This window comes from Streptomyces sp. NPDC091387 (assembly GCF_044756945.1).
Classification (GTDB): domain Bacteria; phylum Actinomycetota; class Actinomycetes; order Streptomycetales; family Streptomycetaceae; genus Streptomyces.
On record NZ_JBIVTZ010000018.1, the window covers coordinates 57,672 to 111,292 of the forward strand.

Annotated in this window: 49 protein-coding genes and 2 pseudogenes (2 of these 51 cut by a window edge); 30 read left to right on the plus strand and 21 right to left on the minus strand. The window is 71.2% G+C overall.

Going from position 1 to position 53,621, the window contains the following annotated elements:
- Positions 1-2 carry a 2-nt sliver of a DUF1990 family protein gene (locus ACIQM0_RS31495; RefSeq protein ID WP_401293187.1) on the minus strand. The gene continues 523 nt to the left of window position 1, outside the view, so a 2-nt sliver of its 525-nt coding sequence is all that appears in the window; its start codon straddles the left edge of the window (only 2 of its three bases are visible, at positions 1-2); its stop codon lies beyond the left edge, outside the window.
- Positions 1-853 carry the 5' portion of a YndJ family protein gene (locus tag ACIQM0_RS31500; RefSeq protein ID WP_401293190.1) on the minus strand. The gene continues 2 nt to the left of window position 1, outside the view, so the window shows 853 of its 855 coding nt (coding positions 1-853); it begins with the start codon at positions 851-853; its stop codon straddles the left edge of the window (only 1 of its three bases is visible, at position 1). The genes ACIQM0_RS31495 and ACIQM0_RS31500 overlap by 4 nt, the downstream gene beginning before the upstream one ends.
- Positions 854-1,051: 198 nt before the next feature.
- On the opposite strand from ACIQM0_RS31500, the gene ACIQM0_RS31505 reads away from it, so the two are divergent.
- Positions 1,052-2,227, plus strand: a complete 1,176-nt coding sequence (locus tag ACIQM0_RS31505) for a DUF6777 domain-containing protein (RefSeq protein WP_401293192.1) — start codon at positions 1,052-1,054, stop codon at positions 2,225-2,227.
- Positions 2,228-2,442: 215 nt separating this feature from the next.
- The gene (locus tag ACIQM0_RS31510) at positions 2,443-3,495 is read left to right on the plus strand and encodes a chitinase (protein WP_401293195.1); all 1,053 of its coding nucleotides are present in this window, start codon (positions 2,443-2,445) and stop codon (positions 3,493-3,495) included.
- A 76-nt stretch (positions 3,496-3,571) separates the two neighbouring features.
- Here ACIQM0_RS31510 and ACIQM0_RS31515 read toward each other — a convergent pair whose 3' ends face one another.
- Positions 3,572-4,939, minus strand: coding sequence for an FAD-dependent oxidoreductase (locus ACIQM0_RS31515; protein WP_401293198.1), 1,368 nt, complete (start codon positions 4,937-4,939; stop codon positions 3,572-3,574).
- Positions 4,940-5,214: 275 nt separating this feature from the next.
- Here ACIQM0_RS31515 and ACIQM0_RS31520 point away from each other — a divergent pair, with 275 nt between their 5' ends.
- From ACIQM0_RS31520 to ACIQM0_RS31565, 10 genes are all read left to right on the plus strand, one after another.
- Complete coding sequence (locus ACIQM0_RS31520) at positions 5,215-7,281, plus strand: SpoIIE family protein phosphatase (protein ID WP_401293201.1); 2,067 nt, start codon at positions 5,215-5,217, stop codon at positions 7,279-7,281.
- 144 nt (positions 7,282-7,425) lie between these two features.
- Positions 7,426-8,805: a wax ester/triacylglycerol synthase family O-acyltransferase gene (locus ACIQM0_RS31525; RefSeq protein ID WP_401293204.1), complete on the plus strand. Its 1,380-nt coding sequence runs from the start codon at positions 7,426-7,428 to the stop codon at positions 8,803-8,805.
- 169 nt (positions 8,806-8,974) lie between these two features.
- Positions 8,975-9,958 (plus strand): aldo/keto reductase, encoded by a 984-nt coding sequence (locus tag ACIQM0_RS31530; RefSeq protein WP_401293206.1) that lies wholly within the window; start codon positions 8,975-8,977, stop codon positions 9,956-9,958.
- 1 nt (position 9,959) lies between these two features.
- Positions 9,960-10,271, plus strand: a complete 312-nt coding sequence (locus ACIQM0_RS31535) for an L-rhamnose mutarotase (protein ID WP_363024660.1) — start codon at positions 9,960-9,962, stop codon at positions 10,269-10,271.
- A gap of 1 nt (position 10,272) precedes the next feature.
- Positions 10,273-11,130: an amidohydrolase family protein gene (locus tag ACIQM0_RS31540; protein ID WP_401293209.1), complete on the plus strand. Its 858-nt coding sequence runs from the start codon at positions 10,273-10,275 to the stop codon at positions 11,128-11,130.
- Positions 11,131-11,164: 34 nt separating this feature from the next.
- On the plus strand, positions 11,165-12,025 hold the full coding sequence (locus ACIQM0_RS31545; RefSeq protein WP_401293212.1) for an Fpg/Nei family DNA glycosylase: 861 nt from the start codon (positions 11,165-11,167) through the stop codon (positions 12,023-12,025).
- Positions 12,026-12,051: 26 nt separating this feature from the next.
- Positions 12,052-12,804: a LytR/AlgR family response regulator transcription factor gene (locus ACIQM0_RS31550; protein WP_401293214.1), complete on the plus strand. Its 753-nt coding sequence runs from the start codon at positions 12,052-12,054 to the stop codon at positions 12,802-12,804.
- Positions 12,805-12,868: 64 nt separating this feature from the next.
- Positions 12,869-13,231, plus strand: a complete 363-nt coding sequence (locus ACIQM0_RS31555; RefSeq protein WP_401293216.1) for a hypothetical protein — start codon at positions 12,869-12,871, stop codon at positions 13,229-13,231.
- A complete protein-coding gene (locus ACIQM0_RS31560) occupies positions 13,228-14,709 on the plus strand; it encodes a cation acetate symporter (RefSeq protein ID WP_363024651.1) in 1,482 nt (493 codons plus the stop codon). The genes ACIQM0_RS31555 and ACIQM0_RS31560 overlap by 4 nt, the downstream gene beginning before the upstream one ends.
- Positions 14,706-15,896 (plus strand): sensor histidine kinase, encoded by a 1,191-nt coding sequence (locus ACIQM0_RS31565; RefSeq protein WP_401293219.1) that lies wholly within the window; start codon positions 14,706-14,708, stop codon positions 15,894-15,896. Before ACIQM0_RS31560 ends, ACIQM0_RS31565 begins: the two co-directional genes overlap by 4 nt.
- A gap of 31 nt (positions 15,897-15,927) precedes the next feature.
- On the opposite strand, the gene ACIQM0_RS31570 is transcribed toward ACIQM0_RS31565, so the two are convergent.
- A complete protein-coding gene (locus tag ACIQM0_RS31570; RefSeq protein WP_401293221.1) occupies positions 15,928-16,443 on the minus strand; it encodes a hypothetical protein in 516 nt (171 codons plus the stop codon).
- Positions 16,444-16,567: 124 nt separating this feature from the next.
- Between ACIQM0_RS31570 and ACIQM0_RS31575 the strand changes: the two genes are divergently transcribed.
- The gene (locus tag ACIQM0_RS31575; protein ID WP_401293223.1) at positions 16,568-16,765 is read left to right on the plus strand and encodes a zf-HC2 domain-containing protein; all 198 of its coding nucleotides are present in this window, start codon (positions 16,568-16,570) and stop codon (positions 16,763-16,765) included.
- On the opposite strand, the gene ACIQM0_RS31580 is transcribed toward ACIQM0_RS31575, so the two are convergent.
- Together ACIQM0_RS31580 and ACIQM0_RS31585 are read right to left on the minus strand one after the other, a co-directional pair.
- Positions 16,699-17,268: a sigma-70 family RNA polymerase sigma factor gene (locus tag ACIQM0_RS31580; protein WP_401293226.1), complete on the minus strand. Its 570-nt coding sequence runs from the start codon at positions 17,266-17,268 to the stop codon at positions 16,699-16,701. The two genes, ACIQM0_RS31575 and ACIQM0_RS31580, sit on opposite strands and share 67 nt — an antisense overlap.
- Positions 17,269-17,453: 185 nt before the next feature.
- The gene (locus ACIQM0_RS31585) at positions 17,454-17,915 is read right to left on the minus strand and encodes a universal stress protein (RefSeq protein ID WP_401293228.1); all 462 of its coding nucleotides are present in this window, start codon (positions 17,913-17,915) and stop codon (positions 17,454-17,456) included.
- 164 nt (positions 17,916-18,079) lie between these two features.
- Between ACIQM0_RS31585 and ACIQM0_RS31590 the strand changes: the two genes are divergently transcribed.
- Positions 18,080-18,922 carry a polysaccharide deacetylase family protein gene (locus ACIQM0_RS31590; protein ID WP_401293231.1) on the plus strand — a complete coding sequence of 281 codons (843 nt, stop codon included), beginning with the start codon at positions 18,080-18,082 and terminating at the stop codon, positions 18,920-18,922.
- A 50-nt stretch (positions 18,923-18,972) separates the two neighbouring features.
- Here ACIQM0_RS31590 and ACIQM0_RS31595 read toward each other — a convergent pair whose 3' ends face one another.
- Positions 18,973-19,632 (minus strand): class F sortase, encoded by a 660-nt coding sequence (locus tag ACIQM0_RS31595; RefSeq protein ID WP_401293233.1) that lies wholly within the window; start codon positions 19,630-19,632, stop codon positions 18,973-18,975.
- A 314-nt stretch (positions 19,633-19,946) separates the two neighbouring features.
- Here ACIQM0_RS31595 and ACIQM0_RS31600 point away from each other — a divergent pair, with 314 nt between their 5' ends.
- On the plus strand, positions 19,947-20,651 hold the full coding sequence (locus tag ACIQM0_RS31600; protein WP_401293236.1) for a hypothetical protein: 705 nt from the start codon (positions 19,947-19,949) through the stop codon (positions 20,649-20,651).
- 92 nt (positions 20,652-20,743) lie between these two features.
- Here the strand turns inward: ACIQM0_RS31600 and ACIQM0_RS31605 are convergent, their stop codons facing one another.
- Together ACIQM0_RS31605 and ACIQM0_RS31610 are read right to left on the minus strand one after the other, a co-directional pair.
- The gene (locus ACIQM0_RS31605) at positions 20,744-21,298 is read right to left on the minus strand and encodes a hypothetical protein (RefSeq protein WP_401293238.1); all 555 of its coding nucleotides are present in this window, start codon (positions 21,296-21,298) and stop codon (positions 20,744-20,746) included.
- Between the two features lie 155 nt (positions 21,299-21,453).
- Positions 21,454-22,221, minus strand: coding sequence for a hypothetical protein (locus ACIQM0_RS31610; protein ID WP_401293240.1), 768 nt, complete (start codon positions 22,219-22,221; stop codon positions 21,454-21,456).
- A gap of 1,282 nt (positions 22,222-23,503) precedes the next feature.
- Between ACIQM0_RS31610 and ACIQM0_RS31615 the strand changes: the two genes are divergently transcribed.
- Both ACIQM0_RS31615 and ACIQM0_RS31620 read left to right on the plus strand, forming a co-directional pair.
- Positions 23,504-24,322, plus strand: a complete 819-nt coding sequence (locus tag ACIQM0_RS31615) for an SAM-dependent methyltransferase (protein ID WP_401293243.1) — start codon at positions 23,504-23,506, stop codon at positions 24,320-24,322.
- Positions 24,319-26,493 (plus strand): putative bifunctional diguanylate cyclase/phosphodiesterase, encoded by a 2,175-nt coding sequence (locus ACIQM0_RS31620; RefSeq protein ID WP_401293246.1) that lies wholly within the window; start codon positions 24,319-24,321, stop codon positions 26,491-26,493. The genes ACIQM0_RS31615 and ACIQM0_RS31620 overlap by 4 nt, the downstream gene beginning before the upstream one ends.
- 19 nt (positions 26,494-26,512) lie before the next feature.
- Here the strand turns inward: ACIQM0_RS31620 and ACIQM0_RS31625 are convergent, their stop codons facing one another.
- Positions 26,513-27,430, minus strand: a complete 918-nt coding sequence (locus ACIQM0_RS31625) for a LysR family transcriptional regulator (RefSeq protein WP_401293248.1) — start codon at positions 27,428-27,430, stop codon at positions 26,513-26,515.
- Between the two features lie 95 nt (positions 27,431-27,525).
- Between ACIQM0_RS31625 and ACIQM0_RS31630 the strand changes: the two genes are divergently transcribed.
- From ACIQM0_RS31630 to ACIQM0_RS31640, 3 genes are read left to right on the plus strand one after another with little or no spacing between them, the layout of a single operon-like run.
- The gene (locus tag ACIQM0_RS31630; protein ID WP_401293251.1) at positions 27,526-28,233 is read left to right on the plus strand and encodes a succinate dehydrogenase; all 708 of its coding nucleotides are present in this window, start codon (positions 27,526-27,528) and stop codon (positions 28,231-28,233) included.
- A gap of 1 nt (position 28,234) precedes the next feature.
- Complete coding sequence (locus tag ACIQM0_RS31635; RefSeq protein WP_401293254.1) at positions 28,235-30,184, plus strand: fumarate reductase/succinate dehydrogenase flavoprotein subunit; 1,950 nt, start codon at positions 28,235-28,237, stop codon at positions 30,182-30,184.
- A complete protein-coding gene (locus ACIQM0_RS31640; RefSeq protein ID WP_123464940.1) occupies positions 30,181-30,927 on the plus strand; it encodes a succinate dehydrogenase/fumarate reductase iron-sulfur subunit in 747 nt (248 codons plus the stop codon). The genes ACIQM0_RS31635 and ACIQM0_RS31640 overlap by 4 nt, the downstream gene beginning before the upstream one ends.
- A gap of 64 nt (positions 30,928-30,991) precedes the next feature.
- Here the strand turns inward: ACIQM0_RS31640 and ACIQM0_RS31645 are convergent, their stop codons facing one another.
- The gene (locus tag ACIQM0_RS31645; protein ID WP_401293257.1) at positions 30,992-32,761 is read right to left on the minus strand and encodes a glycosyl hydrolase family 18 protein; all 1,770 of its coding nucleotides are present in this window, start codon (positions 32,759-32,761) and stop codon (positions 30,992-30,994) included.
- A gap of 249 nt (positions 32,762-33,010) precedes the next feature.
- On the minus strand, positions 33,011-35,458 hold the full coding sequence (locus tag ACIQM0_RS31650; protein ID WP_401293260.1) for an ABC transporter: 2,448 nt from the start codon (positions 35,456-35,458) through the stop codon (positions 33,011-33,013).
- 196 nt (positions 35,459-35,654) lie between these two features.
- Between ACIQM0_RS31650 and ACIQM0_RS31655 the strand changes: the two genes are divergently transcribed.
- On the plus strand, positions 35,655-36,143 hold the full coding sequence (locus ACIQM0_RS31655) for a hypothetical protein (RefSeq protein WP_401293263.1): 489 nt from the start codon (positions 35,655-35,657) through the stop codon (positions 36,141-36,143).
- Positions 36,144-36,185: 42 nt separating this feature from the next.
- Here ACIQM0_RS31655 and ACIQM0_RS31660 read toward each other — a convergent pair whose 3' ends face one another.
- Entirely contained in the window at positions 36,186-36,401 is a 216-nt protein-coding gene (locus ACIQM0_RS31660; protein ID WP_401293266.1) for a dodecin, read from the minus strand.
- 200 nt (positions 36,402-36,601) lie between these two features.
- On the opposite strand from ACIQM0_RS31660, the gene ACIQM0_RS31665 reads away from it, so the two are divergent.
- The 3 genes from ACIQM0_RS31665 (at position 36,602) to ACIQM0_RS31675 (ending at position 39,771) form a co-directional block, all read left to right on the plus strand.
- On the plus strand, positions 36,602-37,858 hold the full coding sequence (locus ACIQM0_RS31665; RefSeq protein WP_401293269.1) for an extracellular solute-binding protein: 1,257 nt from the start codon (positions 36,602-36,604) through the stop codon (positions 37,856-37,858).
- Positions 37,859-38,041: 183 nt separating this feature from the next.
- Positions 38,042-38,875, plus strand: coding sequence for a GNAT family N-acetyltransferase (locus ACIQM0_RS31670; RefSeq protein WP_401293271.1), 834 nt, complete (start codon positions 38,042-38,044; stop codon positions 38,873-38,875).
- The gene (locus ACIQM0_RS31675) at positions 38,872-39,771 is read left to right on the plus strand and encodes a lysophospholipid acyltransferase family protein (protein WP_401293273.1); all 900 of its coding nucleotides are present in this window, start codon (positions 38,872-38,874) and stop codon (positions 39,769-39,771) included. The genes ACIQM0_RS31670 and ACIQM0_RS31675 overlap by 4 nt, the downstream gene beginning before the upstream one ends.
- On the opposite strand, the gene egtD is transcribed toward ACIQM0_RS31675, so the two are convergent.
- Genes egtD through egtA form a run of 4 tightly spaced genes read right to left on the minus strand, consistent with a single transcriptional unit; the run spans position 39,714 to position 44,090 of the window.
- Complete coding sequence (gene egtD / locus ACIQM0_RS31680) at positions 39,714-40,676, minus strand: L-histidine N(alpha)-methyltransferase (protein ID WP_401293276.1); 963 nt, start codon at positions 40,674-40,676, stop codon at positions 39,714-39,716. The two genes, ACIQM0_RS31675 and egtD, sit on opposite strands and share 58 nt — an antisense overlap.
- Positions 40,673-41,428, minus strand: coding sequence for an ergothioneine biosynthesis protein EgtC (egtC, locus tag ACIQM0_RS31685; protein WP_401293279.1), 756 nt, complete (start codon positions 41,426-41,428; stop codon positions 40,673-40,675). The genes egtD and egtC overlap by 4 nt, the downstream gene beginning before the upstream one ends.
- The gene (gene egtB, locus ACIQM0_RS31690; protein WP_401293281.1) at positions 41,428-42,777 is read right to left on the minus strand and encodes an ergothioneine biosynthesis protein EgtB; all 1,350 of its coding nucleotides are present in this window, start codon (positions 42,775-42,777) and stop codon (positions 41,428-41,430) included. Before egtB ends, egtC begins: the two co-directional genes overlap by 1 nt.
- Positions 42,774-44,090, minus strand: coding sequence for an ergothioneine biosynthesis glutamate--cysteine ligase EgtA (gene egtA, locus ACIQM0_RS31695; RefSeq protein ID WP_401293284.1), 1,317 nt, complete (start codon positions 44,088-44,090; stop codon positions 42,774-42,776). The genes egtB and egtA overlap by 4 nt, the downstream gene beginning before the upstream one ends.
- Before the next feature lie 146 nt (positions 44,091-44,236).
- Between egtA and ACIQM0_RS31700 the strand changes: the two genes are divergently transcribed.
- Complete coding sequence (locus ACIQM0_RS31700) at positions 44,237-45,079, plus strand: TIGR02452 family protein (RefSeq protein ID WP_401293286.1); 843 nt, start codon at positions 44,237-44,239, stop codon at positions 45,077-45,079.
- Between the two features lie 120 nt (positions 45,080-45,199).
- Here the strand turns inward: ACIQM0_RS31700 and ACIQM0_RS31705 are convergent, their stop codons facing one another.
- The gene (locus tag ACIQM0_RS31705; RefSeq protein WP_401293288.1) at positions 45,200-45,667 is read right to left on the minus strand and encodes a type II toxin-antitoxin system PemK/MazF family toxin; all 468 of its coding nucleotides are present in this window, start codon (positions 45,665-45,667) and stop codon (positions 45,200-45,202) included.
- Between the two features lie 203 nt (positions 45,668-45,870).
- On the opposite strand from ACIQM0_RS31705, the gene ACIQM0_RS31710 reads away from it, so the two are divergent.
- Both ACIQM0_RS31710 and ACIQM0_RS31715 read left to right on the plus strand, forming a co-directional pair.
- Positions 45,871-46,890, plus strand: a complete 1,020-nt coding sequence (locus ACIQM0_RS31710) for a LacI family DNA-binding transcriptional regulator (protein ID WP_401293291.1) — start codon at positions 45,871-45,873, stop codon at positions 46,888-46,890.
- A gap of 58 nt (positions 46,891-46,948) precedes the next feature.
- Entirely contained in the window at positions 46,949-47,227 is a 279-nt protein-coding gene (locus tag ACIQM0_RS31715; RefSeq protein ID WP_401293293.1) for a hypothetical protein, read from the plus strand.
- Between the two features lie 79 nt (positions 47,228-47,306).
- Here ACIQM0_RS31715 and trxA read toward each other — a convergent pair whose 3' ends face one another.
- Positions 47,307-47,678: a thioredoxin gene (gene trxA / locus ACIQM0_RS31720; RefSeq protein WP_393608592.1), complete on the minus strand. Its 372-nt coding sequence runs from the start codon at positions 47,676-47,678 to the stop codon at positions 47,307-47,309.
- Positions 47,679-47,795: 117 nt separating this feature from the next.
- Here trxA and ACIQM0_RS31725 point away from each other — a divergent pair, with 117 nt between their 5' ends.
- The 3 genes and pseudogenes from ACIQM0_RS31725 to ACIQM0_RS31735 all read left to right on the plus strand — a co-directional run.
- Positions 47,796-49,235 (plus strand): dihydrolipoyl dehydrogenase family protein, encoded by a 1,440-nt coding sequence (locus ACIQM0_RS31725; protein ID WP_401293296.1) that lies wholly within the window; start codon positions 47,796-47,798, stop codon positions 49,233-49,235.
- A gap of 42 nt (positions 49,236-49,277) precedes the next feature.
- Entirely contained in the window at positions 49,278-50,765 is a 1,488-nt protein-coding gene (locus ACIQM0_RS31730) for a recombinase family protein (protein ID WP_401293299.1), read from the plus strand.
- A gap of 906 nt (positions 50,766-51,671) precedes the next feature.
- A pseudogene (locus ACIQM0_RS31735) lies at positions 51,672-52,033 on the plus strand (transposase); the annotation flags it as partial.
- 198 nt (positions 52,034-52,231) lie between these two features.
- Here ACIQM0_RS31735 and ACIQM0_RS31740 read toward each other — a convergent pair.
- Together ACIQM0_RS31740 and ACIQM0_RS31745 are read right to left on the minus strand one after the other, a co-directional pair.
- Positions 52,232-52,342 (minus strand): annotated as a pseudogene (locus tag ACIQM0_RS31740) (RICIN domain-containing protein); the annotation flags it as partial.
- A 33-nt stretch (positions 52,343-52,375) separates the two neighbouring features.
- Complete coding sequence (locus tag ACIQM0_RS31745; RefSeq protein WP_401293302.1) at positions 52,376-53,353, minus strand: GDSL-type esterase/lipase family protein; 978 nt, start codon at positions 53,351-53,353, stop codon at positions 52,376-52,378.
- Positions 53,354-53,621 lie beyond the last annotated feature (268 nt).

Consider the following 53,621-nt stretch of genomic DNA (forward strand, 5'->3'; position numbering starts at 1 on the left):
ATGCGGTGCGTCCTTCGTGGTCGTCGCGGTCGCGGAGGCGCTTCCAGGCGAGCACCGAGCAGAGCGCGAAGCCCAGCGCGTTGCCGACGCCGTGGGTGGCGGCCATCCAGGTCAGGGTGGGGTGGGGCAGTCCGGTCGCCTCGCCCAGCGCCCAGCTCAGCGCCAGGGCCATGGTCACGGCGAGCACGGCGGCGGAGGCGGCGAGCAGCAGCCGGGTGGCCCGGTCGCGGCCGGCCGGCCGGACCGTCCTCCAGGTCAGCAGTGCGACGGTCCACATCCCAGCCGTCAGCACGACCGCCCCGGCCAGCTCGGTCCGGTCACCGACGAAATAGCCGATCAGGACGAGCAGGGTGCCCAGCGGCACACTCAGCGCCGCGAACCTTCCCGCCGCGCTGTCGACCAGCCGGCAGACCAGTCCGGAGACCAGGGCGGCGGCGAATCCGGCGAAGTGGAAGTGCGGCACGGTCAGCGCCAGGATGCCGGGGCCGAAGCCGAACAGCGAATGCCCCGAGCGCTCGGCGACCAGCGCGGTCGCGGCGATCGAGGGCGTCACCAGCGCGGTGAGCAGCGCGATCTCCGCGGGCGCGGTGCGCGGGGAGCGCAGCGGGCTGGGGCGGCGGGCGAGCCGGGGCAGGGCGTGCAGTGCCAGGAGCGTGGCTCCGAGCGCGTAGCAGAGGGCGAGGGCGGTGGCGGGCAGGCCGCGCGGCAGCCAGAGGGAGACGGCTCCCGGAACGGCGAAGGCCGGCCACAGCCGCCGTATCCGGTCGAGCCCCGGTGCGCCGGCCAGCAGCAGCCCGGCCGGCACGATCACCAGCATGCCGAGCATCACGATCAGACCGACCAGGACCGACATGACCCACCCCCCGTCTTGAACATGTTCAAGCGATGTCGGTGCCGACTCTAGAGCCTTTCTTGAACACGTTCAAGGTGATGGTGCGGGCGCGGTCCCGCGCGGTGCGCCCCTCCCGCGCCGCCGGCTTGCGGGGGAGGGGCAACTGCGGCAGACATGAGGGGACCACTCGGGACCGGTGAACCGGCAGGAGACCTCTTCGTGCGCTCACCCCTACGCCTGCGCCACGTCGCGGGCGCCACGCTGTCCGCCGGGATCCTGCTCGCCGCGGGCTGCGCGCAGGACGCCCCCGCCGGCGGCAGCGGCACCACGGGGACGGCCGACGTCCAGGAGGTCCTCCCGCAACCGGCCGCGGCGCGCGGACCCGACCCCTTCACCGGCTCGACGGCGAAGCGGTCCGGTGCGGCGCCGGCCCCGTCGCGCACCGGCTCCCCAGAGACCCCGGCCCCCGGCGGCCGGGCCGTCCACCGGCTCACCGGCTCCACCCCGGGCCTCTACGGCGGCGTCCGCTCCACGGCCTCCTGCGATGTCGGGAAGCAGATCCGCTTCCTCGCCGCCGAGCGCGCCAAGGGGAAGGCCTTCGCGCACGCCGTGGGCATCGCCCCGGCCGGGACCGCCGACTTCCTCCTGGGGCTGACCCCGGTCCTGCTGCGCGCCGACACCCGGGTCGCCGATCACGGCTTCAGCGGGGGATCCGCGACCACGTTCCAGTCCGTGCTCCAGGCCGGCACGGCGGTGATGGTCGACCGTCATGGGCTGCCCCGGGTGCGCTGTGCCGGCGGGAACCCACTGACCCCGCCGAACGGTGCCCGCGAGTCGGCCGACCGGGGGGACAAGTGGCCCGGTTACGACCCGGCGCGCGTCGTTGTCGTCGAGCCCACCGCACGCGAGGTCACGGCCCTGGTGATCGTCGACGTCGTGAACAGCGCCTGGATCGAGCGGACAGCGGGGGACGAGGGTGCCAGGGACCGCGCCCCCGAGGTCCCGCCGCCGTACGATCCGGGCACCGACATCACCGGACCGCTGCCCGACGTGCCTCCGGGGGAGCCGACCACCGCGCCCACCGACTGCCCGACACCGGGCGTCCCGACACAGCCCGGTGAGGAGGCCGCCGTGACCGAGAGCCCCTCCGATGATCCGCCGGACACCCCTGACGGCGGTTCGGCGGCGCCCCCGAACTGCCCCACGGACCTGCCCTCGGGCGGCGCCACCGACGAGCCGCCGGGGTTCCCGCCCGACGAACCGACCGGTACCCCCGCGGAGCCGGAGGATCCTCCCGGGGATTTGGTGCCGTCCATGACGGAGGAGCCGCAGACCGCCATCGAACTGCCGCGCCCGGACGGCACCGGAGGCTCTCCCGAGTCCGTCACCGGGTGAGCCCGGCGGCGGTTGGACGGCGGGGCGGGCGCCCGGCCCCGTGATGCGGAGGGGGCGTCGGCGCCACCGCGCGTATGGTCCAGACCTATTGACGGAAGGTCTGGACCACTTTAGCGTGTGCCGCGTTGTGGCGGCCGCGGTGCCAGGAGCTCTGGCTTGTCAGGATCATGGCATTTTCGGCTTCTCTGGTCTCCACCCCACGAAGGGAACCGGGCATGTTCGGTCGGACATCACGTCTGCTGGGGGTCGGCATCGCGGCGGCCTGTGTCGTACAGATGCTGGTCGCGGCGACGCCGAGCTCCGCGCAGGATGACACCTGCGCGGTCAAGTCGAGGCCTGCGGGCAAGGTGCTCCAGGGCTACTGGGAGAACTGGGACGGCGCGTCCAACGGGGTGCATCCGCCACTGGGCTGGATCCCCGTCACGGACAGCCGCATCACCCAGCACGGCTACAACGTGATCAACGCGGCCTTCCCGGTGATCCTCTCCGACGGCACCGTCCTGTGGGAGGACGGGATGGACTCGACCGTCAAGGTCCCGACCCCGGCCGAGATGTGCCAGGCGAAGGCGTCCGGGCTCACCACCCTGATGTCCATCGGCGGCGCGGCGGCCGGTATCGACCTCAGCTCCAGCGCGGTGGCCGACCGGTTCGTCGACACGGTGGTGCCGATCCTCAAGAAGTACAACTTCGACGGCATCGACATCGACATCGAGACCGGCCTGAGCGGCAGCGGCAACATCAACCAGCTGTCGGACTCGCAGTCCAACCTGATCCGCATCATCGACGGAGTGCTCGCCCGGATGCCCTCGAACTTCGGCCTGACGATGGCGCCTGAGACGGCCTACGTCACCGGCGGCAGCGTCACGTACGGCTCGATCTGGGGCGCGTACCTGCCCATCGTGAAGAAGTACGCGGACAACGGCCGGCTCTGGTGGCTGAACATGCAGTACTACAACGGCAGCATGTACGGCTGCTCGGGCGACTCGTACTCCGCGGGCACCGTCGAGGGCTTCACCGCGCAGACGGACTGTCTCGACAAGGGACTCGTCATCCAGGGCACCACGGTCAAGGTGCCCTACGACAAGCAGGTCCCGGGACTGCCCGCCCAGCCGGGCGCGGGCGGCGGCTACATGGCGCCGGGACTCGTGTCCCAGGCCTGGAACCACTACGGCGGCAGCCTGAAGGGCCTGATGGACTGGTCGCTGAACTGGGACGGCTCCAAGAACTGGACCTTCGGCGACAACGTCAAGGGCCTCCAGGGGCGCTGACTGTCCCTGACGGCAACGGCCGACGGCCCCGGGAGATCTCCTGCGCGGAGAACTCCCGGGGCCGTCGGCCGTGGTGTCAGTTGGCGGGCTCGGAGGCGTCCAGCATGGCGTCGCGCTCCACGACCTTGACCCGCTCGCGCCCCTGCTCCGCGCCGAGGGCGCGCTCGTGGGCGTCCAGGCGGTACCAGCCCTCGCGGGTGGTGTAGCGGACGCCGCGGTCCCGGAGGAAATCGGTGACGGCCTCCGGCTCTGGCTGCGCCGGAGCGGGCAGCCGGCCGGTGGTGTGGTCCTCCAGCAGGCAGGCGACGGTCTCGTTGGCATCGCCCTTGGTGTGGCCGATCAGGCCGATCGGACCGCGCTTGATCCAGCCGGTGACGTACACCGAGTCCATCGGCTCCTCACCGGCGAGGACCCGTCCGGCGGCGTGCGGAACGGTGCCGGAGGCCACGTCGAAGGGGAGCTTGGGGAGCTCCTGCGAGTAGTAGCCGACCGCGCGGTAGACGCTCTGCACGTCCCAGTCGTTGAAGCGGCCGGTGCCCCGCACGTTGCCGGTGCCGTCCAGCTCGGTGCGCTCGGTGCGCAGGCCGACCACCTTGCCGTCCTCGCCGAGGATCTCGACCGGGGACTCGAAGAAGTGCAGGAAGAGCTTGTGCGGCCGGTCGCCGATGTCGCGGATCGCCCAGTTCTCCAGCGTGGAGGCGACCATGTTGGCCTGCTTGTTCCCGCGCCGGATCTCGATCGAGCCCTGGTCGTAGTCGATGTCCTCGGGGTTGACGATGACCTCGATGTTCGGCGAGTGGTCCAGCTCGCGGAGTTCCATCGGGCTGAACTTGGCCTGGGCGGGACCGCGGCGCCCGAAGACGTGCACCTCCAGCGCCTTGTTGGCCTTGAGGCCCTCGTGGACATTGGCGGGGATCTCCGTCGGCAGCAGTTCGTCGCCGGTCTTGGCGAGCATGCGGGCCACGTCCAGTGCCACGTTGCCGACGCCCAGGACCGCGACCTTCTCGGCCTCCAGCGGCCAGGTGCGGGCCACGTCCGGGTGGCCGTCGTACCAGGAGACGAAGTCGGCGGCGCCGTGCGAGCCGTCCAGGTCGCTGCCGGGTATGTCCAGGGCCCGGTCCGCGTCGGCGCCGGTGGAGAAGATCACGGCGTCGTAGAAGGCCCGCAGCTCGTCGAGGCCGATGTCGTTCGGGTAGTCGACGTTGCCGAAGAGCCGCAGCTGCGGCTTGTCCAGAACCTTGTGCAGCGCCTGCACGATGCCCTTGATCCGGGGGTGGTCCGGGGCCACGCCGTAACGGATCAGGCCGAAGGGGGCGGGCATCCGCTCGAACAGGTCGATGGACACGCCCGGGTCGGAGGCGGCCTCGGATTTGAGCAGCGCGTCCGCTGCGTAGATTCCGGCGGGACCGGCTCCGACGATGGCTACGCGGACGGGGCGTGTCATGGAGGGCTGTTCCTTAGGACGGGCGAACAAGGACAGGGCGGGCCTTGGTAAGGCTTGACTTAGTTCGCCCTCCGCACACGTTAGCCGCTGCCTCCGTCCGGTTTCGGGGCGGGTCGGCGTTCTGCGGGGGTATCAGGGCCTCCCCGCCGGGACTCCTTCCGCTGATCCCTTGGAATGCGGCGCCTCCCACCGGGCCGCGAAGTGTGTTCCATCGCACGTTCACCTGATGGACGGCTCACTCGAAGAATCGGACAAATGGTGACAGAGTGACCCACATGGATGATCGGGTAGCGGGTGCCCTGTCACTCCCGGACGACTGGCCCGCCCACCCGGACCTCAGTCTCGCCCTGAACCGTATGGGCAGCTTCGACTGGGATCTCGACAGCGGCTTCATGCACATGGACCAGCCCGCCCTCGACGTGTTCGACCTGCGGGCCGACGAGTACGACAACCGGCCGGCGACGCTCGCGACGCGGGTGCCGCCGGACGAGGGCGTCCGGCTCGACGCCCTCGTCGCGCAGGCGCTCAAGAGCGGGCGGGGAAACTACGGGGTGTACTTCCGCTCCCTGCGCCGCGACGGAAGCCTGCGCTGGACCCACACCCAGGGCTTCGTCCGGCGCGACGAGACCGGGCGCCCCCGCAGGATCATCGGCATCGTCCGGGACGCCACCCAGGAGCTGGCCGACTCCACCGCCCGCCGCGAGGTGGACGAGGAGCGCCGGCGCCGGACCAGTCTGGTGGAGGGCACCACGGCCGCGCTGGCCCACGCCCGTACCGTCAGGGACGTCACGGACGTGCTCAAGAACTCCCAGGGGCTGGCGCACCTGGGGGCGACGAGCCTGGTCATGGGGCTGATAGAGGCCGGCCGCATCCATCTGGTGGCGGACGGGCCGGAGGGCTCCTTCGTGCCGGGCACCCGCTACACCCGGACGGACGAGCCGTACCCGATGAGCGAGGTCGTCCGCACGCTCACCCCGCGCTTCATCGAGTCCGCCGAGGACTTCGCCACCTCGTACCCGATCCTGTGGCCCCACATCAGCCATCTCGGCATCACCTCGGCGGCCTATCTGCCGCTGATCGCCCAGGCCCGCCCCATCGGCGCGCTCGGGCTGCTCTACAGCGACAAGGACGGGTTCACCGGCGACGAACGCAATCTGCTGGTCGCCCTCGGCAGCTCCATCGCCCAGAGCCTCCAGCGCGCCATGCTCTACGAGCAGGAGCACGACCTCGCCGAGGGGCTCCAGCAGGCCATGCTGCCGCGCCGGATTCCCGAGGTGCCGGGCGCGCAGATCGCCGTCCGCTACCGCCCGGCCCGGATGGGCCGGGACATCGGCGGCGACTGGTACGACATCATCCCGCTGCCCAACGGCCGGGTGGGCGCCGTCATCGGTGACGTGCAGGGGCACGACATCCACGCGGCAGCCGTCATGGGCCAGCTGCGCATCGTGCTGCGGGCCTACGCGGCCGAGGGGCACAGCCCCGCGACGGTGATGGCGCGTGCCTCGGTCTTCCTGCACGAGCTCGACACCGACCGCTTCGCCACCTGCACCTACGCCGAGGCCGACCTGACCACCGGAGTCGTGCAACTGGTCCGGGCCGGCCATGTGGACCCGCTGGTGCGGGAGGTCGACGGGAGCTGCCGCAAGGTGCCGGTCGACGGCGGGCTGCCGCTCGGGCTCTCCGCCGAGTTCGGGCGGCTGGAGTACCCGGTCAGCACGGTCGAGCTGGATCCCGGCCAGACCGTGGTGCTGTTCACCGACGGCCTGGTGGAGCTGCCCGGCGCGGACCTCGACGAGGGGATGCAGCTGCTGACCGACATGGTCAGGAACGGCCCGCAGGATCTCCAGCGACTGGCCGACCGGCTCTGCGAATCGGTCGACCGGCGCGGCGGCGAGGACGATGTCGCCGTGCTCCTGCTGCGGCGCAAGGTCACCCACGCCCCGCAGCCCGGCGGCCGGCTCCAGCAGCACGTCGCGCAGAACGACCCCGAGGCACTGAGCTCGGCGCGCCACATGATCCGTGCGGCGGTGCGGGCCTGGGGTGCGAAGGACCGGGCCGACGAGGTCGAGCTGGCCGCCGACGAGCTGACCACCAACGCGCTGATGCACACCGACGGCGGAGCGATCGTCACCATCCGGGTGCTCACCGGGGCGGGGCGGCGGCTCCGGGTCGATGTCGAGGACCGGTCGAGTGCGCTGCCCCGCCGCCGGGACGCGGGTGAATCCGGGGTGTCGGGCCGCGGGTTGCTGCTCGTGGATCAGCTGGCGGACGCCTGGGGCGTCGAGTCCCGGGGGACCGGCAAGTGCGTCTGGTGCGAATTCAGCATTCCGCCACGCGACTGAGTCACCGAACGGCCGCTGTTGAACGACGGCAATGAGCGCTGTCAGAAAGTAACAGTAAGTAACATGAACGTACTTGACCGTAACTGACCGAGAGAGATTGACTGCGATTCTGTCAGTCTTTGTCTTCGATGACATGAGGACCCGTTGGGTACTGAGCTACTGGCACCTCTCGATCTGGCCTTCTGGCACCTCGAGTCCGATGCCCACCCCATGCACCTCGGTGCGCTGGCCGTCTTCTCCCCGGACGGGGGCCGGTCTCCCGGCCCGGACGCCCTGCTGGAGCTGCTCGGTACCCGGGCCGCCGCGATCCCCCGGCTGCGGATGCGGGTCAGGGACGTGCTGCTGCCGGTCGGCGGCGCGGCCTGGTCGGTGGACAAGGACTTCGACGTCCACCGGCACGTCAGGCGGGTGGAGCTGCCAGGGGCGCAGACGCGCGACGAGGGCGCGTTCATGGCGGCGGCCACCGGGCTCGCCGGTGAGCTGATGGAGCAGCCGTTGCGAAGGGGGCTGCCGCCCTGGCAGATGTACGTCATCGGCGGCGCCGCCGACGGCCCCTTCGCCGTCCTGGTCAAGCTCCACCACGCGCTCGCCGACGGGATGCGCGCCGTCGCCATCGGGGCCGGGATCTTCGACGAGATCGCCTCCTTCGCGGGCCGCGGGCGGGCCGGACCAGCGGCAGGGCGGGCCGGGCCGGTGCCGCCGCGCTCCTGGATGCCCGGCCCGCGCCAGGTCGCCGGTCTCGCGCTCGGGCGGATCGAGGACCTCGGCCGGGCCTTCGGTGTCGGTGCCTCGCTGGTACGGGCCAGCCGCCTCGATCTGCGCGGCGCGACGGCGCTCAGTGCCCACTCCAGCGGCACCCGGCGGCTGGCCACCGCCGATCTGGACCTCGATGCCGTGCAGCGCATCCGCCGGGCCGCGGGCGGCACGGCCAACGACGTCCTGCTCGCCGTCGTCGCCGGAGCACTTCGCCGCTGGATGCTGGAGCGCGGCGAGCCGCTGCCCGGCGCCGATCCGCGCGCCCTGGTCCCCGTCTCCCGGCGCCGCCCGGGAGGCGCCGCCACCGGAAACCGGCTGTCCGCCTACCTGCTCGGCCTCCCCGTCTCCGAACCCGACCCCTGGGAACGGCTGCGCGCGGTACGCGGCGCCATGGACCGCAACAAGTCCGCCGGGCCGCTGCGGGGGGCCGGCGCGGTCGCCGTACTCGCCGATCAACTCCCTTCGCTGGCCCATCGCTTCGGCGCCCCGCTCGCCGGGAGCGCGGCCAGGATGCTCTTCGACGTCCTGGTCACCAGCGTGCCGCTGCCGCGCTCGGCGCTCTCGCTCGGCGGCTGTCCGCTCCGCGCGCTGTACCCGATGGCGCCGCTGGCCCGCGGTCAGTCGCTGGCCGTGGCGCTCACGACGTACGGCGGCAAGGTGCAGGTCGGGCTGGTGGCCGACGGCAAGGCGCTGCCCGATCTGGAACGGCTGGGGCGCTGCGCGGAGGACGAGGTGGCGGAGCTGCTCGCACTGCTGCCCGCCCCCTGACCGGCTCGGTTCGGGATTCGGCTGCCGGACCCAGGCGGAGACGCCATAGATCGGACAGATTCCCGAGCAATTACCGTAGTTGATGACCGTCGAAGTGTTGACGCGCCCAAGTGATCCGATGAATATGTGCTGAGTGCACCAAGCGATCATCGGGGAGGGCGGCAGAAGCATGCGGCACAACAGGCTGGGAAACAGTGCGGTCGAGGTGACCGAGCTGTCCTTCGGGGCGGCGGCCATCGGCAATCTCTTCAGCGCCGTCGAACCGGCGCAGGCCGCCGCCGCCGTCGACGCAGCCTGGGACGAGGGCATCCGCTACTTCGACACCGCCCCGCACTACGGGCTGGGCCTCTCGGAGCGACGGCTCGGCGAGGCGCTCCGCGCCCGGCCCCGCGACTCGTACGCACTGTCCACCAAGGTCGGCCGGGTCCTCGACCCGCTGCCCGACGGCGGCCCCGCGACGTACGAAGGGCTCTCCGAGGGCTTCGCCGTGCGGGCCACCCACCGCCGCCGCTGGGACTTCAGCGCCGCCGGCATCCGTCGCAGCATCGAGGACAGCCTGGAACGGCTCGGCCTGGACCGCATCGACATCGCCTATCTGCACGACCCGGACGACCATGCGGAAGCCGCCTTCCACGAGGCCTATCCGGAACTGGAGAAGCTGCGTGCGGAGGGCATGGTCGGAGCCATCGGGGCCGGCATGAACCAGACCGCGATGCTCACCCGCTTCGTCCGCGACACCGACGTCGACGTGGTGCTCTGCGCCGGCCGTCACACGCTCCTCGACCAGTCCGCCCTGACCGATCTGCTGCCCGCCGCCGAGGCCCGCGGCCGCAGCGTCGTCGTCGGCGGGGTCTTCAACTCCGGCCTCCTCGCCGACCCGCGCCCCGGCGCGACGTACGACTACGCCGCCGCGCCCCTGAACCTCCTGGACCGGGCCCTGCGGCTGAAGGCCGTCACCGAGGGCCACGGCGTCCCGCTGCGTGCCGCCGCACTGCACTACCCGCTCACCCACCCCGCCGTCGCCGGCGTCCTCGTCGGCACCCGCTCCCCGGAAGAGGTGCGTGACGCCGCCACGCTGCTGCGCAAGCCGGTCCCCGACGACCTCTGGGACGAGCTGCGCGACGAGGGACTGCTGACCGAGAACGGAAACTGACATGCGTATCGCCCTGCACACCAAGGTCCGCGCGGACCGCATAGCGCAGTACGAGGCCGCGCACCGCGAGGTCCCGGCCGAGCTGACCCGTGCGATCCGCGCGGCGGGCGCCACCTCCTGGACGATCTGGCGCAGCGGAACCGAGCTGTTCCACGTCATCGAGTGCGACGACTACGCCAAGCTCCTCGCCGAACTGGAGGAACTCCCCGTCAACGTCGCCTGGCAGGCCAGGATGGACGAGCTCCTCGACGTCGCGCACGACTACTCCGCGGACGGCGCCGAAGCGGGGCTCCCCGTCGCGTGGGAGCTGTGAGATGACCGGCGGCCCGCGGATCGTCGACGCCCACCACCACGTCTGGGACCTCGCGGTGCGCGACCAGGATTGGATCACCGGCGAGGAACTGGCGCCCCTGCGCCGCGACTTCACCCTCGCGGACCTGGAGCCGGAGGCCCGTTCCAACGGCGTGTGCGCCACCGTGCTCGTGCAGACCGTCACCGTCGCGGAGGAGACCCCCGAGTTCCTCGCACTCGCCGACGGCAGCGACCTGGTCGCCGGCGTCGTGGGCTGGAGCGATCTCACCGCGCCGGACATCGCCGACGCCCTGGCCGCCCTTCGCGAGCTCCCCGGCGGCGACCGGCTCGTCTCGCTGCGCCACCAGGTCCAGGGCGAACCCGACCCCGAATGGCTGCTGCGCGCCGACGTCCTGCGCGGCCTGGCCGCGGTGGCCGACGCCGGGCTCGTCTACGACCTGATCGTCCAGCCGCACCAGCTGCCCGCCGCCGTCAGGGCCGCGGAACTGCTGCCGGGCCTCACCTTCGTGCTCGACCACGCGGGCAAACCGCCGGTCGCCACCGGAGAACTGCGGCCCTGGGCCGACGACCTGCGGGCACTCGCCGCCCTCCCCAACACCGTGTGCAAACTCTCCGGCCTGGTCACAGAGGCCGATGTGCACGCGTGGACCGTCGCCGGTCTGCGCCCTTACGCCGACACCGTCATCGACGCCTTCGGACCGTCCCGGCTGATGTTCGGCTCGGACTGGCCGGTGTGCCGGCTCGCCGCCACGTACACCGAGGTCGTCGAGGCCGCCCGCGCCCTCGTCGACGGCCTCGGACCCGCCGGACGGGACGCTGTCCTCGCCACCACCGCCGAGCGCGTGTACGGCCTCCGGTAGGCACCGCGGCGACGACTGCGGCAGGCTGGGAACCATGCCAGAACTGCCGGAAGTCGAAGCCCTGCGGGTCTTCCTCGACGACCACCTGGTCGGCAGGGAGATCGACCGTGTGACTCCGTTCGCCATCAGCGTCCTGAAGACGTACGACCCGCCGCTCACCGCTCTGGCCGGCGGCACGGTCACCGCTGTCCGGCGGCACGGCAAGTTCCTGGACATCGCCGTCGGGCCCCTGCACCTGGTCACCCATCTCGCACGGGCCGGCTGGCTCCGGTGGAAGGACGCCTTCCCCGCCACCCCGCCGCGCCCCGGCAAGGGGCCCCTGGCACTGCGCACCGTACTCACCGGCGGCGACGGGTTCGACCTCACCGAGGCCGGCACCACCAAGCGCCTCGCCGTCCACCTCGTCCACGACCCGGCCGAGGTGCCCGGCGTGGCCCGGCTCGGCCCCGACCCGCTGGCCCCCTCCTTCGACCGCGACACGTTCGCCGCGCTGCTCGACGGGGAACGCCGGCAGATCAAGGGGGCGCTGCGCGACCAGTCACTCATCGCGGGCATCGGCAACGCCTACAGCGACGAGATCCTGCACGTCGCGAAGATGTCGCCCTTCAAGCTCACCGCCCACCTCACCGACGACGAGATCACCCGGCTGCACACGGCCCTGCGCACCACGCTGGACGACGCAGTCGCCCGCTCCGCCGGACTCGCGGCCGGAAGGGTCAAGGCCGAGAAACGGAGCGGGATGCGGGTCCACGGACGTACCGGGGAGGCCTGCCCGGTCTGCGGGGACACCGTCCGCGAGGTCTCCTTCAGCGACTCCTCGCTCCAGTACTGCCCGACCTGCCAGACCGGCGGCAAGCCGCTGGCCGACCGCAGGCTCTCCAAACTGCTCAAGTAGCCCGCCCGCGTCTACACTCCGGCCTCATGCTGCGCGTACTCGCCGTCGACGACGAAGAACCCGCCCTGGAGGAGCTCCTGTACCTCCTGCGCGCCGATCCCCGCATCCGCAGCGCCGAAGGAGCCACCGGGGCCACCGAGGCGCTGCGCCGCATCGGCGGCGCCGTCGACGCGGGGCCCGAGGACGCGGCCGCCATCGACGTCGTCTTCCTCGACATCCACATGGCGGGGCTCACCGGGCTCGACGTCGCCCAGCTGCTGGCCGGGTTCGCCGCACCCCCGCTGATCGTCTTCGTCACCGCCCACGAGGACTTCGCCGTGCAGGCCTTCGACCTCAAGGCCGTCGACTACGTCCTGAAACCGGTACGCCGCGAGCGCCTCGCCGAAGCCGTGCGCCGCGTCGCAGAACAGGTCGGCGACCGCTCCGCACCCGTCCACGACACCGCGTACGACCAGATCCCGGTCGAACTGGGCGGCGTCATCCGCTTCATCCCGATCGACGACATCGCCTACGCGGAGGCCCAGGGCGACTACGCCCGGCTGCACACCGCCACCGGCAGCCACCTGGTCCGCGTCCCCCTGACCACCCTGGAGGAACGCTGGCGGACCCGCGGCTTCGTCCGCATCCACCGCCGCCACCTCGTGGCCCTCGGCCGGGTCGACGAACTGCGGCTCGACGCGGGCAGCATGAGCGTGCGCATCGGCACCGCGGAACTCGCCGTCAGCCGTCGCCACACCCGCGCGCTGCGCGATCTGCTGATGCGACAGGGCGGCCGCTGACCAGGGGCAACCCGTGTTCGAATCCCTTCCCACCGGGGTCGGGTGCTGCGTACACTCCGGCCCCATGACCGCAGAGTCGACGCCCCGGCGTGAAGTGGTGACGGGGGAGCCCCGGCGGGTGCGCCCGCTGCCGCGCTACCGGACCCAGTCGGAGATCGACGAACAGACCGCGCTGGGCGGTGCCTACGTGCGTTCGCTGATGCGCAGCCAACTGCGCGCGGGGCTCAGCGCCTTCACCGTGCTCGCCGTCGTCGCCGGAACCCTGCCGCTGGTCTTCGCGGCCCTGCGCAGCGACGCCGTCGTCTGGGCCGTCCTCGGCTTCGCCGCCTACCCGCCGCTCACCCTGATCGCCTGGTGGTACGTGCGCCGGGCCGAGCGCAACGAGCACGACTTCGCCCGGCTCGTGGAAGGCCGCCCCGCACAGTGAGCCGCACGTACGCGGTGGTGGCCGTCGCCGCCGTCGTATCCGCCACCGTCCTCGTCGGCGGGTTCGGGCTGCGCATCTCCCGCACCACCTCCGACTTCTACGTCGCCTCGCGCACCGTACGGCCACGCCTCAACGCGGCCGCGATCAGCGGCGAGTACCTCTCCGCCGCCTCCTTCCTCGGCATCGCCGGACTGGTGCTCGTGCACGGGCCCGACATGCTCTGGTACCCGGTGGGCTACACCGCCGGCTATCTGGTGCTGCTGGTCTTCGTCGCCGCGCCGCTGCGCCGCTCGGGCGCGTACACCCTGCCCGACTTCGCCGAGGGACGGCTCGAATCCCGGCAGGTGCGCCGGCTCGTCAGCGTGCTCGTCGTCGGCGCGGGGTGGCTCTACCTCGTGCCGCAGCTCCAGGGCGCCGGGCTCACCCTGAAGATCCTCACCGGGGCGCCCGGCTGGCTCGGCGACGTCCTCGTCGCCTCCGTGGTCGTCCTGGCCGTCGCCGCGGGCGGGATGCGCTCCATCACCTTCGTCCAGGTCTTCCAGTACTGGCTGAAGCTGACCGCGCTCCTCGTCCCGGCCATTTTCCTGGTACTGGCCTGGCAGGGCGACGGACGGCCCCGCGTCACCTTCGACGAGCAGCTGTCCGTCTTCCGCGGCGACCACCCGCTGTACGCCACCTACGGGCTCATCGTCGCCACCTTCCTCGGCACCATGGGTCTGCCGCACGTCGTCGTCCGCTTCTACACCAGTCCCAACGGCCGCGACGCCCGCCGCACCACCGTCGCCGTCCTCGCCCTGATCGGCGTCTTCTACCTGCTGCCGCCCGTCTACGGCGCGCTCGGCCGGCTGTACGCCCCCGAGCTGATACCGGGCGGCGACGCGGACGCCGCCGTGCTGCTGCTGCCCGGCCGGGTCATCGGCGGGCTCGGCGGCGACCTGCTCGGCGCGCTCATCGCGGGCGGCGCCTTCGCCGCGTTCCTGTCCACCGCCTCCGGACTGACCATGGCCGTCGCGGGAGTCATCACCCAGGACGTCCTGCCCTCGCGCGGTGTACGGCACTTCCGGCTCGCCACGGTCCTCGCCATCTCCGTCCCGCTCGCCGGTTCACTGATGGTCAGCCGGGTGCCGGTCGCCGACTCGGTGGGGATGGCGTTCGCGGTGTCGGCGTCCTCCTTCTGTCCGCTGCTGGTCCTCGGCATCTGGTGGCGCCGCCTCACCCCGCCGGGCGCCGTCGCCGGACTCCTCCTCGGCGGCGGCTCCGCGCTGCTCTCCGTCGCCATCACCGTCAGCGGCGCGGTGCGTCCGCCCGGCTGGCCGCACGCCCTGCTCGCCTGGCCCGCCGTCTGGTCGGTGCCCGTCGGCTTCCTCGCCATGATCCTCGTCTCGCTGGCCACACCAGGCCGGATACCGGCCGGCACCAATGCCGCCATGACCCGCTTCCACCTGCCCGAAGCGCTCACCTCGGGAAGGCACCGGTGACCGGGGCCGGATACGCCGTCATCGTGCTCCTGGGCGCCCTGCTGTTCGGCGCGGGCCTGCTGACCGGACGCCGCACCGCCCGCCCCCTCCGCACCAGCGACGTCGGCACCCCCGTGGAGCACGCCACCTTCGAGACCCTGCACACCGCCTCCCTGGCCGCGCCGCCGCTGCGCGCCGGACTCACCGAGGACAGCGCCCGCAAGTCCGCCCGACGGCTGCGCTCACTGCTCGGAACCGACGCCCTGTGCCTGACCGACCGCGAGCGGATCCTGGTCTGGGACGGCGAGGGCGGCCACCACGTCGAACACGTCATGGCACAGGTGGAGGACGTGCTCGCCACCGGCCGCGACACCGCCTTCCGCAGCGGCTGCGACGATCTGGACTGCCCGCTGCGGTGGGCCGTCGCCGTACCGCTCACCGTCGACCACCGGGTCCTCGGAGCCCTGATCGCCTACGCCCCCCGGGAGTCGGCGGTCCTCGCCAGGGCCGCCGGCGAGGTCGCCCGCTGGGTCTGCGTACAACTGGAACTCGCCGAGCTCGACCGCTCGCGCACCCAGCTCATCGAGGCCGAGATCAGGGCCCTGCGCGCACAGATCTCCCCGCACTTCATCTTCAACTCACTGGCCGCCATCGCCTCGTTCGTCCGCACCGACCCCGAACAGGCCCGCGAACTCCTTCTGGAATTCGCTGACTTCACCCGCTACTCGTTCCGCAGCCACGGCGACTTCACCACCCTCGCCGACGAACTGCACTCCATCGACCAGTACCTGGCCCTGGTCCGCGCCCGCTTCGGTGAACGGCTCTCGGTCACCCTCCAGGTCGCCCCCGAGGTACTGCCCGTCGCCCTGCCGTTCCTCTGCCTCCAGCCCCTCGTGGAGAACGCCGTCAAACACGGGCTCGAAGGAGCGATCACCTCCAGCCGCATCACCATCAGTGCCCTGGACGCCGGTTCCGAGGCCGAGGTCGTCATCGAGGACGACGGCATCGGCATGGACCCGGAACGGCTGCGCCACATCCTGCGCGGCGAGGGCGGCAGGTCCACCGGGGTCGGCCTGCTCAACGTGGACGAACGGCTGCGCCAGGTGTACGGGGACGAGTACGGGCTCGTCATCGAGACGGGCATCGGCGCCGGAATGCGGATCACGGTGAGACTGCCGAAATACCGCGCCGGGGTGCACGGTTCCTGAGGCGCCGGGCGGTCCTTCCGTACCCAGTTCCTCAGTACAGGTGGATCGACAGGTGTCCCAGCGGCAGCCCCAGCTGCCAGGCCGGCGTCCACACCTGGGCCGGCGCCCCCTCAGCCTCCGGGTCCCGCGGGCCGTCGGCCGGCTCCCAGGGCAGCGGGCCGATCGCGTCGAGGTCGGCCGCCAGCAGTTCGGTGTCCTCCAGCCACCGCCAGGCCGCCCGTGCCAGCGCGAGGTCCGGGTCCGGGCCGCCCCGCGCCGCCTCCAGCGCGTCGAGCCGCTCGCAGACCCAGCCGCGCCACGGCGGCCCGTACGCCGTCAGCAGCCGCAGTTCGTCCACCCGGGTGGCGGGGAGGGCCTCGGCCACCGCACCGTCGGAGAGGAACACGGTGAGGGCGAGCGCGTCACGCCCCGCCCGGTACTCCAGCGTCGCCGGCTCCATCAGCTCACCGGTCCGCAGCAGTTCGTCGGCGATGTACTCCGCGTACATCCAGGCCATCGGGATCAGCAGGCCGCCGCCACTGGATCCGTCATGACGTTCCTGACGCATCCCGTCTCGCCTCATTCCGTTCTCGGTACGCCCCTACACGCAGCATTGAACCGGGGGAGCGCGCCCCGCGTGGCCAGAAGGACAGGATCCGTCGGACCGGATCCGTCACAGACCTGAGGATGCGATGACCGCCGACCCCGGGGAGGGACCCCACATGAGGCAGCTGCTCGGCGCCTACGTGCTGGACGCGCTCCCGGCACCGGAGGCGCTGGAGGTCTCCCGCCATCTGCAGAGCTGCGACCGCTGCGCCGCCGACTACGTGGCGGTGGCGGAGGCCGCGGCACTGCTCGCGCTGCTCAGCGAGGAGGACCTGCTGGAGTAGCCGGGCAGATTGCGGGACAGCAGACGCAGCGCGTAGTACGAACGTGACTTGACGGTGCCGGCCGGAATCCCGAGCACCTGGGCCGTCTCGCCCACGCTGAGCCCGCGGAAGTAGATCTGCACCAGCACCGCCCGGTGCTCCGGGCTGAGGGTGCGCACCGCCTCGCGCACATCGAGCGCGGCGACAGCGGACTCGGCGGTGTCCTGCTCGCACGGGGCGCCCTCCAGGACCGCGTCACCCACCTCGGCCGGCCGGGCCAGCCGTGACCTGCGGGCGTCGATCGCCAGCCGGCGTCCCACGGTGAACAGCCAGGGCCGCATCGACTCGTACGGGCTGTCGAAGGCCTCCGGGTGCTGCCAGGCCCGCACCAGGGTCTCCTGGAGCAGATCCTCGGCCCGCTGCCGGTCGCCGAAGGTCAGGCCGAGCAGAAAGTGGAACAGCGCGGGGCCGTGCTCACGCTGCAGATCCGCGAGGGCCCGCTCATCGGTCGTCGTCGTGGTCATGGTGAACGCCCTTCCCCGCGGAGGTCCCTGCCGCCTCGCTGCTGACTGGCGTATACGAACGCATTCCGGCCCCGGGGAACAGGACAAACGCCGCCCCGTGCGACGAGCGGTCGCACGGGGCGGCGAATGGTGCGGTGAGCGGTCGGGCGGCGTCGTGAGGCGTCTGGGACGGGGGAGTGCCGGGCCTACGGGACGACGGTGACGGGCCAGCGGCCCGCCTTCACCAGACGGACGGCCACCGAGCCGATGAAACGGTGCCCCGCCGACTCCGACGCGCCCACCACCACGGCGTCCGCCTTGAGTTCGTTCGCCGCCGTCACCAGCCCGTTGTACGGATCACCGCGGAAGGTGTGGAACTCCCAGCGCACATCCCATACGTCCTTCAGCCGCTCGGTCGACTCCCGGATCTCGTTCACCAGACCCTCCGCGACCTCTCCGGTCGTATCGCCGACCGGTGCACCGAGCGCGGCACCCGCTGACAGCACGGGCTGTACGTAGACGAGGGCGAGCATGGCCCTCTGCCGACGGGCGAGACCGGCGGCATAGGCCGCGGCGCGCATGGATGATTCCGAACCGTCGAGGCCCGCGACGATCACTTTGGGGCCGTCTGTGCCACGTTCGAACTGGTGAGGCTGCTGGTCTGTCACGGCAGTGAGGCTATCCGCTCCCGCGGAGGCCGCCCGTCCGGGTCCCGGCCGCCCCGGAGACAGGGCGCCGGTTGGCGCGGACGGGCTCCCCCCATTGGGTGCAAAACCCCCCTCGACCGGTGTCGTTGAGGGGGGTGGTAGCGCGGACGTGCGAGCAGTTGGTCATGAAAAATGATCAGAGGATGCCGATGCGCAGAACGCTCCTGAGGCTGGCCGCCGGGTTGGGCGCGGCCTCCGTCGTGCGCCTGGTGGCCGCGGACACCGCAGGTACTCCCTTCCGGCGCCCCCCGGCGCCGTCCACCGTCGCGGCGGGGCCGCAGCGGGCTCTCCGGACCAAGCCGCTGTCCTATCGTCTGAGACCCATGACAGCGAATACTCCGCCTCGCTACCGCCCCGCGGCGCCCCCCGTCCGGACCCGGCCGTTCGAGGAGCTGCCCGACATCGGGCACGCGATGGTGCTGACCTTCGACGACGGCCCGGACCCGCTCTACACCCCGCACATCCTGGACACGCTGCGGAAGCACGACGTGCGGGCGATGTTCTTCCTCTGCGGGGAGATGGCCAACGACAACCAGGACCTGGTGCGCAGGATCTCCGACGACGGACACACGGTGGGCAACCACTCGTGGACGCACCCGCTGGTCACCAAGCTCTCCCGGGCGGGCATCACCGACGAGCTGGGCCGTACCAGCGAGGTGATCGAGGAGATCACCGGCGCCGCACCGCTCTGGTACCGGGCGCCCTACGGGGCCTGGAACCGCAATTCCTTCGAGATCGGTGCGGCGATGGGCATGGAGCCGATGGCCTGGACCGTGGACACGCTGGACTGGACGGTTCCCGGCACCGACAGCATCGTCCGGCGGGTCAGGGAGGGGGCGGCGCCCGGTGTCGTGGTGCTGTCACACGATGCGGGCGGCAACCGTTCGCAGAGCGTGGCCGCGCTGGGCCGCTATCTGCCGGAGCTGCTGGACGACGGGTACCGGCTCACGGTGCCGCAGCGCCGTTGAGCGGTGCGGCGGTCGCTGCCGGGGGCGGGGCCCGCCCCCGGCAGCGGCTGTCAGCGGGTGGCGACCAGCCGGGCGAAGACCACGACGTTGCCGTCGTAGCCGTTGGCCTTCGTGAATCCGCCGCCGCAGGTGATGACCCGCAGTTCCGCCTTGCCGGTGTCGCCGTACACCCGGGCGCCGGGGAAGTCGTTCTTCGCGAACACCTCGACACCGTAGACCTCGAACACGGCGACCCGGTCGTCGCTGCGGGAGATCTCGATGCGGCTGCCCCTCTTCAGCGAACCCAGGCTGTAGAAGACGGCCGGGCCCGCCATGTTGTCGACGTGTCCGACGACGACCGAGGTGCCGAGCTGCCCCGGCGCGATGCCGTTCTGGTACCAGCCCGCGAGATTGGGGTCCTGCGGGGGCGGAGTCTCGATCCAGCCGTCCGGGTCCAGGTTCACATCGACGACCGGTGCGTCGACCTGGATGGAGGGGATGGCGACGCGGTCGACGGGGGCGTAGGCCAGCGGCTTCACCACCGGGCCGGACGCCGGCGCCGCGGGAACGTTCTTCTGGTGGTCGACCGAGGTGGCGGCGACCGGCTGCGGCGGTCCGGGCGAGAGGTCCGCGCCGTTCCGCATCAGTGCGAGTCCGGTGAGCATCACCAGGGCGAGCGCGCCCCAGGGCGAGTGTCTGATCCGTTCGGGGCGCCAGTTGTCCCGGCCCATGGTTCTCCCTTCGTCGCGACGAGGGGAACGCTAGGCGCGGGGCGGCCGGGCGGCGATCAGGGAAGGGCGAACGGGTGGTGGCCAGGTGGGTGGCTGCGTATCGGAGTAGTGCTCGCATAAAAGTTCTGACGCTCTGTGACCTGCGCATCCATCACTTTCCCGGACGCGCACACGGTGTGTCGGATCACCGGGGTGGAGCAGCGCCGAAATGCGGTGGATCAAGGATCTGGTGAGGGTTCGTCATGGGAGGCGTTCTCGTCGATCCATCCCGGTGCACAGAGCTCCGGGGGCGCTTCCCGCTGGAGGTTCGAACGATGCGTGCTACACGCGCTCTCGTTGTCGCCGCGACCGCCGTCGCCGCTCTCGGGCTCGGTGCCCCGATGGCGGCAGCCGGTGGAGACGTCGGGAACGGCCAGAACAACGGGAACAGCCAGAACGACTGGAACGACCCCGGCGACTGGGAGAACGGCAACGGCAACAACAACGGGAACGGGAACAACAACGGCGACGGCAACGGCCATGGCAATAACAACGGCAACGGCAACGGCAACGGCAACGGGAACGGGAACGGGAACGGCAACGGGAACGGCAACGGCAACGGGAACGGGAACGGCCGCAACAACGGCCCGAACAACGTGACCGTCGACCCCGAGCGTGTGCACCAGGGCGCGGCCATGCAGGTCAGCGCCGAGGGCTGCGGCCGCGGCGGCAGCGTCTCGTCCAACGCCTTCCGGACCACGAGGCTCTCCGCGGGCCGGGTCGGCCACGCCAGGGTCCGGATCCTCAATGACGCGACGCCGGGTTCGTACCACCTGACGGTGCGCTGCGACGGCACCGACCGGACGGCCGGGCACCGGTTCACCGTGCTCAACAGCCGGGGCGCACAGGGCGGCTTCGGCGGCTCGATGGCCGCGAGCCCGGCGGACATGGGTGTCGGCGCGGGTCTGGTCGCCTCGGCGGTTCTCGGCGGAGGCATGTACGTCATGCGCCGCCGGAAGATGAGCCATGGGGCGGTCTGACCTCGCGGACATACCGGCCGGCCCGATAACCACGTCGCCCCGAGTCCTGTGACAGGACCCGGGGCGACTTCCGTTTCGGCCGGCGGCGCCGGTCAGTGCGAACGGCTCTCCCTGCGCCGCCGCGCCACGAACACGGTGCTGGTCGCGGCGGCCGCCGCGAGCGCGGTGCCGCCCACGATCATCGCGGTGTTCGGGCTGTCGATGCTGCCGCCCATGCCACCCTGCACCCCGGCCGGGGAGGCCGTCGACCGCGTGGTGCTGGTGGAGCTGGTGGTGGGCGCGCTCGTGGCCGCGCCGATCGTGAGGTTCACCTTGGCCGTGGAGCTCGGCGACGTGTTGCAGGTGAACGTCGCCTGGTAGGCGGCGGCCGGTTTGGCGTCCCAGTCGACCGTCGCCCTGGCGGTGCCGCCCCTGGGGATGGTGACGGTGTCGAACACGCCGGAGGACGCCGTGGCCGTTGTCGAGCACCCCTTGGCGGCCAGCGTCACCTGGCCGCCCGGCGCGATCACCGAAGGCGTGACGGTGTATCCGGTCCCGCTGTTGGAGGGTCCCCCCGACATTGCGGCATACGCGGTCGCGGCCGGGGCGGTCAGGGCGAGTGCTGCGGCGCCGAGCAGAGCGACGGGGGCGACACGTATTGCGCGCATGGTGATTCCTCCGGGTCCCCGAGGAGCAGTCGCGGAACGGATTTCCACAAAGCGTCAGAAATGCACCTCGATGCCGCCAACGCTAGAAGTGGTGCATTTCACCCGCGATCGGGGTCCGTCCAATGGGGCACCGTTGTCCCCCGGGCGGCGCACCTCTAACCGCCCGACGCGCGGGGGAACAGATCGAGGAAGGGGGCGGCGGTGGCCGAGAGGCCCCGGCCGAAGGGTGAGTCGAAGTCCCAGATCAGGAAGAGCAGGAAGGCGATCAGGACGCTGAAGAGGCCGGCCAGCAGGAGTTCGCGGAAGGTGCGTCGGATCTGCAGGGTGAAGATCAGCCCGACGGTCACCAGCGCCCCGATGATCAGCCCGAACCACACGACACCCGGCATGGTGGCTCCGGCACTCTGCCCGCGCGCGCTGCGGGCGTCGTCGGCCGCGGCGATCTGGTCGACCAGTGGCTGGTACGCCTGCCCCTCGTGGTCCGTCTTCGGCTTGTAGTCCGTGACATCGGCGCGCACCCGGTCCAGGAGCTCCGCGCCGCGGTCGCCGAGCGTGCCGTGGTCGATCATGATCTGCCACTCGTCGTGGACGACATAGCTGACGTAGGCGTCGACATCGGCACGGATCCGGGTGCGCACCTCGGCCGGGTAGACCGACGAGCGCGCGTCGACCTCGTGGAGCGCCTGGGCCTCCTGGCGCACGTACTCCTGTGCGGCGCCGCGGCCTTCCCAGACTCCCGCGATGGCGAGGCCCAGCACGATCGCGTAGACCACGCCGATCATCATCGTCATGTACTCGATGACGTCAGGGGTCTCTGACGGGTCGTCGTCCTCGGGGAGCCGGCGGTTGTTGAGTACGGCGATGGTCAGCACCACGGCGCTGGCCGCGACCATGGCGAAGGTGAGAACAAGCCATTCCGACATGTGTGTCTCCGTAGGTCATCGGGAACGGGGCCGCAGCACGGCGACGGCGAACACCGCGGGGGCTGTGATCATCAAGCTGAGCGTGACCAGGGAGGTATGGCGCTCCGGCGCCTTCCGCACCGGTCTGCGGTAGTCGGGAAGTGCCACCGGCCGGGGCGTGGGACGTACGGAGGGGGACGGAGAGGGAGAGGGGGACGGAGGCGACGGAGGGGGCGCAGGTGCTTGCTCGGGTTCGGGCGGTTCGGGCGGTGCGGGTGGCGCGGGTGGCGCGGGTGGCGCGGGTGGCGCCGGCGGGGGAGGGGGCGGCGGTGGTGGAGGCGGCGATGGCGGCGGGGGTGGTGGCGGTGGCGGGGTGGGGTGGGGCTTCGGCCCGGCGTGGCAGCTGCCGTCACCACTGCTGGCGACCACCGAACTGCCCCCGTCGTCGCCGATCGAGGCGTACGCACAGTTGTCGGCCATTGCGGGCGCCGGGGCGGTCAACAGCCAGATGAGTGCGACGGCCGCGGAGAGCCGGCCTATGAGTGATCCGTACACGACGGGGAGCATGTTCCGGGCCGCACGGCGGCACGCCGCACACCCGCCGGATTCCCCTGATGGTGGGGACCTGAAGCACTGGGTGTTTGCGGCCGGGGAAAATTCTGCGGACGCATTGAACAAAAAGGACCCCGGCGGACCTGCCCATGCGCATGAGTGACACGATCTCGTATCGCAACTACCGTGCGCAGCAAGTGAGTTGACATGAACATCCGACGGGGACGCGTCGCTCGCGGTGGCTGCGGCACCCCTGTCGGCGCCGACGGTGGTGTGCGGTGACGGGTGGGGAGTCGAGCCGTCGGGGTACTGAACCGCGGCGGGGATTCACGTCCTTCCGATGCGACAGGACCACCGCGACTTCGCCGAGGTGGAATTGCGAAGGCGACCGCACGAAAGCCCAGGCTTCGGTGCTCGTCGGCAATGCCGCGGACGCGCCGGGCGGCAGTCGGCCGGCAGTGCCGGTCCGACGAGATCAACGGCGTTGCTGCCGGGGGTACATGGTGGGAGGTGTCCCTGAATGCCGGGCCGGCCGGTACGCCAAAGTGGTTCTATTGCGAACTTTCTCCGGGGGTCCCGACGCCCGAATGTCACAGGCAGCGACGGAACGGTTGCAGTTGCCACGGGTGTGACCAATAACGGACCGCTAATTTCCGTTTCCGCTCGCTCTCCTGGCGGCCGATCAGTAGCCTCTGGTCAACACTGACCATGAACATGGCCGGACCGCCGTGGCGACTTGTTGGAGACATCGATGGAGCGTCCCGCCTGGGCACCGCAAGGCATAGATATCTCGGTGCCGAGCGTGTCCCGAATGTATGACTTCTATCTGGGCGGCTCGCACAATTTCGAGGTGGACCGGGAAGCGGCCCGCAAGGCCATGGAGTTCATGCCGGGACTTCCCAAGATCATGCAGGCGAACCGGGCCTTTATGCGCCGGGCGGTGCGCTACGCACTCGGTGAGGGGATCTCCCAGTTCCTGGACATCGGCTCCGGGATACCGACCTTCGGCAATGTCCACGAGGTCGCGCAGGGGATCGACCCTGCGGCCCGGGTGGCGTACGTCGACCACGATCCGGTCGCCGTCGCACACAGCCAGGCCGTACTCAAGGGCAATTCCGGAGCGGTGATCGCCACCGCCGATCTGCGCCGCCCGCAGGAGATCAGGGACAATCCGGAGATCTCCAAACTCCTCGACCTCGACCGGCCGGTGGCGCTGCTGCTCGTCGCCGTACTCCACTTCATCGAGGACTCCGACGACCCGCACACGGCTGTCGCGGAACTGCGCGACATCCTGGCCCCCGGCAGCCTCATCGTCATCACCCACGCCTCGTACGAGGGCGTCCCGCTGACGAAGGAGGAAGCCGGCGGTGCGGTCGGGGTGTACAAGAACATCCGCAATCCGCTGGTCATGCGCTCGCGCGACGAGGTCAGCCGGTTCTTCGACGGATACGAGATGGTCGACCCGGGCCTTGTGCCGATGCCGAACTGGCGCCCCGACTCCCCGGTCGTGCAGGCCAACGAAGACCCATATGCCTTTTCGGGCTTCGCAGGAGTGGGACGCAAGGCGTGAGCATTCCCGCCCAGTCGTCCGGTGCGCCGGACGCGGAGCCCGACGGCCCCGAGGACCGGCTCCGGCGATTCGCCACGATCTGGAGCCGGGCCATCTTCCCGTCGACGGCCACTTCCTTGACCCGGCCGGAGTTCGAACAGCATCTGCTCCCGCTGGCCCGCACGCTCAGCGACACGCTCCACGCCCGCCCGTTCGACGCCGCATCGGCGACCGCGGTGGGTGGTGCGCTCGTCGCGGCCCACTGCACGGACCCGGACGCGCTCAGTTCCACGCTCGGCGTCGTCGACTCCTACCTCGTCCTGTACTGCGGAAGCAACGGACCGGTGGCACTGGCGACCGAGGACAGCCGGTCCCGCTGTGCCCGGATCCAGCACGCCGTCGCGGGCGGCTTCTCCCAGGCGCTGCGTGAACGGACCCTCGCCGAGCAGGAGGCCATCGCCCGCTCGGCGCTCTCCGCGCGCTCGGACGCCGAACAGGCGCTGCACGCCACCGAGGCGCGGTTCAGGGCCGTCTTCAAGGACGCCGCCATCGGCATCGGGATCGCCGACCTCGACGGCAACGTGCTGGAGGTCAACGACACGCTCACCCGGATGTTCGGCGGGCTCGACCACCACGTGCGCAGCCACCGCGTCAACGAGTGGGTCCACCCCGAGGACTCCCCGAAGGTCTGGACGTACTACAACCAGCTGGTCAGCGGCGAGCGCGAGCACTACCGGGTCGAGAAGGCGTTCTACCGCAACGACGGCACCGTCCTGTGGACCAACCTGACGGTGTCCCTGCTGCGCGACGCCGAGGGCCGGCCGGAGTACCAGCTGGCGTTGTTGGAGGACACCACCGAGCGCAGGCTGCTGAATCTGCGTCTGCGGTACGAGGCCACACACGACGCGCTCACCGGCCTGCCGAACCGGACGCTTTTTTTCGAGCGTCTCGAGAAAGCGCTCTCGGCCAGTGACGGCAATCGTTTCGGCCTCTGCTACCTGGACCTGGACGGCTTCAAGGCGATCAACGACAGCCTGGGCCACGCCTCGGGCGACCGGCTGCTCGTCGAGGTCGCGGACCGGCTGCAGAGCTGTGCGACCGCGCCGGGCGAGATGGTGGCGCGGCTCGGCGGCGACGAGTTCGTGGCCCTGACGACCGGTCCCGACACGGCCTCCGAGGTCGACGAGCTCGCCTGCAGGATCCTGGGGGCGCTCGCCACACCGATCCGCCTCGACGGGCGTGAGCTGACCGTCCGGGGGTCCATCGGAATCGTCGAGGGCCCGGCCGGCGAACGCAGCGCCGCCGAAGTGCTGCGCAGCGCCGACATCACCATGTACCGGGCCAAGTCCGCGGGCGGCAACCGCTTCGAGCTGGCCGACGCGGAGGCGGACGCCCGTGCCATCACCCGGCACGGGCTGACCACGGCGCTGCCGGCCGCGCTGGACCGCGGCGAGTTCTTCATCGAGTACCAGCCGCTGGTGCACCTCGGGGACGGTTCGGTGCACGGGGCGGAGGCGCTCGTACGCTGGTGCCACCCGCAGCACGGCGTACTGGGCCCCGACCGGTTCATCGCGCTCGCCGAGCACACCGGGCTGATCGTCCCGCTCGGCCGCTGGGTGCTGGAGGAATCGGTACGGCAGGCCAACTTCTGGCAGGAGCGGCACACCGACGGCGGCCCCCTGCGGATCAACGTCAACCTCTCGCCGGCCCAGCTGCACCACCCGCGCCTGGTCAGCGAGACCGTCGACGTCCTGGAGCGGTCCGGCCTGGAGCCCGCGGCGCTGTGTCTCGAGGTCACCGAGTCGGCGCTCATCGGCGCCGACGACGACCTGCTGAAGCCGCTGCGCCAACTGGCCGACATGGGCATCGGCATAGCGCTCGACGACTTCGGCACCGGGTACTCGAACCTGGCGAACCTGCGGCGGCTGCCGGTGAGTGTGCTCAAGCTGGACCGCTCCTTCACCCAGGGGATGCAGCACCATCCGGCCGATCCGGTGGACCTGAAGATCGTCGAGGGGATCGTGTCGCTCGCGCACAGCCTGGGCCTGGCGGTGACGGTCGAGGGCGTGGAGACGGGCGCCCAGGCCGAGCAGCTGCGGGAGCTCGGCTGTGACACGGCCCAGGGCTGGTACTACGCGCGTCCCGGAGCCCCTGACCGGATCCACTCGCTGCTGCTGGCCGACGCCGTGTGAGGCGGGGGACGCGTTGCCCTCACGCCGGTCCGGCGCCTGAGGGCAACGCGTCCGCCCGGCTCGCCAGCAGCACGCGCTGCAATTCGCGCGCCGCGCGCGGCGGCGCCACGTCGCTGCGGTGCGCGAGCGCGATCGTGCGGCGCAGCCCCGGCTTCGCCAGCGGCGTCGTCCGCAGGTCGTGGCCCGCCCGGGTCGCCACCATGCTCGGGACGACGGCGATGCCGAGACCGGCCCGTACGAAACCGAGCACCGCGTCCATCTCGCCGCCCTCCACGGTGAACGACGGCTCGAAGCCCTCGGCCCGGCAGGCGGCCACCGTCAGCTCCCGCAGGTCGTAGCCGTGCCGGAACATCACCAGCGGTTCGCCCTGCAGATCCGCGATCCGGACGCTCCCGCCCCGGCCGGGACGCGGGCCGTCCGCCGACGAGACCACCACCAGATCCTCCTGGAGCAGCTCGACCGTGGTCAGGGCCGGCGAGGCCGCGGGGAGCGGCAGCACCACCAGGGCCAGATCGAGGGCGCCGCGCGCCAGCTCCCGTACCAGGTCGTGCGAACCGCCCTCCTCCAGCAGCAGCTGGATGCCCGGGTGCAGATCGTGGAAGGCGCGCAGTACGTCGGGCAGCAGCCCCGTGCACACGCTGGGCGTCGCCCCGAGCCGGACCCGGCCGCGGCGCAGCTGGGCCAGCTCCTGGACCTCGTGCCGGGCGGTGTCCGCGTCGGCCAGGATGCGCCGGGCCAGCGGCAGCAGTGCCTCGCCCGCGTCCGTCAGCGTGATGTTCCCGCGGGCCCGGCTGAACAGTTCGGCCCCGAGCTCGTTCTCCAGGGCCCTGATCTGCTGCGAGAGGGAGGGCTGCGACACATGTACGTCCTCCGCGGCACGGGTGAAGTGCCGGGCCTCGGCGACGGCGACGAAGTACATGAGCTGCTGGAACTGCATACACCCACCATAGCTCGAACGATAGTCAGTGCCTATGGATATCAGCTGCTCCATGTCTTGGACTGATCAGGGTCTTCGGCCCTAGCGTCGTGTCCATGGCATTGGCAACACGGACGGACCGACGGCCGTCCATGACGCGTACGCTCTGGGACTCGTCCGTCGGCAAGAAGACGATCATGGCCGTGAGCGGCCTGATCATGCTCCTCTACTTGGTCGTCCACATGGTCGGCAACCTGAAGATCTTCTTCGGTTCGGACGAGTTCAACGGCTACGCGCACTGGCTGCGCGTGATGGGCGAGCCGTTCCTCCACCACGAGTGGGCGCTGTGGATCGTCCGGCTGGTGCTCGTCGCCGCCGTGGTGCTGCACGCCGTCTCCGCGTACCAGCTCAGCCGTCGCGACCTCCGGGCCCGGCCCAGCAAGTACGTGCACAAGAAGCCGCGCGCCAGCTATGCCACGAACACGATGCGCTACGGCGGCATCATCCTCGCGTTGTTCATCGTCTGGCACATCCTGGACCTGACCACCGGCACCGTGCATTCCGGCGGCTTCCAGTCCGGACACCCGTACCAGAACGTCATCGACACCTTCTCCACCTGGTACGGCAACGTCATCTACATCGTCGCCATGCTCGCCATGGGGCTGCACGTGCAGCACGGGTTCTGGAGCGCGGCGCAGACCCTCGGCGCGGGCCGCGCGACCCGCGAGCGCGCACTGAAGACCATCGCCAACGCGCTCGCACTGGTGCTGACGCTGGGCTTCGTCTCCGTACCCGTCGCCGTCATGACCGGAGTGGTGAGCTGACATGAACGACTACACGGACTACGCGACCGGCGAGCCCCTCGCCGACACCCGCGCCCCCGGCGGCCCCGTCGCCGAACGCTGGGACACCCGCCGCTTCGAGGCGAAACTGGTCAACCCGGCCAACCGCCGCAAGCACACCGTCATCGTCGTCGGCACCGGCCTGGCCGGCGGCTCCGCCGGTGCCACGCTGGCCGAACAGGGTTACCACGTCGTCCAGTTCTGCTTCCAGGACTCGCCCCGCCGGGCCCACTCGGTGGCCGCCCAGGGCGGCATCAACGCGGCGAAGAACTACCGCAACGACGGCGACTCGGTCCACCGGCTCTTCTACGACACCGTCAAGGGCGGCGACTTCCGCGCCCGCGAGTCCAACGTGCACCGGCTCGCCCAGATCTCCGTCGAGATCATCGACCAGTGCGTGGCCCAGGGCGTCCCCTTCGCCCGCGAGTACGGCGGCCTCCTCGACAACCGCTCCTTCGGCGGCGTCCAGGTCTCCCGCACCTTCTATGCCCGCGGCCAGACGGGGCAGCAGCTGCTCCTCGGCGCCTACCAGGCCCTGTCCCGGCAGATCGCCGCGGGCAACGTCGAACTGCACCCCCGTACCGAGATGCTCGACCTGATCGTCGTCGACGGCAAGGCCCGCGGCATCATCGCCCGCGACCTGGTCACCGGGAAGATCGACACGTACTTCGCCGACGCGGTCGTGCTGGCCAGCGGCGGCTACGGCAACGTCTTCTACCTGTCGACCAACGCCATGAACTCCAACGCCACCGCCATCTGGCGCGCCCACCGGCGCGGCGCGTACTTCGCCAACCCGTGCTTCACCCAGATCCACCCCACCTGCATCCCGCGCACCGGCGAGCACCAGTCCAAGCTGACGCTGATGAGCGAGTCGCTGCGCAACGACGGACGCATCTGGGTACCGAAGGCCAAGGGCGACACCCGCCCCGCCAACGAGATCCCCGAGGACGAGCGCGACTACTACCTGGAGCGCGTCTATCCCGCCTTCGGGAACCTCGTGCCCCGCGACATCGCCTCCCGCGCCGCGAAGAACGTCTGCGACGAGGGCCGCGGAGTCGGTCCCGGCGGGCAGGGCGTCTACCTGGACTTCGCCGAGGCCGTCCAGCGGATGGGCCGGGCGAAGGTCGAGGAGAAGTACGGGAACCTCTTCGACATGTACGCGCAGATCACCGCGGAGAACCCGTACGAGACACCGATGCGGATCTACCCCGCCGTGCACTACACGATGGGCGGGCTCTGGGTCGACTACGACCTCCAGACCACGATCCCCGGCCTGTTCGCGATCGGTGAGGCCAACTTCTCCGACCACGGGGCCAACCGGCTCGGCGCCTCCGCGCTGATGCAGGGGCTCGCCGACGGCTACTTCGTCCTGCCGTCGACCATCAACGACTACCTGGCCCGCAACCCGCACCACGAAGCGGTCGACGCCTCGCACCCCGAGGTGGAGGAGGCCGTCGCCGACACCGAGGACCGGCTCAGTCTGCTGCTGGCGGTCGACGGTGACCGGACCCCCGACTCCTTCCACCGGGAGATCGGTGAACTCATGTGGGAGTACTGCGGCATGGCCCGCACCGAGGAGGGGCTGCGCAAGGCGCTCGCCCGGCTCCCGGAGATCCGCGAGGAGTTCTGGCGCCGCATCAAGGTCCCCGGCACCGGCGAGGAGTTCAACCAGTCGCTGGAGAAGGCCAACCGCATCGTCGACTACCTGGAGCTCGCCGAGCTGATGTGCCTCGACGCACTGCACCGGGCGGAGTCCTGCGGGGGCCACTTCCGCGCGGAGTCGCAGACCCCGGACGGCGAGGCCGCCCGGCGCGACGAGGAATTCTCCTATGCCGCGGCCTGGGAGTTCACCACCACCGGGGACGCTCCCGTCCTGCACAAGGAAGACCTCGTCTTCGAGTACGTCCACCCCACTCAGCGGAGCTACGCATGAAGCTCACCCTGCGCGTCTGGCGCCAGAAGAACGCCGACGCCCCCGGCGCCATGTCCACCTACCGGGTGGAGGGCATCTCGCAGGACATGTCGTTCCTGGAGATGCTCGACACCCTCAACGAGGAACTCATCCTCGCCGGCGACGACCCCGTCGCCTTCGACCACGACTGCCGCGAGGGTATCTGCGGCGCGTGCAGCCTGGTGATCAACGGGGACGCCCACGGCCCGGAGCGCACCACCACGTGCCAACTCCACATGCGGTCCTTCGAGGACGGCGACACCATCGACATCGAGCCCTGGCGGGCCTCGGCCTTCCCGGTCGTCAAGGACCTGGTCGTGGACCGCTCCGCGTTCGACCGGATCATCCAGGCCGGCGGCTACATCTCCGCCCCGACCGGTACGGCGCCGGACGCGCACGCCACGCCCGTCCCCAAGCCCGATGCCGACTTCGCCTTCGAGCACGCCGAGTGCATCGGCTGCGGTGCCTGCGTGGCGGCCTGCCCCAACGGCTCGGCGATGCTGTTCACCTCGGCGAAGGTCAACCACCTGAACGTCCTGCCGCAGGGCGCCCCGGAGCGCGAGACCAGGGTCCTGGACATGGTGGGGCAGATGGACAGCGAGGGCTTCGGCGGCTGCACCCTCACGGGGGAGTGCGCCACGGCCTGTCCGAAGGGCATCCCGCTGCCGTCGATCTCCGCGATGAACAAGGAGTGGCTGCGGGCGACCCGCAAGGTCCACCGCTGAGCCGGCCGGGCCCCGGCTCCGGAGGCCGCCCGCCTCCGGAGCCGGGGCCCAGCCGTCCCGTGGGTCAGGAGGTCACGGAGAGGTCGTCACCGTAGACGGTGCCCTGCCCGTACCAGCCGTGCAGATAGACCGTCACCGCACCGCTCGAACCGGTGGTGAAGGCCACCGACTGCTTGGCGTAACCGCTCGACGAACCCCAGGTGTTGGCCGTCGCGCCGCCCTTCACGCCGAGGTAGCCGTAGTTGCCCTGCACCCAACCGCTCAGCGTGTACTTGGTGTTGGGGGACAGGGCGAGCGTCTGCGTGCACTCGCCGGTCTGCGAGGCGGTGGCCGCCGCCGCGAGCGCGTGCGTACCGCCGTGCACCGGGGTGGAGACGACCGAGCCGCCGGACTCACAGGTCCAGGGGCCGAGCGAACCCGTCTCGAAGTCGCCGTTCACCAGCGATCCAGTGCCGCCTCCCGGTCCGGAGACCGTCAGGGTGAAGGTCGCCGCGTGGCTGAGCGTGCCCGCCGCACCGGTCACATTGACCTTGTACGTGCCGGGCGCCGCCGAGGCCGAGGCGGTGACGGTCAGCTTCGACGTCCCGCCCGCGGTGACCGACGTCGGGCTGAGCGCGGCCGTCACTCCGGCCGGTGCCCCGCTCGTCGTCAGCGCGACGGTCTTGGCACTGCCGGAGGTGACCGCGGTGCTCACGGTCGCCGTGGCCGACCCGCCGGGAGCGACCGTCGCCGAACCGGGTGCGACGGCCACCGAGTAGTCGTCCGTCACCGGGCCCGTGCCGCCACCGGTGGTGAAGGGCGCGAACGTGTGGCTGAAGTACCAGGTGTCCTGCGCGATCCCGGAGCAGGTGTCACTGCCCCCGGTGCCGGGGCAGCCGCCGTTGTCACGCTGCAGCGCCCAGAACGACAGGGTGCTGACGCCCTTGGAGACGGCCCAGTTGTAGACCGCCGTGGCGTCGGCCGTGGTGAACGTCTCGGCCGGGCCGTAGTCGTCGATGCCGGGCATCTCGATGATGCCGGTCATGCCCCACAGCTGCGCGTCGGTCTTCGACGGGTACAGATCGGCCAACTGGCCCTTGAGACCGGTGATCGAGGTCTGGGTGTCCTGCGCCATGTTGTGCGAGGCGCCGTCGTAGTAGTCGAACGTCATGAGGTTCACGACATCGACCTTGGCGCCGTTGGACACCGCGTTCTCCAGCACCGCGAGCCCGCTCTCGGCGAGACCGCTCGTGGTGGTGGGCAGGGTGTAGGAGATCTGCACCGAACGGCCGTTGGCGGCGGCCCAGTCCTGCACCTTCTTGATCGCCTTGTTGCGGCGGTCGACCCCGGCGCTGTTCTCCAGCGAGTTGTCCTCGATGTCCATGTCGAGGCGCGACACGTCGTAGGTCGTGATGACCTTCTCGTACGCCGCGGCGATGGAGTCGACGCTCGTGCAGCTGTCGGCGATCTCGGTGCCGCCGTTGTCGGCGGCGTACCCGCCGAACGACGGGATGACATCGCCGCCGCGCGACCGGATGGTCGTGAAGTCGGCGCCGTACTCGGACTGGGCGATGGGCGTGCTCGAATCGCCGTTCCAGTACGGCGTGCAGGAACCGCGGGCCTCGGTCTGCACGAAGGCCATGGTCAGGTACTTGGCACCGGACGCCTGCGAGAGGGCGGCCGGACTGTCTCCGTTGTACGCCTCGAAGTACGGGGCGAAGACATGGGCGGGCAGGGGAGTGGCGGCGGTCGCGGCGGCCTGTGCGCCGGCGCCTGATCCGAGGACCAGACCGGCGGACGCGACGGCTGTGGCCAGCGCGCTCAGGACGGCGGCGACTGTTCTTGGACGTCTCATGGGGTAGCTCCCAGCGGAGTGAGACAACGGGCGGATCGCACGGCTCTGCCGCACCCGGTGAGGGGCGCGGCCCGTTCCTGTGAATCCCGGCCGGGAGGTCACGTACCACACGGCAGGTACGGCCGTGAGGCATGCCCATAATTGGTCTGGACCAGCTAACTGTCAACGTTCTTTACTGTTTCATTTCTCTTTGCTTGCCCGAACCGGCAACCTGCAGGGCAAATAGGGGAGTTGGGGAGAAAAGAACGGTCAGGCGAGGTGAAGCGATGTCCGGAGGTAAGCCGCCGTCCGGCTCTCCACCGCCCGAGCCACCTCCGCGGGCGTCCCCGTCGCCACGATCCGGCCGCCCCGGTCGCCGCCGCCGGGACCGAGGTCGATCACCCAGTCGGCTCCCGCGACCACGGCCATGTCGTGCTCGACGACCACCACGGTGCTGCCCGCGTCGACCAGCCCGTGCAACTGCCGCATCAGCACCTCGACATCGGCCGGATGCAGCCCGGTCGTCGGCTCGTCGAGCAGATAGAGGGTGTGGCCCCGGCGGGCTCGTTGCAGCTCCGCGGCCAGCTTGATCCGCTGCGCCTCGCCGCCGGACAGCTCCGTCGCCGGCTGCCCGAGCCGCAGATAGCCGAGCCCCACGTCGAGCAGGGTCCGCAGGCTGCGTTCGGCGGCGGGTGTGCCGGCGAAGAAACCGGCCGCCGACTCCACCGTGAGATCCAGCACCTGGGCGATGTTCAGCCCGCGCAGGGTGACTTCGAGGGTCTGCGGGTTGTACCGCGCGCCGTGGCAGTCCGGGCAGGGCGCGTACGTACTGGGCAGGAACAGCAGTTCCACGGAGACGAACCCCTCACCCTGGCAGGTCTCGCACCGCCCGCCCGCCACGTTGAAGGAGAACCGCCCGGCCCGGTAGCCGCGCTCGACCGCCGTACCGGTGGCGGCGAACAGCTTGCGCACGACGTCGAAGAGACCGGTGTACGTGGCCAGGTTGGAACGGGGGGTACGTCCGATGGGCCTCTGGTCGACCTGGACGAGGCGGTCCACCGCCTCCAGCCCCTCGGCCGAGGCCCATCCGGCCGCGGGCCGCTCCCGGTGCCGTTCCCGGGACGGCTCCTGGGCCTGCTCCGCCTCGGCCGGGGCCCGCCGGTCGGCCAGGACATCCGCCAGCACCTGCCCCACCAGCGTCGACTTGCCCGAGCCCGAGACTCCCGTGACGGCGGTGAACACCCCGAGCGGGAAGGCGGCGTCGACGCCGCGCACGTTGTGCCGCTCCACACCGTGCAGCCGCAGCCACCCGGAAGGCGTGCGCACCTCGCGCGCCGGAACGGGCGCGTCGTCGAAGAGGAAGCGCCGCGTCGCCGACTCCTCGACGTCGGCGAGCCCGGCCGGCGGACCGCTGTGCAGCACCCGCCCGCCGTGCTCACCGGCCAGTGGCCCCACGTCGACCAGCCAGTCGGCCCGCCGCACCACATCCATCTGGTGCTCCACGACGAAGACCGTGTTCCCGGCCTCCTTCAGCCGGCCCAGTACCGCGAGCAGCGACTCGGTGTCCGCCGGGTGCAGACCGGCGGACGGCTCGTCCAGGACGTAGACGACACCGAAGAGCCCTGATCGCAACTGCGTGGCCAGCCGCAGCCGTTGCAGCTCGCCGGAGGAGAGCGTCGGAGCCGTCCGGTCCAGGCTGAGGTAGCCGAGGCCCAGTTCGGTGACCGGCTCGATCCGGGCCAGCAGATCGGCCGTCAGGACCCGGGCGGTGTCGCCGCCGTCGGCCGCCGACAGCACCTCCGCGAGCCCGGTCAGCGGGAGCCCCGCCAGCTCCGCGATCGTACGGCCGGCGAAGGTGACGGCCATGGCCTCGGGACGCAGCCGGCCGCCGTCGCAGACCGGACACGGCTCACTGGTCAGAAAACGCTCGGCCTTCGCCCGCAGGGCCCGGCTCCTGGAGTCGGCGAACGTATGCATCACATAGCGACGCGCGCTCATGTACGTACCCTGGTAAGGGCGTTGGATCCGGCCCGCGTCGCGCACGGGATGGACGGTCACCACCGGCTGTTCGTCGGTGAACAGGATCCACTCCCGGTCGGCCGGGGACAGCTCACGCCACGGCCGGTCGACATCGTGGCCGAGCGCGTCCAGCACGTCCCGCAGGTTCTTGCCCTGCCACGCCCCGGGCCAGGCGGCGATCGCGCCCTCCCTGATCGACAGCGAGGGATCGGGTACGAGCAGTTCCTCGCTGGTGCGGTGGACCCGGCCCAGACCGTGGCACCGCGGACAGGCCCCCGCGGCGGTGTTCGGTGAGAACGCGTCGGAGTCCAGGCGCTCCGCGCCCGCCGGATACGTCCCGGCCCGGGAGAAGAGCATCCGCAGCGAGTTGGACAGTGTGGTCACCGTCCCCACGGACGACCGCGCGCCGGGCGCCGACCTGCGCTGCTCCAGCGAGACGGCCGGCGGCAGCCCGGTGATCTCGTCCACCGCGGGTGCGCCGACCTGGTGGATGAGCCGCCGGGCGTACGGGGCGACGGACTCGAAGTAGCGGCGCTGGGCCTCCGCGTAGATCGTCCCGAAGGCCAGCGAGGACTTTCCGGAGCCGGAGACACCGGTGAAGACGGTGAGGGTGTCGCGCGGGATGTCGACCCGGACGTCCTGGAGATTGTGCTCGCGGGCGCCGCGGACCCTGACGTACGGATCGTGGGGGGTGGGCATGGGGGCGGGGCTCCATACGGTTCGGGACGGGCGTGCGGGCCGACGGGCAGGCTGGCGGGGCGGTTGGGACAAACAGTCCGATTCTAGGTGTCGGCGCGCCGCCGGGCCCTCCGAGGCCGATCGGCTCAACGGTCCGATCGGGTCAAGGGTCCGTGCCGGTTCGCCGCCGACCCCGCCGCCTTGGTTTGCTGGGCCCATGAGAGACCACACCCGGCCTTGGGCCGTATTCGACCTGGACGGCACGCTCGCGGACACCGCCCACCGTCAGCACTTCCTGGAGGGGGCGCGGCGCGACTGGGCCGGCTTCTTCTCCGCCGCCGTGGACGATCCCCCGCTCGCCGAGGGCGTACGGCTGGCACTGAGCAGCGCCGGGGAATGCGAGGTCACCTATCTCACCGGCCGGCCCGAACGCTGCCGCAAGGACACCGTGGCCTGGCTGGCCCGGCACGGCCTGCCGGAGGGGCGCCTGTGGATGCGGCGCAACGACGACCGCCGGCCGGCCCGCCGGACGAAACTGGAGATTCTTGAGCGGCTGGGCCGGGAGCGTGAGGTGCGGATGCTGGTCGACGACGACGAGCTGGTCTGCGACGCGGCGGAGCTGGCCGGGTTCACCGTGGTGCGCGCCCGCTGGACGCAGGTGTCGCCCGCGCTGAGGGACGCGCAGCAGCGCGAAGGGCGTACCTGACACCCGGCCGGGCCCCGTGGTCCTTGTCGTCGGCCCTTGCCGTCAGTCCTTGTCGTCGAGCCGGAAGCCGACCTTCAGGCCGACCTGATAGTGCTCGATCTGGCCATCCTTGAGCTGGCCACGCACCTGCGTGATCTCGAACCAGTCGAGATTGTGCAACGTTTCCGAAGCCCTTGCGACCCCGTTGCGGATTGCCGCGTCGATGCCCTCATGGGAGGTTCCTACGATCTCCGTGACGCGATACGTATGGTTTGACATCTTATGTCTCCTCTCGCCTCTACCAAGGTGCCCCACCTTGGCGGGGTTCGCGAGAGTTCGCGGGGCGGTCGTCCGTCCGGAACCGCCCTTGACCAATGTATTGGTCCATACCAAAATCCAGCCACGCCCGTGCGAGCGCAGCCCGCAGTCCCCCACACCGGGTCCTGATTTTGTCGTGCCGTTTCGCAGAAGGTGACCCCGTGAAGAACCGCATGCTCGTAGGAGCTGTTGCCCTGATATCCGTTGCCGCGCTGGGTGGGTGCGGTGTGATCCCGGGTTCGGGTGGCTCGGGCAGCAAGAAAGTCACGATCTGGCTGATGAAGGACAGCGTTACGCCCGGCTTCCTGGACCGCTTCAAGAAGTCGTACGAAGAGGCGCACTCGTCGGTCGAACTGGAGTTCAAGATTCAGAGCTGGAGTGGCATCGGGCCGAAGGTCATCGACGCCCTCGGCGGCAAGGACACCCCCGATGTCATCGAGGTCGGCAACACCCAGGTCGCCCAGTACGCGGAGAGCGGCGGCCTGCGCGATCTCACCCTGGAATCGATGCGTGACCTCGGCAGCGAGGACTGGCTGCCCGGTCTCGCCGAGCCGGGCAGCATCGGCGGCGTCCAGTACGGAATCCCCTGGTACGCGGCCAACCGTGTGGTGATCTACAACAAGGACCTCTTCAAGGAGGCGGGCATCACCTCTCCGCCGAAGACGCGCGCGCAGTGGCTCGCGGACAGCGAGAAGCTGAACCACGACGGCAATCAGGGCATGTATCTTCCGGGCCAGAACTGGTACGTACTCGCCGGGTTCATCTGGGACGAGGGCGGTGAACTCGCGAACGAGAAGGGCGGCGACTGGCAGGGCGCCCTCAACAGCGCGGCGGCTCTCAAGGGCATGGAGTTCTACCAGGAACTCCAGGCGCTCGGTGACGGGCCCAAGGACGCGGACGAGGAAAAGCCCTCACAGGGCAATGTGTTCGCCCAGGGGAATGTCGCACAGATCATTTCCACCCCCAGCACCGCGACGCTGATCGAGAAGACGAATCCCGAACTCAAGGGAAAACTCGGCTACTTCCCGATCCCGGGCAAGACCTCGAAGACTCCCGGTTCCGTATTCACCGGCGGATCCGATCTGATCGTTCCCGAGAAGGCGCACCAGCGGACCACCGGCATCGACGTGATCAAGGAACTCGCCGGCGCCAAGTGGCAGGAGGAGCTGGCCAAGACCATGAGCTACGTGCCCAACAAGACCACCCTGGCCCATGTCATCGAGGGCGAGGAGAGCACCGCCGCGATGGCCGAGGGAGCCGCCCAGGGCCACGCCACCCCCAACTCGGCGCAGTGGGCGGCGGTTGAGGCCGACAACCCGATCAAGCTCTACATGACGGCCGTCCTGCAGGGCGGCGACCCGGCGAAGGAGGCGAAGACCGCCTCGGAGAAGATCACGGCGGCGCTCACGGGCAGCTGACCGCGCGGTCGGCCGCCGGGCGACGGCACGGCGCGCACCGTGGGATTCAGCCGTCGCACATCCCGGCTCTCCATGGCGGTCACGTCGAATCCAGCCGGTCACGGAAGAAGTTAAGGAGCCGGGCCGCCGCAGCAGTGCGGCGGCCCGGCAGCCGCCCTTGCCGACCCGTCCCCGGAGACCGTCATGCATGCGCTGCCCACCACTTCCCCCGCCCCCTCCGCCGTCCCTCTCGCCGCCGTCCCGCCCCTCCCGGCGCGGCAGACGGCACGGTCCACCGCCCCGCCGCGCTACCGGGTCTCCCTCGCCGCGGACCAGGCGGAGGTGCGCGCCGCCCAGCGCCTGCGCCACCAGGTCTTCGCCGCCGAGTTCGGCGCCCGGCTGGAGGGCCCGGAACCGGGGCTGGACAGCGACGCGTTCGACGCGTACTGCGACCACCTCCTGGTCCGGGAGGCGGCCACCGGCGACGTCGTCGCCACCTACCGACTCCTGCCGCCCGAGCGGGCCCGGATCGCCGGACGCCTCTACGCGGAGGGCGAGTTCGACCTCGCCCGGCTCGCCCCGATCCGCGACGACCTGGTCGAGGTCGGCCGCTCCTGCGTCCACCCGGCCCACCGCGACGGCGCGGTCATCGCCCTGATCTGGGCCGGCCTGGCCCGCTACATGGAACGCAGCGGACACAACTGGCTGGCCGGCTGCTGCTCGATACCCCTCTCCGACGGCGGCGCGGCGGCAGCCCGCGCCTGGGAGACCGTACGGAACAAGCACCTCGCGCCCGAGGACTACTGGGTCTCCCCGCACCGCCTCTGGCAGGCCCCGGCCGCGCTCCCGGGCGGCCCCGGCGGACTCTCCGCGCTCCCGCCCCTGCTGCGCGGCTACCTGCGCCTCGGCGCCCGGATCTGCGGGGCGCCCGCCCACGACCCCGAATTCAACGTCGCCGATCTGTACGTCCTGCTGTCGCTGCGCGGCACCGACCCGCGCTATCTGCGCCACTTCCTCTCGCTCGCCCCGCAGCAGTGAGCCACTGGCTGCCCGCCTCCCCCTGCACCCCGGCCGGCTGCGCCGGTCACGGGGGCCCGTCCCGGCATCCGGTCCCGGCGGCGGCCCTGCTGCTGGCCGGATGCGCCCTGACCCTCGCCGGGGCGCTGTGCGCCCCGCTCGTGCTGCCACTGCTCGGCAGGGGCCCGCGGGAGCGGCTGATCCGGTGCTGGGCGTACGGGGTGGTGCGGGCGTTCGGGGTGCGGGTCCGCGTCATCGGCCCGCCGGCCGCCCGCAGCGGGCGTCCGGCCGTGCGGGGTGCGCCCGGCCGTTCCCGGGCCGTGTACGGGGGCGGCCGGGGCGTGCTCGTCGTCGCGAACCATGTCTCGTGGCTGGACATCCCGCTGGTCGCGTCCGTGTGCCCCGGCCGGATGCTGGCCAAGGGGGACATCCGGCACTGGCCGCTGCTCGGCCCGCTGGCGGCGCTCGGCGGCACCCTGTTCGTCGAGCGCGAGCGGCTGCGCGCGCTGCCCGCCACCGTGCGCGCCGTCGCCTCGGCGCTGCGGGGCGGGTCACGGGTCGTCGTCTTCCCGGAGGGCAGCACGTGGTGCGGCCGCGGGCCGGGCGGCCGGTTCCGGCCCGCCGCGTTCCAGGCCGCGATCGATGCCGGGGCCGCGGTCCAGCCGCTGCGCATCCGCTACCGCGCCGGACCGCCGGAGGACCGTGCCCCGGCGGGCGCCGCCGCGTTCGTCGGCGACGACCCGCTGACCGCCTCGCTGTGGCGGGTGGTGACGGCGGCCGGCCTGACCGCCGAGATCCGCGTGCTGCCGCAGATCCCGGCGGACAGCCGTACCGGCCGCCGCGCGCTGGCCCGGCTCGCTCAGTCCACCGTGGCGAGCGACAGCGCGAACCTGCCCGCCGCATCGGTCCACCACTGAGCCAGCCGCAGTCCGGCCCGGCCGAGTTCGTCCCGTACGCCCTCCTCGCGGAACTTCGCCGACACCTCGGTCCGCAGCTCCTCACCCGCCTCGAACGGCACCACCAGATCCAGTTCCGGAATCTTCACGGTGAGATCCCGCCGGGCCCGCAGCCGCATCTCGATCCACTCCCGCGCGGGATTCCACCGGGCCACGTGCTCGAAGTCGGCGGGCTCGAAGTCCGCACCCAGCTCCCGGTCGACGACCGACAGCACGTTCCGGTTGAACGCCGCCGTCACCCCCGCGGCGTCGTCGTACGCCGCCACCAGCACCTCCTCGTCCTTCACCAGATCCGTGCCGAGCAGCAGGCTGTCACCGGGGGAGAGCAGCGACCGTACCGACGCCAGGAACGCGGCCCGCTCCTGCGGCAGCAGATTGCCGATGGTGCCGCCCAGGAACGCGACCAGCCGCGGCCCCGGCGTCTTTGGCAGCGACAGCGCGCCGGTGAAGTCGGCGATGAGCGCGTGCACGGACAGGCCGGGCCGCTCCTTCAGCAGCGCCTCTGCCGCCCCGCGCAGCGCGCTCTCGCTCACGTCGACCGGCACATAGGTGTGCAGCCGGGGCAGGGCGTCCAGCAGGTGCCGGGTCTTCTCCGAGGAGCCAGAGCCCAGTTCCACCAGGGTCCGGGCGCCTGACGCGGTGGCGATCGCGTCCGCCCGGTCGATCAGGATCTCCCGCTCGGCACGCGTCGGGTAGTACTCGGGCAGCCGGGTGATCTCCTCGAACAGCTCGCTGCCGCGGGCGTCGTAGAACCACTTGGGCGGCAGCGTCTTCGGCTGCCGGGTCAGGCCGTGCAGCACATCGGCGCGCAGTGCCGCGTCCGTCGCGTCCACCGGCAGGGTGCGGGTCAGCAGAAAGGGACTCACTCGGTGGGCTCCTTGAGCGGGGTCAGCAGAACATCGGAGTGGGTCGCCGTCAGCAGAGTGCGGTCGGGGACCTCGCGCCAGCGCGGATCGTCGTCGTAGGGCTCCGAGGCCACGGCCACGTGCCGGCCGGGCTCGGACAGGTGCCACAGGCTGTCGCCCCAGGCCGTTGCCACGATGGTGGAGCCGTCCGTGAGCAGCAGGTTGAGCCGGGAACCGGGCGCCGCCTCGGCGACCTCCAGCACGGTGTCGGACACGGCCTGCGGGAGCGCGTCGCCCGCCGCGAGCCGGTGCTGCACGAGGGCCCAGATCAGGGCCGAGTCGCAGCGGGCCGTGAGCCTCAGCAGTTCGGCCGCGGGCAGCGTCGCCGCGAGCGGCGCCATGGATCCGGGCCAGCCCTTCACCACCCCGTTGTGGCTGAAGAGCACCGCGCCCTCGGCGAACGGCGCGGCCGCGGCCTCGCCGTCCGGATCGAACTCCGTGGCATCGCGGACCGCGGCGAGCACGGCACGGCTGCGCACCACTCGGGCGAGATCGGCGAAGGTCCGGTCGCCCCAGACGGGTCCCGGCCGGCGGTAGCGTCCGGGGACCGGGTCCCCGTCCGCGTACCAGCCGACGCCGAAGCCGTCCGCGTTGACGGTCCCGTGCCGCTGCCGACGCGGCTCCCAGGACTGGCGAACCAGCGAGTGCGCGGGTTGCGTCAGCACCTCGCCCAGGGGCACCGGCGGCCCCAGGTAGGCGATGTGACGGCACATCAGGCGTCCCTCGCGGTGCGGAATCCCGAGAAGATCTGCCGCCGGACCGGCAGGTCCCAGTTGCGGAACGTACCCCGGCAGGCCACCGCGTCCACCGCGAACGACCCACCGCGCAGCACCTTGTGCCCGGGGCCGAAGAACACCTCCGAGTACTCGCGGTACGGGAACGGCGCGAAGCCCGGGTAGGGCAGGAAGTCGCTCGACGTCCACTCCCACACATCGCCGATCAACTGCCCCGCGCCGGACGGCGACCGCCCGGCGGCGTACGCCCCGGCGGGGGCGGGCCGCAGATGGCGCTGGCCCAGGTTGGCGCGCTCCGGCGTCGGGTCCTCGTCGCCCCACGGATAGCGCCGGGAGCGACCTGCAGCCGGGTCGTGGCGGGCCGCCTTCTCCCACTCGGCCTCGGTGGGAAGCCTGCGTCCGGCCCAACGCGCGTACGCGTCCGCCTCGTACCAGCTGACATGCAGCACCGGCTCGTCCGCCTGCACCGGCTCGGTCACGCCGAAGCGGCGGCGCAGCCACTGGCCGGCGTCCCGGTGCCAGAACAGGGGAGCCGCCAGCTCGTGCTCACGGACCATCGCCCACCCCTCGGGAGCCCACCAGCGCTGCTCGGTATAGCCGCCGTCGTCGATGAACGCCCGGTACGCGCCGCAGGTGACCGGAGCCGTGTCGATGAGGAATCCGGGCACCTCGCGCCGGTGCGCGGGGCGTTCGTTGTCGAGCGCCCATGGCTCGGTCGAGGTGCCCATGGTGAACGGGCCGCCCGGGACCGGTACTTCGGCCGGGAGAGTGGCCGCGTCGGTGGCCCGGGGCGGCTCCGGGGCGCTGAGCACTGCGGGCCCGGATCGCAGCTGATGAGTGATCAGCATGGTCTCGTCGTGCTGCTGTTCGTGCTGCGCGATCATCCCGAAGGCGAATCCGGACCGCAGCAGCGGGCGGCCGCCGAGCGGTGCGGAGCCCAGCACGTCCAGGGCCCGGCCGCGTACCTCGGCGGCGTACGACCGGGCCTCGGCGGGGGCCAGCAGCGGCAGCGACGGGCGGCTGGCGCGGGGGTGCTCGAAGGCGTCGTACAGTCCGTCGATGTCCGGCCGCATCGCCTCCCGCCCGCCGACGTCGCGCAGCAGCCACAGCTCTTCCTGATTGCCGATGTGTGCGAGGTCCCAGACCAGCGGTGACATCAACGGTGAATGCTGGGCGGTGAGTTCGTGGTCGTCCACGCTGTCGGTGAGGAGCGTGGTGCGTTCACGCGCGGCGAGCAGCGCGGCGACAGCGCGCTCACGGAGCGCTTCGGCGTCCGGTGCGTCCGGGCTCCGCGTCGCGTCCGGTGAAGGTGCGGGGGAGTCGGTCATGAGGGGGTCCCCTTCGGGTCGTACCGGCCGTCCGCCCGGTCCGGTGCGAGCAGCGCCCGGAGATCGTCGGCGGGACATCGGCCGCGTGTGACGTAGCGGTCGTGGAAATCCGCCACCGCGTCCTGCACCGCCCGCGTCGCGCCCATCCGGGGCAGCGCCTCCAGGGCCAGCTCGAAGCACACGGCTGCCGCGGCCCCCAGTTCGGGATGGGTCAGTCCGTCACGGGCGGCGGCGAGCCAGAGCGGATTGCGCGGAGCGGCCAGCGGCCCCGCGGTCTCGGCCAGCGGCTTGACGGTGCGGTACACGGTCTCGGCGGCCTCCGGGTCGTCGAACAGGGCGGTGGTGACCGCGAGCGGCACCAGCCACCCGTCGTCACCGGACTGCGCGTCGATCATGCGCAGCTCCAGGTGTCCGCGCGGACGGGCCGGCGGGAACAGCGTGGTGACGTGGTACTCGAGATCGGCCAGGACGGGGCGCCGCGGCACCCCGGAGCGGATCCAGTCGCGGAGGCTGAGCCCCTCGGGCACGGGCCACGGACCCGCCTCGCCACGGATGCACATGACCGGCGTGTCGAGGACGTGCGAGGCCCAGGCGTCGCGGGGCGGCAGCTGACCGGCGGGGGCGAGCGTGCGATGCGGGTCGAGGGCGGCCCACAGGGACTGACGCGTCGACCGCCACGGCGTCGGCCTGCCCTGTTGGAAAGGCGAGTTGGCGAACGCCGCCACCAGCACCGCACCCAGCAGATGGGCCAGCTGCCAGCGCCGCCCGTAACCGAGCGGACCGGGCTCCTCCTCACCGGCGTCCAGGCAGACCTGGACGGACGCGGTCGTGCACATCATGGCGCGGCCGGCCGGTCCCCACCGGTCGAGCGAGGCCTCCATGGCGTCGTAGCGGGGTTCGCGCAGCAGTCTGCGCGGCGATTGCCAGGGATCGACGCCGAGTCCGACCGGAGCGAGATCCAGCCGGTCGAGCGCGGCACGTACGGCCACGAGGTCGTCGGCGGTGTCATTGACGCACGCCATGAGGGAATCGGCGGGGTGCGAGCTGAGCTCCAGCTGGCCGCCGGGTTCGAAGGTGACGGCTGCGTTCAGGGACAGTGCCCGGACGGCCGCCGCGGCCGCTTCGAGACGGTGGTGCGGGACGGGCGCGCGTGGATGGTCGCGGTCGTGCAGGAGCCATTCGAGCTCCACTCCCACGATGCGCGGCGGCCCCGTCTTGAAGCAGATGCCGCGCAGCAGATCCTCCGCCTCGCCCTCGTCGAGGGGCGGGCCGTGATCGGGCGGACCGTGGCCGCCGGGTGCGTCGGGTGACATGCCGGGCCTCCTTTCCGGTGCGTCCGTCCTACCCAAACCCCTGCCGGGACTTCACACAAGAGTGCCCCTGTGTGTCGGAAATTCGGTTGCGTCCGAGCCGCGGGGACGTCGATCATGCCCCGTATGCACCATAAGGGGGAGGGTCGGTGAGCGCCCGGCTGCGCGGCATCGCGCGAGAGACCGAGTCCATCGTCGAGGCGGGCTTCTACCGCACGCCGCAGGGGCGTGAGGTGAGCATCGAACGGGCACTGGCAGCCGCCCTCTCGGGCACCAGGCTGTACGGCCCCGAGCCGGTTCCGGTCGCGTCGCTGGACCGCGACCGCACCCCGGTCATCGAGGTGACCGGCGAGAGCAGCCTGCGGGCGGCCGCCCGGATGACGGGCGAACGGCCGGGCAAGGTCGCCGTCCTGAACTACGCCTCGGCCCGCAACCCCGGTGGCGGGTACCTCAACGGGGCCCAGGCGCAGGAGGAGGCCCTGTGCCGCGGCTCCGCGCTCTACGCCACCCTGCGGCGGGCTCCGGAGTACTACGCGCACCACCGCGCCGAACGCAGCGCCTTCTACACCGACCGGGTCATTCACTCACCGGGCGTGCCGGTCTTCCGCGACGATCGCGGCCGACTGCTCGACACCCCGTACACGGCCGGATTCCTCACCTCGCCCGCCCCCAACGCCGGGGTGATCCGCCGCACCGCCCCCGGCTCCGCGCACCTCGTCGCCGCCGCGCTCGCCTCGCGCGCCGAACGGGTGCTGGAGGTCGCTGCGGTGCGCGGATACCGCAGGCTGGTGCTGGGCGCCTGGGGCTGCGGTGTGTTCCAGAACGATCCGGTGGAGGTGGCGGGCGTGTTCCGCACGCTGCTCACCGACGGCGGCCGGTTCGCGGGCCACTTCGAGCAGCTCGCCTTCGGCATTCTCGACCGCGACGGCGATTCGCCCACGAGGGCCGCATTCGATCGCGCGTTCGGGAAAGCGGCTCAACCCTCACCCTGAGGTTGAGCCATAGGCTTCGGCGTCAGCCGCCCCGGCCGGCCTGGGCCGTTGGGGGCGGCCTGAGCGGCCCGGCACGGTCGCACGGGGGCACCCATGGACGCGACGGGCCGCGGAAGGCCGTCACTTCCAGCCGTAGAGCTCCCGCAGCCGATCGGCGACCAGGCCGAACCTGTCCCGGTCCAGGGCACACGCCTCACGCCGCATCCCGTCCTCGTGCACCCGCAGCACCCGGTCCAGATCGACCCAGGACGGGCGCCCCGAGCTGTCCCAGGGCCCGGCGCCCAGCGCCACCCACTCGCGGTCCTGGTCGTGCTGCTTGCTGGAGAGCTGTACGGCGAGCAGGGTGCCCGCCCCCTCACGTGCCACGACGAGGACGGGGCGGTCCTTGCCCCGCCCGTCGTTCTCCTCGAACGGCACCCACGTCCAGACGATTTCGCCTGGGTCGGGATCGCCGTCCCGGTTGGGGGCGTACGAGGCGCGGACAGGGCCCACGTCGTGCGGGTCGGCCTGGGAAGTGGCGCCCGGACCACTGCGGCCGGGGAAGTCGGTCGAGCCGTCGTTGATGTCGCTGCGGTGCTGGATGGTCATCGCAACACCGTAGAACCTGCACGGCCCCACGCGTGGAGCGGGTCCGCGAAACGGGCCGCCGGACGGCATCCGGCCGACCGGCACCCGAGCGGACCACACCGGGCCGTACGGCCCGGCGCACACCTCGGGCCGAGGCCCGCACCGGGCCGCACGGGGGCCGGAGCGTACCCGTACCGAACAGGTCTGCAAGACTGCCCGACGCGATGATTCAGTTACCCGAGCAGCCCGCCGAAGGCCCCGTCCCGACCAGCGCCGACGTGGCACGGCTCGCCGGGGTCTCCCGGGCCACCGTGTCGTACGTACTGAACAACAACGCGGCCGTACGGATCAGTGATCCCACCCGCCGCCGGGTGCGGGAAGCGGCTGCCGAACTCGGCTACGTACCGCACGCGGCCGCCCGGAGCCTGCGCGCCGGACACTCCCGCATGGTGCTGCTGCCCACCGGGAACTTCCCCTCCGGGCCACTGCACCAGCGCTTCCTGCACGAGCTGGAATCCGGACTGCGCCGCCTCGACTACACCGTGGTCCAGTACGGCTCCCTCGGACTCGACGCCGACGACGCGGCCCGCGCCTGGGCCGAGCTCCGGCCCGTCGCCGTCATCGTGCCCGGTTCCGTCCCCCTCGCGCCGCAGGGCACAGCCGTACTGCGGCGCTCCGGCGCCAAGGCGGTGATCACACTCGGACCGCAGCCGGTGGCGGGCACCCACGCCCTGATCATGGACCAGCGCAGGGTCGGCGGCTGCGCGGTCCGCCATCTGCTGGAGCGCGGCCGGCGCCGCATCGGCGTGGTGATGCCCCAGGAACCGGGCCTCGCGCTGTTCGCCGAACCCAGACTCGCCGGCGCCCGGCAGGCCGCCGACGGCGCGGCCCGGATCGAACCGCTGCCGCTGCGCCACGACGAGGAATCGGCCGCCGCGCTCGCCGCCCGCTGGCGCGGACTCGGCCTGGACGCCGTCTTCGCCTACGACGACAACTACGCGATGCTCCTGATGCGGGCACTGCAGGACACGGGCATCGAGGTCCCCGCGGAAACCGCCGTGGTGGGCGCGGAGGACCTGATGCTGGGGAGGCTGCTGAGGCCCAGGCTCAGCAGCGTACGGATGGAACTGGACACGGTGCAGCCGCTCGCCGACCTGGTCGACCGCCTGGTGCGGCACCCAGGGAAGGAACCCGAGCGGCACGACCTGCTGCGCGCACGGGCCGTCCACCGGGAATCGAGCTGAACCGGCCCGCCAGCGCGGCAACGTGCGCCGCGGACCTCCCGTGCCTAGCGTCATGACCATGAGCCATCCGCAGAGTTACGAGATCCTGCTGGTCCCCGAGTTCACCGACAGCGAGGGCGCCGACGTCGGCACCTCCGGCGTCGGGCAGGCCATCCGGTCCGCGGTAGTGGACGCGACCGGTGCGACGGGCGAGACCGGCTACCCCCGCTACGCCGGCGAAGGCATGGTGGCGGACATCGACCCGGCGACGCACACCGTCGAGGCACTCCTGGTCGACGGCTCGGAAATCGACTACGGACTCTCGGTCCGGATCTCGGAGAAGCACACGGACGGCTGAGGCCGCCCCGCGGCAAGGCATCGGGGTCCGGCCGTCAACGGCCGGACCCCGATGTGCTTCCCGCGCGTCCGCGGGACGCCTACTTCTGTTCCTTCTGCTCGTCCTCGATGGACTTGCGGACCTCGTCCATGTCCAGCTTCCGGGCCTGGCCGATGACATCCTCCAGCGCGGCCTCGGGCAGCGCGCCCGGCTGCGAGAAGACCGCCACGTTGTCACGGACGATCATGAGCGTCGGGATCGACCGGATCTCGAAGGCCGCGGCCAGCTCCTGCTGCGCCTCCGTGTCGACCTTCGCGAAGACCAGGTCCGCGTGGCGCTCGGACGCCGAGTCGTAGACCGGCGCGAACTGCCGGCACGGGCCGCACCAGGAAGCCCAGAAGTCGATCAGGACGAACTCGTTCTCGCTGACGACCTGATCGAAGTTTTCCTTGGTGAGCTCTACGGTGCTCATGCTCTGCTACCTCTTCCTGTGCCCGTGCGGACGTGTCCCCGGACAACGGTGCCTGTGCTTTCACTATTCCGCCTGCCCATGTGGCCGCCGCGCACACCCACGACCAAAATGGTCCTCATGACACATGCTGTGGAGCCAGTCGAGTACGACGTCGTGGTCATCGGTGCAGGTCCGGTGGGTGAGAACGTGGCGGACCGGGCCCGGTCCGCCGGGCTGAGCACCGCGATCGTGGAGTCCGAGCTCATCGGTGGTGAGTGTTCGTACTGGGCCTGTATGCCGAGCAAAGCCCTGCTGCGCCCGGTCGTCGCCCGCGCCGACGCCCGCCGCGTCCCCGGCCTCAGCGGCTCCGTGCAGGGCCCGCTGGACACCGCGGCCGTCCTCGCCCACCGGGACGCGTACGCCTCGCACTGGAAGGACGACGGGCAGGTCGCCTGGCTGGAGAACATCGGCGCGGACATCTACCGGGGGACCGGCCGGCTGACCGGGACGAAGGCGGTCTCCGTCACGGCACCCGACGGCACGGAACACCGGCTCACCGCCCGGCACGCCGTCGCCGTCTGCACAGGCAGCCGGGCCGTGGTACCCGACCTGCCCGGAGTCGCCGACGCCCGTCCCTGGACGAGCCGTGAGGCGACCAGCGCCAAGGAGGTGCCCGGCCGGCTCGTCGTCGTCGGCGGCGGAGTGGTCGGTGTGGAGATGGCCACCGTGTGGGGCGCCCTGGGCGCCGAGGTCACCGTGCTGGTCCGCGGTACGGGGTTGCTGCCCCGGATGGAGCCGTTCGCCGGTGAGCTGATCGCGGACGCGCTGACCGACGCCGGGGCCGATGTCCGGTTCGGCGTCTCGGCCACCTCCGTACGGCGCCCGGCCCCGGACGGACCCGTCACCGTCGAACTGGACAACGGCGAGAGCATCGAGGCCGACGAGATCCTCTTCGCCACCGGCCGCGCCCCGCGCACCGACGACCTGGGGCTGGAGACGGTGCACCTGAAGCCCGGCTCGTGGCTCACCGTGGACGACAGCTGCCGGGTCGAGGGCACCGGCTGGCTCTATGCCGTCGGTGACGTCAACCACCGGGCGCTCCTGACCCACCAGGGCAAGTACCAGGCCCGCATCGCCGGGGCGGCGATCGCCGCCCGCGCCGAAGGCGTCCCGCTGCCGGAGACGGACCGCTGGGGCGCCCACGCGGCCACCGCCGATCACGTCGCCGTTCCCCAGGTCGTCTTCACCGACCCGGAGGCCGCATCGGTCGGCCTCACTCTTGCCGAGGCGGAGCGGGCGGGCCACCGGGTCCGGGCCGTCGACCACGACCTCGCGGCGGTGGCGGGCTCCGGTCTGTACGCGGACGGCTACCGGGGCCGTGCCCGCATGATCGTCGACCTCGACCGGGAGATCCTGCTCGGCGTCACCTTCGTGGGCCCCGGCATCGGCGAGCTGCTGCACTCGGCGACCGTCGCGATCGTGGCGGAGGTCCCGATCGAGCGCCTCTGGCACGCGGTCCCCGCCTACCCGACGATCAGCGAGATCTGGCTGCGGCTCCTGGAGACGTACCGCCGTTAAAGCTAGACGGCGGAGGTATGCATGTGTGGTATGGCGGAGAGAGTGATCGAACGTGCCTACGACGGTTGCGGACGTTGCTACATCGGCGTCCGTCGTCTCTCCCAGATGTCAGCTTCAACTTCCTCCCCCGAGCGTCAGCGTGATGACGTGCTCGCTACAGTCAAGGCTGCGGGCGGGCATGTCATCGCGTGGGCGGACGACTGGGAAGTGTCGGGTGCTACCGATCCGATGACGCGGCCCAGGCTGGGGCCGTGGTTGCGGGGTGAGCGGGGTCCGTACAACGGCATCGCGGGTGCCGCGGTGGACCGCCTGGGACGCAATCTCGTGGACTGCCTCAACACCGGCTACATGATGCGCGACACCGGGCTGGCCCTTCTCACGTACGGGCACGACGGGCCCTGGAATCTCGACGACCCGAACGACGAGAACCGCTTCACCATGGAAGCCTGGGGCGCTCAGATGGAGCTGCGTGCCATCCAGCGTCGCAACCGCGACGCGGCGGTGAAGGCACGCGCGGCGGGACGCGTCAAGGCAAAGCCCTCCTATGGCTACCGCTACGTCCGCCTGGTGCCCACCGGAGCCGTGGACCACGTGGTACTGCACGAGCACGCCGCCTCGGTGATCCGAAACGTCGCGCGACGCATCCTCGCTGACCCGGAGAACGTCACCCCGTCTTCCGAGGCGGCGAGGCTGACCCGCGCCGGTGAACTGTCGCCCTCCGACCACCGCGCCGTCATGTACGGCCGACCGGCGACCGGTGCGCCCTGGATGTCATCAGGGGTTCGCGACATCCTCAGGTCCGAGGCAGCTCTCGGGTACCTGATGCACAAGAACCGGCCCGTCATCGGGTCCGACGGGCACCCCGTACGAATAGCAGAGCCGCTCTGGGACCGTGCTACGCATGAGGCTCTACGCCGTGTGATCAAGCAACGCGGAGACAGCCATCCCGGGGGCGCGCGCGTCCGCACCCCTGGTTACTTGCTTGCGGGCTTGGCCTTCTGCGGGCAGTGTCACGGGCGACTCAAGACCAATGGCGCCCCATCGCAGAGGGTATCGACGTACTACTGCAACGATCGAGTCCTCGGAAAGCGGAGCGCGAAGGACTGCCGTCCAGCTCCCTCCTTCGCGGTTCGGCATCTTGAGGAGCTCGTCGAGAACTGGTTCCTCAGCGAGTACGGGCATGGAATGATCATGGAAACGGTCTTCGACGCCGGGGACGGCTTCTCGGAGCGGATCGCCGAGGTCGAGGCTGCACGCCGCCGATTGCGGTCCGACCGAGAGGCCGGCCTCTTCGATGCCCCGGACGACGCGGAGTGGTTCCGCACCCGGTACGCCGACATGGGGCGCGAGTTGGACAAGCTGCGACTGGAACCTGTCCGGCCGGCCGGCATGGTGACGAGGCCTACTGGAGAGACCGTCGAGGGGCGGTGGCAGAAGGCGCCTGACGTACAGGCTCGGCGGGAGGTACTCCGACGCCAGGAACCGGATGCCGAGCATCTGCTCCATCCCGGCCTCGACCCGCCGCTGTAGCTCCACCTCCAGCGCCACCGTCGAGCTGGGCAGCTCGACGTCCCGCCCGTTCGCGTCCCGCCGGAACAACATCAGCTCGGCCACCAGTACGACTCCTCCCATGATCCCTGCACGAGCACCAATCGATCGGGCGACTCAGGTATTCCGGAGATCCGAGTCGCTGAACATGGTGGATAGCCCTGCGGCGAGGTGGGCCTATGAGGGAGACTGTCGAAGTACGACAAAGGCTAGTTCCTGGGCCCCGTTGCGTGGGCTGCCAACCAGAGGGCCGGTCAAGGCGGTCACTGCACGCGGGGTATTGGCTGACGCCGGTGGACAGCCGGTGGACGGACGCCTTTGGGCTGTGCAGCATGACGAAGGACAGGCCGGGTCCACGCACCCATTCTGATCAGGCAAAACGCGATAGCGCGGCATCGCGAACCACGAGACAACATGATCGCTCACGGTCTTGTAATGCGTAGGTCGTTGGTTCGATGCGGCAGGGATTCCTCGGAAACCCCAAGTCACGCATCCTGTTTACCGGGCTCCTTTCGTATTCACTGTTGATCGCTGCATCAGAGGCGCCGTGGAGGGCCGTTGGCGGCCCGCCCTGAGCCGGTCAGCGTTGGCTTGCCCCGTAGGCGATCTTCGTCTCAGGGGCGTCGGGTCACCGCCATCACCTACCCTGGAGTTCTGGCCCGGCGCTGCGCTGGAGCTGCGATCCTCGGCCGCCCGGAGGGGGGACCGTCACCGCAACGTGCCGCCGGGATGTCGTCCCTTGGAGGGGTGTAGCCGATCTTGGCGGGGATGTGCGCCTGTTCTGAGCCATTGTGTGCGTCGACTGCCTGCGAATGCTCCCTGAGAACGAGGGCGGACACCGTGTAACTGTTGTGGTTGAACGGGCAGTTCGGCCCAAGGGAGTACACGGTGGCCTTGTCCCAGCATGACCTTCTTCGCCTGCTGGAGTCACTGCGTTCGGCAGATGGTCTTGAACTCGTGCGTGAAGTCGCCGAGCTGCTGTTGCAGGAGCTGATTGAGGCCGAGGCCACCGTGCAGATCGGTGCGGAGCGGAACGAGCAGACGACCACGCGGACCGGCTACCGCAGCGGGCACCGAGGCAAGACGGTGACCACGCAGGCCGGTGACCTGGAGCTGGCGATCCCGAAACTGCGGGCCGGTAGCTTCTTCCCGAGCCTGCTAGAGCGCCGGTGCCGCATCGACCAGGCCCTCTACGCGTGATCATGGAAGCCTACGTTCACGGCGTTTCCACCCGCAGCGTCGATGACCTGGAAGCGCGCGGGCGTTCCGGCCACCCCGCCCGGCCCCGCCCCGGCACCGCCCACACGACCAGGTACGACGGCACCTGCACCTGTTCCACCTCCTGCAGAGCTGCTCGCCGCACACGGAACACCTCGACGCGGGCATCGCCTCGCGCGGACTGCACGGTGAGGAGTACAGGGGCCGGGCTCCGGCCCTGCCGCGGACCGTCAGGCGCCCGGCGTGGACCACCGCTGGTTCGCGCTGCCGTTGCAGTCCCAGAGCACTAGTTGGGTGCCGTCGGTGGTCGAGGCGGCGGGGTCGTCCAGGCATCGACCGGAGACGGGATTGCGATAGCCGCCGTTGAAGGGCTGTCACTGCTGGTTGGTGCCGCCGTTGCAGTCCCAGATCTCGATCCTGGTGCCGTTCGCGACGCCGCCGCCGGTGACGTCCAGACACTTGCCGAGGGCGCGCAGCGTGCCGTCGGCGGGAGTCGTCCACGACTGCGCGGTGCTGCGGTTACAGCTCCAGATCTGGGCCGGGGTGCCGTTGGCACCGCTGGCGCCCTTGACGTCCAGGCACTTGTCGACTACGCCGGAGCGGACCGGCCCGACGGCCACCGGCTCGTGGAGCCAGCCGGCGGAGTCGGCCGCCTGGATACCGGCGTCGAAGGCGTCGGCCATCTTGCTGAAGCCGTTGTCGTTGGGGTGCAGGGCGTCGGACAGATCCGCGGTCGTGACGGCGCTCATGTCGACCAGTCGCACGTGCTTGCCAGCGGCCTGCTCGGCCTGCACGATTGCGGGCAGCGCCGCGTTGAAGGCGGGCCGGACAGCCTCCTCGTTGGCGCTGTTGGAACGGATCACCGTGCCGACCAGCACGGTCGCGTCGGGGGCGGCCCGGGTGATCCGGTCGATCAGCGCGTGCATCCGGTCGGGGGCAGTGGGGACCTCGTAGTTTCCGTTCAGGTCGTTGGTGCCGATCTCCAGCGTGATGACGTTGGGCCGGTAGGTGGCCAGCACCGAGTCCGCGATGCCGGCGATCTGGTCGATCCGCCAGCCGGAGTGGCCTTCGTTGTCCGGGTCGGACATCGGGCCGTTGCGGCCCGAACCGACGAAGTCCAACGAGTGCCCCTCGGCCGCCAACCGGTTCCACAGGTAGCCGCGGTAGCTGTTGCCCGACGGGCTGCCGATGCCCCAGGTGATCGAGTCGCCCAACGGCATCACCCGCAGGGCGGTGGGCGTCGCTGCGGCGGCAGGGGCCGCCGTGGTGCCGACCGCGGTCGCGGGCAGCGCCATACATGATCCGAACGCGATGACCATCCCTGTGAGAAGGCCGGCTCTGAGGTACCTCATGTCGCTTCCTTTCCGGGTGGGGCGGTGCGGGAGGAGGCACCGCGGTGCCCGCGCTCCGCCGGATTCCGTGGTGGGTACGAGGGCCGGGGCGTGCGTCGACCTTGCGGCGGTCACCCCGGCCCACGTCAGCTGTCGGAGGCGTGGGGGGCGGGGGCCCCCCCCCCCCCCCCCCCCCGGGGTTGGCAGGTCGGGTGGTTGCACCCCCGGTTGGGGCCGCCGGCGGAGGGCCCCGGGCCGAGGGGGGGGGCGTGGTGGGGGTTTTCGGCGG

Excerpts from the sequence above, each read along its gene's own strand:
- ACIQM0_RS31615 (WP_401293243.1), top strand. The coding sequence starts at position 23,504 with ATGGAGCGTCCCGCCTGGGCACCGCAAGGCATAGATATCTCGGTGCCG.
- ACIQM0_RS31660 (WP_401293266.1), bottom strand. The coding sequence starts at position 36,401 with ATGTCAAACCATACGTATCGCGTCACGGAGATCGTAGGAACCTCCCAT.
- ACIQM0_RS31710 (WP_401293291.1), top strand. The coding sequence starts at position 45,871 with ATGATTCAGTTACCCGAGCAGCCCGCCGAAGGCCCCGTCCCGACCAGC.
- ACIQM0_RS31555 (WP_401293216.1), top strand. The coding sequence starts at position 12,869 with ATGACCGCAGAGTCGACGCCCCGGCGTGAAGTGGTGACGGGGGAGCCC.
- ACIQM0_RS31645 (WP_401293257.1), bottom strand. The coding sequence starts at position 32,761 with ATGAGACGTCCAAGAACAGTCGCCGCCGTCCTGAGCGCGCTGGCCACA.
- ACIQM0_RS31575 (WP_401293223.1), top strand. The coding sequence starts at position 16,568 with ATGACCGCCGACCCCGGGGAGGGACCCCACATGAGGCAGCTGCTCGGC.
- ACIQM0_RS31650 (WP_401293260.1), bottom strand. The coding sequence starts at position 35,458 with ATGCCCACCCCCCACGATCCGTACGTCAGGGTCCGCGGCGCCCGCGAG.
- ACIQM0_RS31570 (WP_401293221.1), bottom strand. The coding sequence starts at position 16,443 with ATGCGTCAGGAACGTCATGACGGATCCAGTGGCGGCGGCCTGCTGATC.
- ACIQM0_RS31590 (WP_401293231.1), top strand. The coding sequence starts at position 18,080 with ATGAAAAATGATCAGAGGATGCCGATGCGCAGAACGCTCCTGAGGCTG.
- ACIQM0_RS31635 (WP_401293254.1), top strand. The coding sequence starts at position 28,235 with ATGAACGACTACACGGACTACGCGACCGGCGAGCCCCTCGCCGACACC.
- ACIQM0_RS31630 (WP_401293251.1), top strand. The coding sequence starts at position 27,526 with ATGGCATTGGCAACACGGACGGACCGACGGCCGTCCATGACGCGTACG.
- ACIQM0_RS31715 (WP_401293293.1), top strand. The coding sequence starts at position 46,949 with ATGAGCCATCCGCAGAGTTACGAGATCCTGCTGGTCCCCGAGTTCACC.
- egtB (WP_401293281.1), bottom strand. The coding sequence starts at position 42,777 with ATGACCGACTCCCCCGCACCTTCACCGGACGCGACGCGGAGCCCGGAC.
- ACIQM0_RS31580 (WP_401293226.1), bottom strand. The coding sequence starts at position 17,268 with ATGACCACGACGACGACCGATGAGCGGGCCCTCGCGGATCTGCAGCGT.
- trxA (WP_393608592.1), bottom strand. The coding sequence starts at position 47,678 with ATGAGCACCGTAGAGCTCACCAAGGAAAACTTCGATCAGGTCGTCAGC.
- ACIQM0_RS31535 (WP_363024660.1), top strand. The coding sequence starts at position 9,960 with ATGCGTATCGCCCTGCACACCAAGGTCCGCGCGGACCGCATAGCGCAG.
- ACIQM0_RS31705 (WP_401293288.1), bottom strand. The coding sequence starts at position 45,667 with ATGACCATCCAGCACCGCAGCGACATCAACGACGGCTCGACCGACTTC.
- ACIQM0_RS31520 (WP_401293201.1), top strand. The coding sequence starts at position 5,215 with ATGGATGATCGGGTAGCGGGTGCCCTGTCACTCCCGGACGACTGGCCC.
- ACIQM0_RS31625 (WP_401293248.1), bottom strand. The coding sequence starts at position 27,430 with ATGCAGTTCCAGCAGCTCATGTACTTCGTCGCCGTCGCCGAGGCCCGG.
- ACIQM0_RS31725 (WP_401293296.1), top strand. The coding sequence starts at position 47,796 with ATGACACATGCTGTGGAGCCAGTCGAGTACGACGTCGTGGTCATCGGT.
- ACIQM0_RS31545 (WP_401293212.1), top strand. The coding sequence starts at position 11,165 with ATGCCAGAACTGCCGGAAGTCGAAGCCCTGCGGGTCTTCCTCGACGAC.
- ACIQM0_RS31745 (WP_401293302.1), bottom strand. The coding sequence starts at position 53,353 with ATGAGGTACCTCAGAGCCGGCCTTCTCACAGGGATGGTCATCGCGTTC.
- ACIQM0_RS31600 (WP_401293236.1), top strand. The coding sequence starts at position 19,947 with ATGCGTGCTACACGCGCTCTCGTTGTCGCCGCGACCGCCGTCGCCGCT.
- egtA (WP_401293284.1), bottom strand. The coding sequence starts at position 44,090 with ATGTCACCCGACGCACCCGGCGGCCACGGTCCGCCCGATCACGGCCCG.
- ACIQM0_RS31595 (WP_401293233.1), bottom strand. The coding sequence starts at position 19,632 with ATGGGCCGGGACAACTGGCGCCCCGAACGGATCAGACACTCGCCCTGG.
- ACIQM0_RS31515 (WP_401293198.1), bottom strand. The coding sequence starts at position 4,939 with ATGACACGCCCCGTCCGCGTAGCCATCGTCGGAGCCGGTCCCGCCGGA.
- ACIQM0_RS31610 (WP_401293240.1), bottom strand. The coding sequence starts at position 22,221 with ATGTCGGAATGGCTTGTTCTCACCTTCGCCATGGTCGCGGCCAGCGCC.
- ACIQM0_RS31510 (WP_401293195.1), top strand. The coding sequence starts at position 2,443 with ATGTTCGGTCGGACATCACGTCTGCTGGGGGTCGGCATCGCGGCGGCC.
- ACIQM0_RS31655 (WP_401293263.1), top strand. The coding sequence starts at position 35,655 with ATGAGAGACCACACCCGGCCTTGGGCCGTATTCGACCTGGACGGCACG.
- ACIQM0_RS31640 (WP_123464940.1), top strand. The coding sequence starts at position 30,181 with ATGAAGCTCACCCTGCGCGTCTGGCGCCAGAAGAACGCCGACGCCCCC.
- ACIQM0_RS31550 (WP_401293214.1), top strand. The coding sequence starts at position 12,052 with ATGCTGCGCGTACTCGCCGTCGACGACGAAGAACCCGCCCTGGAGGAG.
- ACIQM0_RS31670 (WP_401293271.1), top strand. The coding sequence starts at position 38,042 with ATGCATGCGCTGCCCACCACTTCCCCCGCCCCCTCCGCCGTCCCTCTC.
- egtC (WP_401293279.1), bottom strand. The coding sequence starts at position 41,428 with ATGTGCCGTCACATCGCCTACCTGGGGCCGCCGGTGCCCCTGGGCGAG.
- ACIQM0_RS31530 (WP_401293206.1), top strand. The coding sequence starts at position 8,975 with ATGCGGCACAACAGGCTGGGAAACAGTGCGGTCGAGGTGACCGAGCTG.
- ACIQM0_RS31540 (WP_401293209.1), top strand. The coding sequence starts at position 10,273 with ATGACCGGCGGCCCGCGGATCGTCGACGCCCACCACCACGTCTGGGAC.
- ACIQM0_RS31605 (WP_401293238.1), bottom strand. The coding sequence starts at position 21,298 with ATGCGCGCAATACGTGTCGCCCCCGTCGCTCTGCTCGGCGCCGCAGCA.